Genomic DNA, 43,264 nt, shown 5'->3' with positions numbered 1-43,264 from the left:
TGCCGCGGGGAGCATATTCAGCACCAATTGCTCCACCAGATAGAGGCCATAGAGCCCCAAGAGCAGACCGCCTTCCAGCCTGGTGATCACGCCACCACTCCAGAAAATTGGCACGCAGACCAGGGTGGTGAGCACCATGATCGGAAAATCCCTAGCCACCATTAGGGGATCAACCCCCAGCCCGCGGGTCCCGGAAACGGTGGCGCAAATCCCCAAGATCACTAATTGGTTGAGCAGATTGCTGCCGACCACGTTGCCGATCGCCAAATCCGCCTTGCCCCGATAGGCCGCCACCACGGAGGTCACCAGCTCTGGCATCGAGGTGCCCGCTGCCACGATCGTCAGACCGATAACGGTTTCACTTACCCCCAGCCCGAGGGCTGCAGCGGTGGCCCCTTTCACCAGCAGTTGGGAGCCCCAGATCAGCAGCCCCAATCCCGCCGCCAACTTGATGGCCGCCACGGGGGCAGAAGCCTGGCCTTCGTTTTCAAATTCCTCCTGCACCTCGGCGGGCTCCTCCTTGGCGCTGCGCATTTCCCACAGCAGGTTCAGCACCGTGCCCGTGAGTAGGGCCAGGCCGGCTTGCCAGGTGAGCCGTCCCCCGGATGCCATTCCCCAGGTGAACATCGAAACCCCCAACAGCAAGGGCACATCCCGCCTTACCAGGCGACTCTTGACCCGCAGGGGCATCACCAGGGCACTGACCCCCAACACCACCAGCACGTTGAAAATATTGGAGCCCACAATGTTGCTAACGGCCAGGGCATCGCCGCCGCTGCCGCCCTGGAGGGTGGAAATAAGGCTTACAAACAGCTCGGGGGCACTGGTGCCAAGCGACACCACCGTCAGACCAATCACGATCTGGGGGATCCCCAGCAGCAGGGAAATGGCTACGGATCCCGCCACAAACAGCTCGCCGCCGCCAAATAGCAGCAGGATCCCCACCACGATCTCAACCAAACTCAAGCCGTAGGCCATAGATGGGCTCTGTTTCGGTTCAATTCTGCACTAAGTCTCGGCTGGGATCACAAGCCTCAACAGGATTGGAGCCAGGAAGGTGGTGCCGATCACCATCAACAAAATCGCAGCCTCCAGGGCAGGGGTAAGAATCCCAGCCTGGCTACCCAGGCCCAAAAAGATCAGACCCACTTCGCCGCGGGGCATCATCCCCAGTCCCACCACGAGTCGATTGGTGGGTTCGGCACTCAAGTAACTCCAGCCAGCGGCCACCTTGCCGGCAATCGCCACCAAAAGCAGGAAGGCCGCCACGATCAGGCCCTCACGGTTGGCCGGATCGAGGGGATTGAGCACCGACAGATCTAGGCCGGTGCCGATCAGCACGAAAAAGACGGTGGCAAACAGGGCCACCAGGGGCTTTACGGCGGCGTCAATGTCGTGGGAGTGCTTGGAGGCGCTGAGGATCAGGCCGGCGGCAAATGCCCCCAGGGCCGCCTCCAGGCCTATCGCCTGGGCAACAAAACAGCAGAGGGTGAGCACGAGAAAGCTCGCCACCGCCACATCACCTGGGGCCTTGAGCTGGTCCACCAGCCAGTCGAAGGCCGGGGCTGCCTTACGACTCAGCACCAGGGCTACGGCCACAAACGCCACCGCCACCAGGCAAAGCTTCAGCACCGGACCCACGCTGAAGGCCCCCCCACCCACGATCGCAACCACCACCGCCAGGATCACGATGCCGATGATGTCGTCGAGCACGGCAGCGCCGATCACGATTTGGCCCTCACGGCGCTTGAGCCACTTGAGCTCACCAAACACACTGGCGGTGATCCCGATTGAGGTGGCCGTCATGGCAGCCCCCGCAAACACCGCAGGGATCAGCGGCACATGGAATAGGAAGTAGAGGCCGGCCGTACCCAGCACAAAGGGCAGCACCACCCCGGCCACGGCCACCGTGGTGGCCTGCACGCCCACGGCCACCAATTCATCCAGCTCGCTTTCCAGGCCAGTCAAAAACAGCAGGGCATACAGCCCCAAAAGGGAAACCGACTGCAGGTTTGGGAAGGTTTCGGCATAGATCTCCCGCACCGCATCCGGGCTGATCTCGGCTAAGGAGGCCAACAGCCCGGCAACTCCCGCACCAATCTGGGCCTGGGTTTCCGGCGGCACAATCAGGTGCAGGCCCGAGACGCCGATCAACACGCCGGCCACCAGCTCCCCCAGGATCGTGGGCAGCTGCAGCCGCACCATCACCTCGGCAATGGCCCGGGCGGCAATGAAGATCACCACAAAGCGGCCCACCTGAATCAGGGTCTCCGCCACCTCGAGCTGGTGGGAACTGAACTCCAAGAGAAGCGGGGGAATGGGGAACATCAACATCACACAATTCCCAGCTTTATGGGTGAGGGGCGGCGCCAGTTGGGGAGGGGGAACGGCCCGGAGACCGATGCCCTAACCCTGGGCGGCACTGCCTATTGTTCATCGCCAACCAATACCTGTAGTAATGACAACCGCTTCGGCGCCGCCGTACTGGTGGGCATCACCCGATCACCTAGAAGCCTGAGTCGATGAGCTGGCATCCCCACCTCTGGCACCCCACCACCCAGGTGGCGGTGGCCCCCGAACCCCTGCGGGTATTGGGGGCTAGGGGCTGCCTACTGGAACTGGAAGACGGCCGTCGCCTGATCGATGCGATCAGCAGCTGGTGGGTGACCCTGCACGGCCACGCCGAACCGAGCATCGCCGCCGCCATCGGCCGCCAGGCCCTGGAGCTGGAGCAGGTGATCTTCGCCAACTTCAGCCATGGCCCGGCCGAGCAGCTGGCCACCCGCCTGGCCGCCCTCACCGGGCTGGGCCGGCTGTTCTTCTCCGACAACGGCTCCACCGCCGTGGAGGTGGCCCTCAAGATCGCCTGGCAGTGGTGGCGCAACCAGGGCAGCGACCGGCGCCAGTTGATCGCCTTTGAGGGGGCATACCACGGCGACACCTTCGGGGCGATGGCCCTGGGTGACCGCTCGATCTTCACCGACCCCTACGACGCCCTCCTATTTGATGTAGCGCGAATCCCCTGGCCCCACACCCATTGGGGTGACGAAAACCTCGAGCAGCGCGAGGCCGAATCCCTGCGCCAGCTTGAGATCGCCCTGCAAACCCCCACGGCGGCCCTGATCGTGGAACCCCTGATCCAGGGGGCCTCCGGCATGCGCATGGTGCGCGCCAGCTTCCTAAGGGAGGTGCAAAAGCTCCTAAAAGCCAGTGGTGCCCTACTAATTGCCGATGAGGTAATGGCGGGCTTTGGCCGCACCGGCTCCCTATTTGCCAGCCAGAGGGCTGCCCTCCAGCCCGACCTAATGGCCCTCTCCAAGGGGCTCACCGGGGGGTTCCTGCCGATGGGGGCAACCATGGCCAGTGAGCGGCTCTACCAGGGCTTCATTAGCGAAAACCCCAGCCACACCTTTTTTCACGGCCATAGCTTCACCGCCAACCCCCTCGGTTGCGCCGCAGCCCTGGCCAGCCTCGATTTACTCCAGCAAAATCCGGAGCGCTTCCAGCAATTTGAGGCCCGCCACATTCCCCAACTGGAGCAACTAAGCCGCCATGGCCAGGTGGCTCGGGTGCGCTGCCTGGGCACCATGGCCGCCTTTGAACTGGAATCGGGAGCCAACAGCTACCTAAACCCGGTGGGGCGCCTGATCCAGCGGCTTTGCCTGGAGAAGGGGGTATTCCTCAGGCCCCTCGGGAATGTGGTGTATCTGCTGCCACCCCTGGGGATCAGCGACAGCCAACTGCAGCAGTGCTACGGCGCCCTGGAATGGGCCATCAGCCAGCTGCCCTAACAGGGCCAAACGGCCTGGATTTAGCCCGGCAAGATAACCCGATCAATCACGTGCACCACGCCGTTTTCGCAGGCGATGTCGGCCGTGAGCACGGTGGCATTTTTGATCTCAAAGGGTTCATCGCCAGCGCTACCGCGACGGATCGGAATTGGGGCTCCCTCGAGGCTGGTCCATTCGGCCTGGGCCACAATTTCGGCCCGCTTAAAGGCCCCGGACAACACGTGGTATTTGAGAATTCGGGCCAGCTGGGGTGGGTTGTCCACCAGGGTTTGCACCGTGCCCGGGGGCAGGGCCGCAAAGGCATCATCCACGGGAGCAAACACCGTGAAGGGCCCAGGGCCCTCTAGGGCAGAGCGAAGCCCCGCCGCATCCACGGCTGCAAGCAAAGTATTAAAAACACCTGCACCCTTAGCGGTCTCGAGAATGGTGGCCATGGGAAGTTGGGATTTAAGAGCTAGCGATAATCTTGGCTTTGGATATCAGTGAGGCGAGCTTCTGGCCGCAGGAAACGATCCATTTGGGCCTCAAAAAAGCGACGGTTAGCCATCAAGTGCTCGGGATCGGAATCATCCAAGGGATAGAAAAGGGCGGCCCGCAGGGCCTGGATTACGGCCGAGGTCACGTTGTACATCGAGCGCTGGAAGGTAATGCCCAGCTGCACCAGCTGATCCCCCTCCCCCCGCCGATGCTGGCCATAGAGCTCCTTCAGGTAGGGGGGCAGAAAATGGAGCATGTCCTGCATTAGCAGGGTCGGTGGGATTCCGGCCGAACCCACCGGATAGACATCTGCATACAAAATTCCGTAGTGGAAATCCGCCTGATCGGCTGGAACCTGCCCCGCCTGGGCGTTGTAGCTCTTGGTACCCCTGAAGGGGGAAGTGCGATAGAAAACCGCCTCCACGTAGGGAAGGGCAGCCTCATAGAGCCAGGTAAAACCCTCACTCTTGGGGATGATTTCAAAACATTCACTACCAATGAATACATGGTGATAGATGGGCCTGCCGGCCACTGCAAAAATGCCATTTACCAGAAAATCCATGGCCTCGGGCACGCTTGTTAGCTTGCCTTCGTCGTAGAGGTCACTCATTTCAAAGAAAACCGGCGCCATCACCTCCCAGAACAATCCCAAATTGGCGTAAAAAGAAAGTTGTCGCACCTTCTCCATAAACATTTCCGGAAAAAGCCTATGGAGACCAAGCATCAAGGGATTGCCCTTGAAATAGGCTTTGATGGCCCGGTCGGCATTGGCCCTATAGGCCTCACTATCTAGATAGTCGTTGAATCGGCCACCCATGCCCTGGTGCCAAAACATGGCCTGCATGCAGGCCTCCGCAAACTCCATGTTGACCCGGTCGTGCCAAAGGTGATGCAGCAGTTTTGGCATCGCCTTGGTTTCGCCCTTATCCATGAAGGCCAGCAGCTCTGGATGGGCCTTTTCACCACCGCGCCATATGCGCAGCTGGGATTGGTCGCCCGCATAGCTATTGGGTAGGTCCAGATACTTCTGGGAGATGAAATACTTAAAGGCAGGTAGGGGATTTAGGAAAACCTTCTCGGCGATGTAGAGCAAATCACGCCAATAGAAATCCATCGGCACCGCATAGGCCTTGTATATGCCGATGATTTGTTGGAGATTTTCAGGCGTATCCGGCAGCATCGAACCGCCCGCCTCCAAGCGGTGAATCACCTCGGCAAAGGGGTGGGTTGAGGCGGGAATGGGGGTTGGGGGCATGGCTGTTAGGGGTATGGATGTGGGTTTACAAGAACGGTTGGGAATGCAAAGCCAGGGCCGCCGTGGCGGTTTCACTCCAGCCAGTCAGTGCGGTGGGCCAAATACCGGCCAGCAACACAGCAGCTGTAAGGGTTAGGGAAGGCAGGCGTTCAACCCAGGTGGTGCTGGCCCAATCGGCCCGGTCGCTGTCGAGTCGACCAAAGCCCACCCGGTTGAACAGGCGCACCGCGTAAACGGCCGTGAGCACCGAAGCGGCCAGGCAGGTGAGGGTGGGCAGGGGAAAGGTCGACCAACTGCCTTCGAAAACCAGCAGTTCGGCCACAAACCCCGCCAAGCCAGGCACACCAGCCGCGGCCATCAGGGCCAACAGCATCAGGCCCAGGGTGAAGGGCAAACCGCGCTGGGGATTGAGCAAACCTGAGAGCTCCGGAATGGCGGTGGTGCCTGTCTTGCGCTCGATCAACCCCACCAGGGAGAAGAGCAGGGCAATGATCAGACCATGGGCCAACATCTGGGCCACCACGCCCTGGAGGCTCAAGGGGGTGGCCGCCGCCAGGGCCAGCACCAAAAAGCCCATGTGGCTCAGGGAGCTGTAGGCCACCAGCCGCCGCATGTCGAGCTGGGAAATGGCGTTGAGGGCTCCGTAGATGGCGGTGATTGCCCCCACTGCGGCAATCCAAGGCGACCAGGCCTGCCAGGTTTCGGGCAGAAACTCCAGGCCAAAACGCAGCAGGCCATAGGCCCCCAGCTTGGAAACGGCGCCACTCATCAACATCGCCACCGGCGTGGGGGCCTGGCTGTAGGTGGCTGGCTGCCAGCCATGCAGGGGCACCACGGGGAGCTTCAGGCCAAAGGCCAGCAGCACCAGGGCCATGATCCAGCGCTGGGTGCCGAGAGCCAGGGGGCTTTCCCCGTGGGTGATGGCGGCCAGATCCGCGAAGGCAAAGCTGGGGCCACCGGCCTGGCTCCAGCCAAGGGCAAGCACGGCAGCCACCAGCGCCACGCCGGAAACGGCCCCATAGGTGAGGAAGCGAATCGCTGCCCCCGCCCGCTTCTCGCCGCCATAGGTGGCCACCAGCAGGGTGGTGGGGATCAAGATCAGCTCATAGGCGATCACAAATAGCAGGGCGTTGCGGGCCAAAAATGCACCCACCAGCCCCAGGTTGGTGGCCAACATCAGGGCGAAATAGAGCTGCGGCCGTCCCTGATCTACCGGGCTGGAAAGCACCGCCATGGCCGTGAGCAGGGCGGTGAGCAGCACCAAGGGCAAAGAAAGGCCATCCAGGCCCAGGTCGAGGGAGAGCCCCAGCCGCGGCAACCAGGCCTGGCTGAAGTTCAGTTCAGCCCCAGACAAGCCGATGGCACAGGCGATCGCCGTGGCCAATTGCGCGGCCGCCGCCGCCAGGGCCGCAGGCCGGGCCCAGGCCGGTGCCAAAAGGGGAATGGCGATGCCGCCCAGCAGGGGGAAGGCCAATAAAAGCAATAGGAGCAGCGGGTTCATCAATTCACCCCAGCGAGAGAAACAAAGCTGGTGCGGGCCAACAACCAGGTGGCCATCAACAGCACCCCAACCACCAGGGAAAGGGCATAGGCCTGGGACCTACCCGATGTGGTGAGGCTTAGGCGCCTGGCACTGGCCATCGCCGAAGCTCCCGCCTGGCCACTGAAGCCATCCACCAGCCGCTCATCCGACCAGGCACTCCAACGGGCCAGGGACACCACCAAGCCCACCACGGTGCGCTGGTAGAAGCGCTCGGTTTGCATGTCGGCCGAAAGCCAATCCTGGAGGCCCCCCAGGGCAGAGGGCAGGTGGGCCAGGGGGTGGGGCCTGAGATAGAAAAAGGCCGAAGATCCACCACCCACCAAGGTTGTGACCACCAGCGGCCAGCCCAGGGGGCCCCAGCCCAGCAGGGGGCCGCCCGCGAAGACACCGTTGAGGCTCAACAGGGGGGGCAGGTGCAGCACTAGGCCCATCAACAGGGTGGTAGGGAGTGCCATCAGCCAAAGCACCTCGGCCGAGCGAACCGTGAAAGGCTTGGGATCCCCGCCCCAGATCAGGCAAAAGACCCGAATCAAACCTGCACTGATCAGGGCGTTGGTCAGCAGTACCAGGCCCCCCAGCAGCCAGGGCTGGGCACTGGCCTGGGTGAGCACGAGCAATTCGCGCAGGGCCGCAAAACCACCAAAGGGGGGTAGGCCCATCAGGCCGGCGGCGCCGGTCAGGAAGGCCAGCCCCATCAGGGGGCGCCGGCTCCAGAGACCGCCCAGCTGGGTGAGGTCTTGGCTGACATTGCTGATCACCACTGTGCCCACGGCCATCAGCAACAGGGCCATCGGCAACGGATAGACCAGCAACAGGTGGTCTGCCACCGCCGTGCCGCCCAGGCCCACCGCCACAAACAGCAGGCCCAGCCAGCTGCTCACCAAAAAGGAAAGGGCCCGCTTCACATCGGTTTGGGCCAAGGCAATCAGGGAGGCGACCACCGCCGTGGATCCGCCCACGGCCACCAAAACGATCTGCACCAGGGGGCTCAGGGCCAGCAGGGGCTGGAGGCGCAGCAGCACCCAGGCTCCGCCCAAGACCACCACGGAATTGCGCAACACCGTGGAGGGCAGGGGGCTTTCCATCGCCTCATCCAGCCAGAGGTGCAGGGGGATTTGGGCGCACTTTCCAAGGGGGCCCGCCACCAGGGCCAACAGGATCAAGCTGAGGCTCCAGGGCAGGGCCGCCCCTTCCCCGTGGGCCTGCTGGTAACCCTGGGCCCAGTCAGCCAAATCGTGGAAGTTCCAGCTACCGGTTACGGGCAGCAGCGCCACCAGGCCGGCCAGCAAAACCAAATCGCCAATTCGCTTTGTGAGGAAGGCATCGCGGGCCCCTTTCACCACCAAGGACTGGTTGAACCAGGTGCCCACCACCAGGTAGGTGCCCAGGGTTAGGAGCTCCAGCAACACATAGCTAAAAAACAGCGAGTCCGTGAGCACCAGGGCGCACAAACCTGCCTCAAAAAAGCTGAGACAACCAAAGAATCGGGGCCAACCCCAGTCCATTTCCAGATAGCCAATCGCATAGATCTGGGTGAGCACATGCAGGCCCGTGATCACGGTCATCGCGATCAGGGCAGGCTCGGTGATCAGGCCATCGAAGCCCAGGCGCAATCCAGCCGTTGAAAGCCACACCCAGCCAAAGCGGATTGGAGCGTAAACAGCCTCAGCCCCCGCCGCCGAATTGGTATGCAGCGCAATTAGGGCAAGCACGCTGTGGCCAAAGGCCACTAGCACCATCGAAAGGTTGATGTAGCCGCAGGGGCGGGGGCCCGTGCGGGTGATTAGCCCTGGCGACCAGAGCAGCGATAACACCGCTGCCAAAAGGGGGTACAGCGGCACCAACCAGGCCGTCTGCAAGAAGGCAGCGGTCATCGATCAGATAAGAAAGGGTGGCCGCGAACCATAGGGACCAATGGCCCACAACTGGCGACTTTTGGGCAATCGAGCTGCCTATGGGATCAACAAGAAATGGTGATGGCTAGCTCCAGCCCATCAGCCGCGCCCCCTGCACGAAGGCAAAGCTGGTGCCCCAGGCCAATAGCAGCGACCACAGCACAGAAAATGTGGTGAATTTGGCACTCTTTGATTCACTTCGAATCACCGCCACCGTTGACAGGCAAGGGGTATAGAGCAGGGTAAACAACATAAAACTAATCGCTTGAACCCAGGTGACATCAGCCGCAATCGCATTGCCAAGGGCAATTGGATCGGCCTGGCTGTAGATCACCGCCAAACCTCCCAGCACAATCTCCTTGGCAATAAAGCCAAACACCAGGGCACCGGCCAGCTTGGGATTGATGCCTATCGGCCCCAGAATTGGCATCAGGGCCCTACCCATCAAACCGGAAAATGACTCAGCTGAGGCGGGCTCCACCCCAAAGGGCAGGTTGTTTAGCAGCCACACCGCAATCACACCAAAAATGATGAAGCGCCTAGCCCAAAACCAGAAGTGGCGCACCTCAAGCCACGCCCGCGAAAACATCTGGCGCAGGGTGGGGAAGCGATAGGGCGGCAACTCCAACACCAGGGGCTCACAGCTGTTGAAGCGGCCCTTAAAAATCAGGGCCGTGAGAATCGCCGCAGCAAAACTGATCACATAGAGGCCAAAAATCACCAGGGCCCCAACCCTGGGTGCAAAAAACACCGAGGCCATGAACAAAAAGACGTTCAGGCGCGCCGAGCAGAGCGAGAAGGGAATAATCAGCATCGAAAGCAGCCGCAGGCCCCGATCACGCATCACCCGGGTGCCCAGGATCGCCGGCACATTGCAGCCAAAGCCCATCAGCGAGAGCACGAAGGAGCGGCCGTCGAGGCCAAGCCGCTCCATAAAGGCATCCATTAGGTAGGCGGCTCGAGAGAGATAGCCGCTGTCTTCCACCACGCCCATGGCCAGGAAGAAGAGAAAGATCACGGGCAAAAAGGCGCTCACCGTGCCAATGCCCTGGTAGAGCCCCTCGAGCAGGAAACCCTGCAAAAAGACCGGCAAGCCCCCAATCAATGGGGCGATCACCCCTTTGCCAAAGGCATCTAGGAGTGAGCCCAAGCCCTCCTGCAAGGGCACCCCCACCGCATAGATGGCCTGAAACATCAGGGCCATCACCAGGAAAAAGAGGGGCAGACCAAACAGGGGATGGAGCAGAACCCCATCCAGCCGTCGACTGAGCCGGTCCCGCCATTGGGGCGGCAGGGTCACCGCCAGCCCAAGCAGGTGGCTGATTTGGGCCTGGAGGCCGGCATCGCCCAGCTCGAGGCAGTTTTCCAGTTGGGCCAGGGGCTTTTGATCACCCCGATCGCCACTGCGCTCGCCATTCCCGTGCTCGCACCCAGCCGCCAGCAATTTGACCATGGCGTGGCGGGCCTCCCCCAGCCCGCGCCGGTGTTTGGCGCTGACCAGCAGCACCGGCATCTCCAGCTCCCGGGAGAGGGCGCCCAGATCTATCGAGACCCCAAAGCGACGGGCCTCATCGGCCATGTTCAGCAGCACCAATGCCGGTAGCCCCAGCCGCTGCACCTGGATCGCCAGGCGCAATTGGCGATCCAGCTGGCTGGCATTGAGCACCAGCACCACCAGGTCCAAGGGGGTGGCTTCAAGGAAGCGGCGCACCACCGCCTCATCTTCCGAATGGCCCCGCAGGTCGTAGATGCCTGGCAGATCCACCAGCTGGGCGCTCTGGCCCTGCAGCTCCAGGCTGGCCTGCATTAAATCCACCGTGATCCCAGGCCAATTGCCGATATGGGCGTGGCTGCCGGTGAGCTGGTTGAAGAGGGTGGATTTTCCCGTGTTGGGCATGCCCAACACCGCAATCGTGGTCATGGCAGGGCCGGCTGCGGTTCGAGGCCCACGCAGGCCGCATCCCGGCGGCGCAACATCAGCTCGGTCATGCCGACCCGCACATGCAGGGGCCCCGACCACCAGCCGCGCCGCAGCATCAGCACCTGCTTGCCCTGGCTCAGGCCCATGGCCTCGAGGCGGTGGCGCAGGCCAGCGGTTGCCTCAATGGCATTGATGGTGGCGGAATGGCCCGGGGCCAAATCCGCCAGGTGAGCCTGCTTTCGCATCGCCGCGGGCTTATTGAGATTGAGTTTCAATATCGTAAGCCCCTGGGCGGATGCCCAGTTGGTTTGCAGTGAACATTTGCTGCCCGTCTGCGCTTCTAGGTTTGGGGTAAGGGTGCTGATCCGCTCCTATGGCGATGTCATGTTCCAAATGTGGCTGTCGCATGGTCACCAAGGTGGGGGTTAGCCAAACCCTGTTGGTCTGCACAGATTGCGGCCATCCCCGCAACGAAATTCATAGCCAGCCCCAGGCACGCCAGAAAGCCTGGGCCTACCTGCTGATGTTTTGCCTGGTGCTAGCTGGAGGCTTCTACACGGTCGTGCGTGGCTCGGGGAACAGCGAACCCTCAGCGATAATGGGTTCTGCCCGGGAAAAGTAAGGGGATTTGAAGAATTAAATGTCGAGCTTGTTGGGTGGGTTAAACCAATGGCGCCATCGGCTGTCGGTACCCCAGTTCACCGCCGTAACCGGTGTGCTGGTGATCGGCTTTGGCACCATCCTTCTGGCTAGCCCGGCCTGCTCAACCGACGACGTGGGCCTCTGGGAAGCCCTCTTCACCGTGACCTCGGCGATCACCGTGACCGGCCTCTCAATCATTGATGTGAGCCGCGACCTCACCTGGTTTGGCCAGGGAATCCTGGCGGGATTGATCATCACGGGGGGCTTGGGCCTGATGGCGATCACCACCTTTTTGCAGGGCTTCGTGCAGGGCAAATCGGGCCTGCGCCATCGCCTCGACAAGGGCCGCTCCCTCGATGAATTTGGCGTGGGCGGCATCGGCCCCACCTTTAACCGCATCCTGCTGACGGCCTTTTGTTTTATGGGCATGGGCACGGTGTTGCTCTATGCCTTCGGTTTCAGTGATATCCGCAATCCGGCCGAGAGGCTCTGGGCGGCGCTGTTTCACTGCATCAGCGCCTACAACAACGCCGGCTTTGGCCTCTGGGGCGACAACCTGGTGCACTACCGCGACAACCCCTGGGTCAACGGGGTAATCGGCACTTTGATAGTGATGGGAGGCCTGGGTTGGCGGGTATCCAATGAACTCTGGAGCAACCGCAAAAGCCTGCTCAAACTGCAGTTCAAGCGATTCAGCCTGCACAGCCGTCTGGTGGTGCGCAGCACCTTGATCCTGATTTGCCTGGGTGCGATCGGCCTATTGATAACCGAGCACTTCGCCAGTGATGGGGTGATCCAAACCCTGCCCTTTTGGTCAGCCCTTCAGGTCACCCTGTTCCAATCGATCACCACCCGCACCGCTGGTTTCAACACGGTGCCCCTATCCCTCGAAACCTTCTCGGATGCGGCCCTGCTGCTGATGATCGTGCTGATGTTCATCGGAGCCAGCCCTGGGGGCACCGGCGGCGGGATCAAAACCACCACCATGGCGGTCTTGATCGGCGCCACCCGCTCCACCCTCGAAGGCAAGGAGGAAGTGATCATCCGCAAGCGACGCCTCGACGACAGCCTGCTGCTTAAGGCCGTAGGCATCACCCTGGCCTCCCTGGTTTTTGTGGTGCTGATGACCCTGCTGCTGGGCCTCGGCCCCACCACGGGGGGTGAAAGTTCGGTGAAGGCCTTTTCCTTCCTCGAAAAACTATTTACCTGCATGTCGGCCTTTGGCACCGTGGGCCTCGACCTGGGGGTCACCGCCCAGCTGAACCGCTGGGGTCAACTGGTGCTGATGGTGGGCATGTTTGTGGGCAGGATGGGGATCCTGTTGCTGCTATCGGCCATCCTGGGTAGCCGCCCCCAACCCCGCATGGGCTACCCCCGCGAAGACCTCTACCTCTAACGACCCATGGGCACCTGGTGGCAACCACTTCAAACGGCCAACTCCACCTACAGGGGTGGATTTGCAGTGATCGGCGTGGGTCGATTCGGTTCGGCCCTCTGCCAGGAATTGATCCAGGCCGGAGCGGATGTGCTGGCCATCGATAGCAACCAGCGGGCCATCGATGAGCTGCGGCAGCGGCAGCCGGCAATCGAGGCCAGGGTTGTGGATTGCACCGACGAGGAGGCGCTGCGGGCCGCGGGGGTACTGGACATGGCCACTGTGGTGGTGGCGATGAGCGAACCGATCGAGGCCAGCGTTACCGCCACCCTGATTGCCAAGGACAGCGCCGACTCCCAGGTCAAACAGGTAATCGCCCGGGCCACCAGCGACATCCACATGCGGATGCTCCAGCGGGTCGGCGCCGACCGGGTGATCTTCCCTTCCCAAATGCAGGGTCAACGGCTTGGTCAGGAGCTGGTGCGCCCCAACCTGCTCGAGCGCCTCAGGCTCGATGACAACAACAGCATCGAGGAAATCCGGGTGCCCCAGCAATTCGTGGGCCAAAGCCTGCGGGACCTCAACCTGCGCAAAAACTTTCGGGTCAGTGTGCTGGCCGTAGGCCCCGACAACAACCTGACCGTCAATCCACCGGCATCCCACGTGATGGAAACGGGGGAGCTGATGGTGGTGATGGGCAGCCAGGAGGCCCTTACGAGCTTGCCCTCCGTTGACGCAGGGAATCCCAAAGGGCAATAGCCAGCAGCAGCACCCCGATCAAGCCCGTAAGCCACTCGGGCACATGGATGTGGTGGGCGGCCAGGGGGATGCCAGCCAACATCACCAGGCCCAGGGCGCCAATGGCGTAGTGGGCTCCATGCTCGAGATAGATCAGGTGGTCGAGGGCCCGCTCCCGGCTGAGCATCAAGGTGAGCGAGCGGATAAACAGGGCGCCTAGGCCCAGACCCACCATGATCAGGCCAATGTTGTCGGTGATCGCAAAGGCGCCGATCGTGCCGTCGAGGCTGAAGGAAGCATCCAGCAATTCCAGATAGATCAGGCTGGCGATGCCACTGCGAACTGCCATCTGGGGCCCCGAGTCAAAGCCATCGGCCAGGGAGGTGGTGAGTAGCTGCAGCACCACCCCCAACACCCCACTGACCATCAAATCGCCGCGCAGCCCAACTGGAGCCACAAACACCAAGGCCACCAGAATGATCAGGGCGATGGCCACCTCCAGGGCTTCGATGCGGCCGGCGGCACTTAGGCGCCTTTCCAGGGCCTGCCACCAGTGGAGGGTTTTGGCATCGTCGAAAAAGTAGTGAAAAAAGACCATCAGCAAAAACATGCCCCCAAAGGCCAGGATCCGCGGCTCGGCAATTTCCAACAGTTCGCGGTATTCGTTGGGATGGCGCAGGGCCGCATCCAGGGCCTCACCCAAACCCACCTGGCCGGCGATGGCCACCATCAGCAATGGGCCCAGAAAGCGCACGCCAAAGACGGGAATAACCAGGCCCCAGGTGAGGAAGAAGCTCTGCTGGCCTGGGGTTAGCCGGTCCAGAACCCGGGCATTAACCACGGCATTGTCAAAGGAAAGCGACACCTCCAACAGCAGCAACACCAAGGTGAGCCAGGCCGCCTCCAACCCCTGAAATCCCAATATGGCCGCCAGACCGAAGCCGCACATGACCAAGGGGAAGGCGAGATAGCGAAGCAAACGACGGTTCATAGGTGGGGTTAGGCGATCTGTTGGAGAAATTGCTGGGTGCGCGGGTGCGATGGGCAGGAGAAGAACTGCTCAGGCGGTGCGATTTCCACCACGGTTCCCTCCGCCATCAACACCACCCGGCTGGCGACCTGACGGGCAAAGCGCACCTCATGGGTGACGACCACCATCGTCATCCCCTCCGCCGCCAGCTCCTGCATCACCTCCAGCACCTCCTGCACCATTTCCGGATCGAGGGAACTGGTGGGTTCATCAAAGAGCATCAGGCGGGGCTCCATGCAAAGCGAGCGGGCAATCGCCACCCTCTGTTGCTGACCGCCCGAGAGCTGGCCGGGGAATTTATGGGCCTGCTCGGCAATGCCGACCCGCTCCAACAGCTCCAGGGCTTCTCGCTCCACCTGGGCCTTCGGGCGCTTACGCACCAGCACCGGCGCCAGGGTGAGATTTTCCAGCACGCTGAGGTGGGGAAACAGGTTGAACTGCTGAAACACCATCCCCACCTCGCGGCGGATTGCCTCGATGTTGCGGGTGTCGGCATCGATGGCCATGCCATCGACCGTGATCGAACCCTGCTGGAAATCTTCAAGGGCATTAAAGGTGCGCAGGAAGGTGCTCTTGCCAGAACCCGAGGGCCCCATGATCACCACCACCTCACCGCGATGGACCGTCAGGTCCACACCCCTGAGGGCGTGGAAGCCATTCGGGTACCACTTCTGCACACCCCTGGCCTCAACGATCGGATCGGTGCTCATGGGGCAGAACGCAGAGGGGAATTGGGATTAAGGCGGGTTTCAAGGGCGCGGCTACCCAGGCCCAGGGCGGCGCAGCAACACCAAAACAGCACCGCCAGCACCAGATAAACCTCGGCATTGCGGCCAAGGAAGGCCGGGTTGGCCATCACCGTGCGAGCCGTACCTAGCAAATCAAGCAGGCCAATCAGGGAGAGCAAGGTGGTGTCTTGGAGGAGGGTGATGAACTGGCCCACCACCGAGGGCAGGGCCACCCGCACCGCCTGGGGGATCACCACCTGCAGCAGGGCCTGGGGCATCGACAGCCCTAGGGCCTGGGCCGCCTCCAACTGGCCGCGGGGCACCGCGTTTAAGCCGGAGCGCAGGGCCTCGGCCACATAGGCCGCCGCAAAGAAAGTGAGCACCCAGGCCGCCCGCCAAACCCGATCTGGCGCCAGGCCCCCGGGCAGCAAAAAGCCCAGGATGTTTTGGCCCAGAAACAGCAGGGTGATCAGGGGTGCTCCACGGATGAATTCGATATAGATCACCGAGCCCCAGCTCAGCAGGGGCAATTCACTGCGGCGCCCTAGGGCCAGCAGCAGCCCCAGGGGAAAGCAGATCAGGATGGCAAAGCTGGCTTCGAGCAGGGTGAGCAGGAGGCCGCCCCAGTTGGAGGGCGCCACGGGCATCAGGCCCAGGCCGCCACTGATCAACACCATCCCCAGCAGGTAGAGCAGGGGCCACAGCAGGGGGAACAGGCGCAGCAGCAGGGTCCGCTCGCCAGGCCGCTTGCCACTGGCCCAATTGCCGCTGGCCCAATTGCCGCTGGCCCAGCGCAGCCCCAACAGCAGGCCCGTGATCGCCCACCAGCGCGCCTGGATCGCCAAGCTGAGCTGCAGCAGCAGGGGCAGCAGGGCCGCCAGGGCAACCAAAAACCCTGCTGCCAGGCGGTCGTTGGTCGGCCAGCGGTTGGCCTGGGCCCTGGGCCCACCCCGCAACAGACCCCAGCTCAAACCGGCGGCGGCGGCCAAAAGGCCCGTAAGCAGCCACAGCCGCCACTGCTGCTCAATCGGGTAGCGGCCCACCGCAAACAGGGTGCTGTTGGTTTGAATCACGGCCCACTGGGCCTGGGTGAGTGCCCAGCGCAATAGCCCCGCCCCCGCCGCCAGCAGGGCAGCAAACAGGGCCAAGGAAATCAGTCCGTCGAGCTTGCTGCCAAACAGCTCGCGGCGCAGCCTTTGCCACGGACCAGGGCTCAACATCGGCGGTGGAGCACTGGCCTGCATCAGCGTTCCCTCAACTGCACAAGCCGGTTCAGGCCATTCATCAGCGCCGAGATCAGCAGGTCAATCACCAGGTAAGAGCCGAGTAGCAACAGCACCACCTCCACCGCCCTGCCGGTTTGGTTGAGGGTGGTTTCGGCCACGGAATAGAGGTCGGTGTAGCCAACGGCCACGGCCAGGGAAGAATTTTTGGCCAAGGAGATGTATTGGCTATTGAGGCCAGGCACGATCACCCGCAGGGCCTGGGGCATCACAATCCGCCCCAGGGTGAGCTGGGGTGAAAAGCCCAGGGCCCGCGCCGCCTCCCACTGGCCTTGGGGCACCGAAGCAATGCCCCCGCGCACCACCTCGGCAATGAAGGCCGCTGTGTAAACTACCAGGCCCGTGAGCAGGGCCCCAAATTCCACCGTGAGCCGCAGCGGCGCCTGCCAAACCCCATCCACCAGCTGGGGTGCTTGCCAGGCCAGACCCTTGCCAAACCAGGCCAGATAAAGGCCCGATTTAGCCAGCACCAGCCCCGGCAACTGCCAGGCCTGGAGCCCGTTGGGCAAGGCCAAAAAGACCACGAAATACCAAAACACCAGCTGCAACAGCAGGGGAATGTTGCGCACCAGCTCCACATAGATCCGGGCCAGGCGCCGCAGCAGGCCATTGCCGCTGAAGGCCGCTGCCCCCAAAAGGGTGCCCAACAGGGTGGCACCCACCAGGCCCACTAGCACCACCTTCAGGGTGTTCACCAGGCCAGCCACCAGGCCAAGCCAGTAGGGCTGGCTAGCTGAAAAGGGAATGGAGGATTCGGCAAGGTCGAAACCGGCCGGGTTATCCAGCCAGCTCCAGCTCAAAAGCAAGCCAGCTGCGGTGAGGTTGCGCACCAGGTTGCCCACCAAAAAGGCCACCAGCACCAACACCACCAGGCCCACTCCGGCCTGGATTAGCCAGGGCAACAGCCTTCGGTTACGCCACCAGGGGGGCGCGGCCGGCAGCGGGGCTGGGCCCATCAACGGAAGGGGGGCGAATAGATCAGGCCACCGTCTTTCCACTGGCGGTTAAGGCCCCTCTCCAGCTTGAGCCTGGAGCCCACCCCCACGCTTCGCTCAAAAATTTCGCCGTAATTTCCGCCGGCGGCAATCACCTTGACAACGAAATCGGCGGGCAGGACCAGCTGCTTGCCGAAATCCCCCTCCACACCCAAGAAACGGCGCAGGTCCGCCAGGTTGGGATTGGCCTTGGCCTCGGCCAACTTGGCCTGCAAATTGGCCTGGGTGATCCCCAATTCCTCTGCCTGCATCAGGGCATAGATCGTCCAGCGCACCGCATCGGCCCAGGCCGGATCGCCATTGACGGTGGCAGGGGTGAGGGGCTCCTTACTGAGCACCTCGGGCAGCAGGGTGTGGCCAGCGGGGTTGGGGAAACTGGTGCGCTTGGCGGCCAGCTGGGAGCGGTCGCTGGTGACGGCCACGCAGCGGTCCTGCAGGTAGGCGGAGTAGGTCTGGTCGCCGGTTTGGAATTTGAGCGGCGTGTAGGGGGCATTGATCTCCCGCATCCGATCGGCCAGGTTGAGCTCGGTGGTGGTGCCGCTCTCCACGCAGATCGGTTTGCCGGCCAGATCCTTGAGGCCCTTGATGCCACTGGCCACGGGCACCATTACCCCCTGGCCGTCATAGAAAACGGTGGGGGCAAAGCTGAGGCCATTGCCGCCTGCACCATCGCGGCTGAGGGTCAGGGTGGTGTTGCGCGAAAGGAGATCTACCTCTCCGCTCGAGAGGGCCGCAAACCGCTCACTGGAGTTGAGATCGCGGTATTCCACCTTGTTTGGATCGGCCAGCACCGCCGCGGCCACGGCCCGACACACCTCCACATCAAGGCCGCTGTAGCTGCCATCCGGCCCCACAAAACTGAAGCCGGGCAACTTGCCATCCACTCCACAGACCAGGGTGCCGCGGCCCTTAATCGTGGCCAGCTTCTGGCTTTCGATCCCAGCGCCGTCGCCGGCGCAACCGGCCAGGGCACACAGGGCGCCAAGCGAAATCCCCAGGGAAAGCTTGGCGGTGAGCTGACGCAACCGGGGCATGAACCTTCAACTAATCGGTGCAGTTTGGCAGCCGCAGCCCAACTGGAGACCTAGGGTTTGGCCCTATTTGTGGCTTCCGCCATGGCGCGGGTCGATTTTTTCGGTCTAGGTCGGCTGCGGCGCAGCCTGATCGGCAGCCCCCTACCCACCAGCGCCCAAGCAGAAGAAAGGCTCAACAACGCAGAAGCCCTAGCCGTTCTCAGCTCCGATGCCCTTTCTTCGGTGGCCTACGCCACCCAGGAAATTGTGCTGGTGCTGGGCATGGCCGGGGCGGCAGGCCTGGGCTTCACCCTGCCAATCACGGGCCTGATCATTGCCCTGATGCTGATCGTGGCGATCAGCTATCGCCAAACCATCAAGGCCTACCCCCAGGGCGGCGGCTCCTACAGGGTGTCCCACGAAAATCTGGGCGACGTGCCCGGGCTGGTGGCGGGTGCCTCCTTGGCCATCGATTACATGCTCACCGTGGCGGTGAGTACGGCGGCTGGCATCTCAGCCCTCACCTCCTACTTTCCCGCCCTTGAACCCTTTCGAGTGCCCCTTTGCCTGCTGGGCCTGGGCCTATTGATGGTGGCCAACCTGCGGGGGGTGCGCTCCAGCGCCCAACTACTCAGCGCCCCCACCTATGTGTTTATGGCGGCGGTGCTCACCGTGGTGGTGATGGGCCTGGCCAAGGTGCTCCATGGCGACCTCGCCCCAATGGCCGCCTCCCAGCAAGACCTAATCATGGCCGCAGAGCACCGGGAGCTTTCGGCCGTAAGCATCGTGCTGCTGATGCGGGCCTTTAGTTCGGGTTGTGCGGCCCTTACCGGCATTGAAGCCATCAGTGATTCGGTGATGGCCTTCAAGCCCACGGAATGGAAAAACGCCCGCCGGGTACTCACGGTGATGGTGGTGTTGCTCGCCACGATGTTTGGCGGCATGAGCGTATTGGCCCAAAAGCTGGGCACTGTCTATGTGGAAAACGGCCCGACCCTGCTCTACCAACTGGGTCAACAGGTGCTTGGCAATGGCTTTTTGTTGTTGGTGTTGCAGATATCGACCCTGTTGATCCTGCTTTTGGCAGCCAACACCGCCTATGCAGATTTTCCGCGCCTGGCAAATTTCCTGGCCCAGGACGGTTATCTGCCCCGCCAGCTCACCTCCCTGGGCGATCGGCTCGTATTCAGCAACGGAATCCTGGCCCTCAGTGGCTTTGCCGGCCTGCTGCTGATTGTCTTTGGCGGCAGCGTGACCCGCCTAATCCCCCTATATGCGGTGGGGGTGTTTTTGAGCTTCACCCTTTCCCAGGCCGGAATGGTGGTGCATTGGTGGAGGGATCGGGCCGCTGGCTGGATCGGCAAGGCCCTGGTGAATGCCTTTGGCAGCCTGGTGACACTGATGGTTACGGGGGTGCTGCTGTTCAGCAAGTTCACCCATGGGGCCTGGCTGGTCGTGGTAGCCATTCCGATCCTGGTGATGCTGTTTTTGGCGATCAAGCGCCACTACGTGCAGGTGGCTAAAAGGTTGCGCCTGGCCACCGATAAGCGTCTGAGCCTGCCACCTGCCCCGGAGCATGGCGGGGCGCCGGTGGTGGTGCTGGTCGGACAACTACACCGGGGCAGCTTCGAGGCCGTGCGTTACGCCCACTCCATCGCCCGCGAACTGGTGGCGGTGCACGTTGACCTGGGCCTGGGGAAGGCCGAGGCCTTCCAGGAGCAATGGCGGCGCCAGCTGCCGGGCATTCCGCTGGTGATTTTGGAGTCGCCCTACCGCTCCTTAATCGATCCGGTCTTGGATTTCGTGGGCAGCTTTGAGGTGGAGCACAAAAAAGATCGCGACACCTTTTGCACCGTGGTGTTGCCCGTATTTGTGACCCGCCATCGCTGGGAAAACATCCTGCACAACCAATCCACCATTGCCCTGCGCAGTGCCCTGCGGGCCCAGGGCACCAGGGTGGTAACCACCGTCGGCTTCTACCTCTGACGCAGGGCCCACAGGGCTGGGATTGCATACAGGCTGCAGTAGAGCGCCGGCCCCCATTGCCAACCCTGTTGTTCCAACAGCCAGCTACTCACCAAGGGGGATGTGCCGGCAAACAGGGCCATCGCCAGGCTGTAGGCAATCGAAAAGACAGCGCAGCGCTGGCGCACCGGCACCATTTCCACCGCCGTTACCCCCTGGGCCCCCATCGTCAACATCACCGGCAGCACCCCAATGGCCTGGCCCAGCAGCAGCCCCCGGGTGCCGCCCAATTGCACCAGGGGCAGCACCAATGGGGTAACAACTAGGAGCATCAGGTTGCCGATGCGATTGATCAGCCGTTTGCCATATCGATCCACCAACACCCCACCCAGCAGCACAAAGGGCAAACCCAGGCTTTGCACCAGGGTGGCAATGGCATTGGCTTCGGCCAGGTTGGCTCCCCCTTGGTGGCCGGTGTAATCGACCAAATAGACAAACAACACATAAAAGACAACGTTGGCGAACGACACCAAGGCCGCAATACGCAGCACCAATCGCCACTGAGAAGCCACCTGCTGCAGGCGGCCGGCCATCGCTCCCATAAGGGCGCCAGGTGTTTTGATTTCCGCATCCGAGGCCTCTTTTTCGAGGGTTTCCGGCATGCGCCGCCGCATCCACAGACCCACCACGGCCACCAGGGCACCGAGGCCAAAGGGCAGCCGCCAGCCCCAGGCATCCATGGCGCCATCCCCCAGAAAACCAGCCAATAGGGCCACGGTGAGGGAGCCCAGGCTGAAACCAACCAAACCACCGGCCGTGGCCAGGCTGGCCAAGAACCCCTGTTGGCCTGGGCGGGCCGCCTCCGTGGCGTAGGTCATCGAACCGGTGAACTCACCACCCACCGAGAACCCCTGCAGCATCCGCATCAACAACAGCAGCAGCCCGGCCGCCATGCCCACCTGGGCGTGGGTGGGTAAAAGCGCTATCGCCAGGCTGGAGGCGCCCATCAAAACGATGCTGAGGCTGAGCATCTCGCGCCGGCCAAAAAGATCGCCAATGGGCCCCAACACCAAGCTGCCCACTGGTCGCATCAAGTAGCCCACGGCAAACACGCCAAAGGCAGCCACCGCCTGCATGGCGCCGTCTTCGGCGGGGAAGAAGGCCTTGCCCAGGGGCGTTGCCAGATAGCCATAGACGGCGAAATCAAACCACTCCAGGGCATTGCCCAGCAGGGCTGAAAGGGTGGCGAAACGCCTCTGGGCGCCGGTGAGTTGCAGGCTCATGGCCGCGCGGCCCACCGCGAGAACAGCTTCGGCAACACAACTACCACCAACACCAGCGCCATGGCCACCAGCCCAAATTGCATTACCCCCTCCACCATCCTCTGCATGGGGATCCAGCGCCCCCCCAGCCAGGCCAGGCTCACCATGGTGGTGGCCCAGAGCAAGCCGCCAGCCACATTGCAGATCAGAAAGCGCCCATAGGGCATGCCAACGGCGCCGGCCATGGGTCCAGCAAACACCCGCAGTAGGGCCACAAAGCGGCCAAAAAACACCGACTTACCGGCATGGCGCAGGAAGCGTTGACGCAGCACCTCCATCTGCTCGGGCGATTTACGCAGCAGGCGAGCCACCTTCAGGAGCAGGGGCCAACCGGCCCGTCGCCCCAGCCAATAGCCAATCGAATCCCCCAAGATTGCGCCGCTGCTGGCGGCTGCTATCACCCCCACCCCATTGAGGTGGCCGCTGCCGGCGGCATAACCACCGAGCAGGGTCACGGTTTCACCCGGCAGGGGCACCCCGGCACTTTCGAGCAACATGGCCCCAAACACCACCCCATAGCCCCAGGTTTGGAGCAGGGCCTGCAGGTCGGCCGTGCTGATCAAATCGGAGGAAATCAAGGGGGCAAGGCCCAATTAATGCAGCAATTCTGCAAGCACCCCCACCAGGGCCGCAGCGCCGATCAGCTGGAGCACGCTCCAGCGCCAACGGATTAGGGCCAGCAAGCCCAAAGCAGCCAGGGCGGCGGCGGCCAGGTCGGGACGGCCGGTGGGCCAGAGCACGGGCCCCGAAAAGAACAGCACCAGGCTGGCTATCACCCCAACCACCGCCGCCGTAATGGCACTGAGGGGGCCCTGCAGCCGCAAGTCTTCCCGGCTGGCTTCCATCAGGGGGGCCCCCACAAAAATGAAGCCAAAGCTGGGCAAAAAGGTGAACCAAACCACCACCAAGCTGGCCACCAGCGCATCCCACCAAATTCCCGGAGCCCCAAAGACGCCGCCGTTCCAGCCGCCCATGAATCCGACAAAGGCCAGCACCATGATCAAGGGGCCGGGGGTGGTTTCCCCCAGGGCCAGGCCATCCACCATCTGGCTGGCGGAAAGCCAGTGGAATTGGCTCACCGCCGCCTTGGCCACGTAGGGCAACACTGCATAGGCCCCACCAAAACTGACCAGGGCCACCTGGCTAAAAAACCGACCCATCGTCACCAGGGGACCATCCCAGCCGTTCCACCAGCCCAGGGCGCCAAGGGGCAGGGCCGTGGCCAGCCCCCAAATCAACAAAGTTGGGGGCAAATGGCGCAGGGGAAAAGGCTCGGCTTTGCTGCTTGCAGGGGCTTCGCTGCCTGCTTGATCCTCGTTTTCGGCGGCGCTGGTACTTGGGCGAATTGTTGGGGGCAGCAGCCAACCCACCGCTGCGGCGATGGCAACCACCAGGGGATAGGGCCAGCGCAGCCAAACGAAGGCCACAAAGCTGAATACCGCCAGCAAACCCAAAACTGGCGTGTGCAAGGTGCGCCGCCCCACCCGCCAGGCCGCCTGAATCACCAGGGCCAGCACAGCTGGCTTAAGGGCCCAAAAAATTGCCACCAGCAGCGGCAGCTGGCCCCACAGCACATAAACAGTGGATAGGGCGATCAGCACGACCACCGAGGGCAGCACAAACATCAGTCCGGCGACCAGGCCCCCCGCCACCCCATGCATCAGCCAGCCCAGGTAGGTGGCCAACTGGGTGGCCTCCGGGCCAGGCAACACCATGCAGAAGTTGAGGGCGTGCAGGAAGTCGCGCTCCGACAACCATTTGCGCTCCTCCACCAGCTCACGATGCAACAGGGCTATCTGGCCAGCTGGACCGCCAAAGCTGATCCAGCCCAGCTTCAGCCAGAAGAGCGAAGCGGCCGCAAGGGAAACGCCGAGGGAACCCCCTTGGGAACCCCCAAGGGAATCCTCAGATGAAATACATCGCCTGGCCATGCTGGTGCTGGTCGCGCAGTTCCAGTAAATCCTGAAGGCTAGTGGCCTCCAATTTCTGCCACTGCAGCTGGTCAAGCTGCAGCGACCAACTACTAAGCACCTGGGCCTCGGGGCTGGCCTTTGCCGAGAGGGTGGTGGGCCCGGGATCACCCTCCAGCAACAACACAACCGCCGCCAGGGAGATCTCCGCCGGAGCGCGGCAAAGCCTGTAGCCCCCCTGGGCCCCCCGGATGCTGCCCACCAAACCACCGCGCCGCAGGGCCGCCATCACCTGCTCGAGGTAGCGCTCCGGGATTTGGTGCCTGGAGGCAATTTCGGCAACCTGTAACAAAGACTGGTTGGCCACCTGGCTAGCCAATTCCATTAGGGCCAGGAGCCCATAACTGGTTTTGGCACTAAACGCCAAGTCGGGTTGCAGCAAATGGCTTGAATCCAGTCTGGCAAAAGGCAGCAAAGGCCAGCTAAAGCACGCGAGACAGAGAGAGGAGGCCTTTTCCGGTTTTCCGACGCAGTTGCCGTAGTATCACCCCCTAGATCTCCTCAGCCCTGGACGCCTTGCCTTCAGTATTTCTGGATCCGCCCAGCCTGATAACCCTGGCGGTCCTGCTGGGTGCGGTCGTTCTGTTCATTACCGGCTGGCTGGCCCCCGAGGTGACGGGCCTTCTCGCCGCCGGCCTTTTGATTGCCTTTGGCGTCCTCAAACCGAGCGAAGCCGTCGAGGGATTTGGCAGCACCGCCCTGGTCACCTTGATGGGGCTATTCGCCCTATCTGCGGGCCTATTTCGCTCCGGGGGCTTGGATCGGCTGCGGGAGGCCATTGGCTCCGATGCCGTGCGCTCGCCAAAACGGATGATCGCCCTGATGGTGGGGCTGGTGGGTCCGGTGTCGGCCTTTGTGCCGAATACGCCGATCGTCGCCACCCTGCTGCCGGTAATTGAAGGCTGGTGCAAGCGCCGCCGGATCTCACCCTCCAAGGTTTTGTTGCCCCTCTCCTTTGCCACCGTGTTGGGGGGCACGATCACCCTGCTGGGCAGCTCCGTGAACCTGCTGGCAAGCGATGTCAGCGAAAAACTGGGCTACGGCGCCTTCCAACTGTTCAGCTTTAGTGCCATCGGCATTGGCGTTTGGCTGAGTGGTGGCTTGGTGATGGTGCTTTTGGCCGATCGCCTGCTGCCCGATCGGGGCCAAAACGACGACGACCTGGTCGCCGACCTCTCAAACAACGGCTATTTCACAGAGGTGAAAATTCCTGCGGGATCGGAGCTAATTGGCCAATCGCTACACGCCAGCCGGCTGCAACGGCGCTTTGACGTCGACGTTCTCGAGCTCCATCGCGGGGCGGAAAGGTTTTTGCCGCCCCTGGCGGATCGCACCCTGGTGGTGGGAGATCGGCTCCTGCTGCGCTGCACCAAGGCGGACCTGCTGCGTCTCCAGCAGGACCACACCGTTGAGGTGGCCCCCACACCGGAATCCACGCCAGCGGAAAGGCCCTCGGCTGACAAACAAAACGACCAAAGGATGGTGGAGGTACTCCTGCCTTCTGGCTCCACCCTGGCGGGCGATTGCCTTAGGGATTTGCGATTTCGTCAGCGCTACAACGTGACGGTGCTAGCCCTGCGGCGGGGCAACCAATTGCTGCGGGAACGGCTCGGTCGGGCCGCCTTGAAGGAGGGGGATGTGCTGCTCCTACAGGGGCCAAAGGACGCCATTAGGGGCCTACAGGCAAACAACGACTTGGTCGTATTGGAGCAACTGGAAAAGGATCTACCGACGGTCAGCAGGAAGAGGATTGCAATTTCAATTGCGGCCTTGGTTGTTATTTTGCCGGCCCTAAAGCTGATCCCCCTGGTGGGAGCCGTCCTGCTAGGCACGGTGGCTATGGTGGCCACGGGCTGCCTTAGGGCTGGAGAATTGCAGCGGGCAATTCGCCTGGATGTGATCCTGCTGTTGGGCTCCCTGGCCAGTTTCAGTGTGGCCATTGAGAAAACAGGCCTGGCCCGTGCCCTGGCCCAGGGGCTGATCGCCGGGCTGCAGCACTGGCCTGTCTTCTGGGCCCTGGTGGTGGTGTTTCTATTCACCACTTTGCTGACCGAAGTAATGAGCAACTCGGCGACCGTTGCGATGTTGATACCGATTGCCGGTCAACTGGCCCTGGGGCTAGGTCAACCACCAATGGCCTTCATCTTTGCGGTGCTCTTTGGGGCCAGTCAAAGCTTCTTAAGCCCAGTGGGATATCAGACCAACCTGATGGTCTACGGCCCAGGTCGCTATCGCTTTCTGGATATCGCCCGCTATGGCTTTCCCCTCACCCTCGTTATGACCCTGGTGGTTCCTTTTCTGATCAGCCGCTGGTTTGGGATCTAACCAGCCAGATCATTCAGCGGCGCCCCAGCAACTCCTCCCAGGAAATTGGCCCCTGGCCGCCAGGACGGGGGGCACCAGGACTGGTGGGGGCTACCTGGCCAAAAGCCAAGCTGAATCCGGGCCAAGCCCAGAAGGAAAACGAACGGGGAAAAAACATGGTGAACTAAAAATGAACTCAAACGGATATCGATCACGCACCGAAGGCGGCTCGTCAAACGAACAACCTGGCCAAAGTCAACACAGACCCACGGAACCAACCCCAGGAAGCAAGGGAATGGATGGTGCTTTTGCCGGCCTGCTCGAGCCATAGCTCGATGGCTTCTGCCAGCTCTTTAATAGTACACGCCAGCGGCCCCTGGATCCCGATTTGACTAGGGATCTTTATGGGGGCAGGGGGACTTGAACCCCCACGGATAAAATCCAGCAGATTTTAAGTCTGATGCGGCTACCAATTACGCCATACCCCCATGGCCTAACCATCCTAAATTGATTGCCATCAGCATCTGAGCCGTGCCCCTCCTCGGGTCTATGAATTCGATCACCAGCTCCCTTGGCGCCTGGCTCACCCCGGAGATCCTGCTGCTGATAGCCGCCTACGTGGTGATTGGCGGCACCTACCTGGTGGCCGTGCCCCTGGCCCTCTACGCCTGGATGATCAAACGCTGGACCGTGATGGGCAAATACGAGCGCCTGGGGGTCTATGGCCTGGTGTTCCTATTTTTCCCCGGCCTGATCCTGTTTGCCCCCTTCATCAACCTGCGCATGGCCGGCCAAGGCGAGGTTGCCTAGGTGAACCGCGGCCAAGCGATCTTGCTGGGCATTGGCATCTTTGCCCTGGGGGGCATCGGCTACGCCCTTTTTCAGGCCAATGGCCTTGAAGGTTTTAGTGCCGGTATTGCCACCTCGGCCGTGCTCACGGTGCTGGTGCTCGGCTGGACCAGCAGCTATCTGCTGCGGGCGCTCACCGGCAAGATGACCTACATGCAGCAGCGGCGCGAGTACAGAGAGGCCTACGACTCCCTGACCAACGAGCAATTACAGGCCAAATTCGATGCCCTCAGCCCCGAGGAGCAGGAACAACTACTGCGCGAAACCGGCCAGTTGGCAGACGACCCCAGCCCCCCATGACTGCCCCAACCACCCCGATTCAGCAGCGCTTCCAGGAGCTCAAGCAGCAACGGCGCTGTGCCCTGATGCCCTTTTTGATGGCAGGCGATCCCGACCTGGCCACCACCCAGGCCACCTTGCTGGCCCTGCAGGCCGCAGGGGCCGACATGGTCGAACTGGGCATTCCCTATAGCGATCCCCTGGCCGATGGTCCCGTGATTCAGGCCGCCGCCAGCCGGGCCCTGGCAGCCGCCACCACCCCCGCCAAGGTGCTCGAGATGCTCGCCGGCCTCAAGGGCGAACTGACCCTGCCGGTGGTGCTCTTCACCTACACAAACCCCCTGCTCAACCGGGGCATGGAGGATTTTTGCCGGGCCGCCGCAGCTGCCGGTGCCGCCGGCCTGGTGGTGCCTGATCTCCCCCTCGAGGAGGCCGAAAAACTCTCCGCCATAGCCAGCGCCCAAGGCCTAGATCTGGTGCTGCTGGTCGCCCCCACCACCCCCAGTGAACGGATGGCCCGGATCCACCAAGCCAGCCGCGGCTTCACCTACCTGGTCAGTGTCACCGGAGTAACCGGCGTCCGCACCTCCCTCGAATCACGGGTGGGCGGTCTGGTGGGGCAACTCAAGGCCCTCGGCAGCACGCCCGTGGCCGTGGGCTTTGGCATTTCTGGCGTCGAGCAGGCCCGTCAAGTGCGCGACTGGGGTGCCGATGGCGCCATCGTTGGTAGCGCTTTGGTGAAGGTGATGGCTGAAGCCCATGGCCGCCAGGAGAATGTGGGGGCCGCGGCCGGCGCCTTCTGCTCCGAACTGCGCACCGCCCTCGACGCTGACTAAGAACCAATCCCTGACAAAACCATGGCCAAATTCGTGCTCTGGGGCACCTACTGCGAAAACGCCCTCGAGAAGCGCACCCCCTTTAGGGAAGCCCACCTAGCCGGGCTGCAGCAGCTGAAGGATGCCGGCACCCTGGTGACCCTTGGCCCCACCCAGACCAGCAGCCACGTGTTTGGGATCTACGAAGCCAGCAGCCAGGTCGAGGTGGAGGCCCTGGTCAAGGGGGATATCTACTGGCGAGAAGGCATTTGGACCGCCGTTGAGATCTACCCCTGGATTCAGGCTTTTTAGGGCCAGCCAGCCTGGGCCCGGCTCCACACATAGCTGGCCACCTGCTCGGCGCCACCATCGCCCAGCACCGCCCCATAGCCCGACATCTGGCCCAAACCGTTGGCCGCGATCAAGGCCACGGCATCGGCACTGGTGATGCCATTGCGCTCCAGGGCCGCCAATTTGAGGGTCTTGCCGCGCCTAAGGATGTTGCCCCCATTGACATGGCAGCCCACACAGTGGTTTTGGAACAGGGCCTCCCCAGCGGAGACATCAGCCAATCCCAGATCAGCCAGGGCCAGATCAGCCAGCGCCGCTCCAGGGGCAAATAGGCCAGCCATAACCAGCACCGCCCCTAGGGCCAGGAAAAAATCACGAAACTGGGTTGGCACCTGGGGAAGCGGGCGATAAGTGCTTCCAGTCTGCGATTCCAGGCGCTAAAGATGGGCCCTTGCTGCGGAAACTAGCCCTGGCCGCAACCTCACCAGCCCAACCACTCCATCAACCCCTACGGATGTTGCACAGCGCCGATTGGCAGATCGGCAAGCCCTATGCCCGGGTGCTCGACCCCGACAAGAGGGCCCGGCTCCGCCAGGTGCGTTTCGCCGCCATTGGGCGTCTAGCTGAATTGGTGCAAAGCCAGGGCGCAGATCTGGTGGTGGTGGCTGGCGACCTGTTCGATTCCCCCACCCCCAACAGCGCCGATGTCAGTGCCGTCTGCGCCGCCATCGGCAAAATTGCCTGCCCTGTGCTGGCCATCCCGGGGAACCACGACCATGGCGCCCCCGGCAGTGTCTGGCACTCGCCCTTCTTTCAAGCCGAACGGCAGCGCCGCGCCGAAAACCTGACGGTGCTGCTTGAACTCTCCCCCTTCGAGGTGGCGGGGGCCGTGGTTTTGCCCTGTCCCCTATTGCGGCGCAACGACAGCAGCGATCCCTGTGGCTGGTTGCACAGCCTCGATTGGCAGGGGTTGCCAGCCGATAAACCCAGGCTGGTGCTCGCCCATGGATCGGTTCATGGCTTTGGGGCCGGCGAGCTAGATGCCCACGCCAATAACCGTCTGCGCTTGGAGGGGCCCTGGCTAGATGCGGTCGACTACCTAGCCCTGGGCGATTGGCATGGCCTGAAGCAGGTCTCAGCCAAGGCCTGGTACAGCGGCACCCCCGAACCCGATCGCTTCCCCCGCAGCGCTGATTACCAATCCGGCTATGTCCTGCAGGTGGATCTGTTGCGTGGCCAAATGCCCCAGGTGACGCCCCTGGCCACCGGCTGCCTGGGCTGGCACCCCCTCCCCTTCCATTGCCAGGACGACAGCGACCTGGCCCGCCTAGAAACCCAGCTCGATGAACTGCTGGGCCAACGGGTTGGGGCCGATTTGCTGTTGCTTGAAATCAGCGGCAGCCTCAGCCTGGCCGGCCAGCAGGCCTACTCCCAACTGCTGGAGCGGGTGGAGGCCCAGGTGCTGCGGCTGAAGCTGCGGGGCCATTGCAGCGTGGCCCCGGGGGCTGCCGAACTGGCCGAACTAACCCAGCGCCCCGGCGACCCCCTGGTGGCCCAGGTGGCCAGCAACCTCAAAAACTCTGCATCGGCCCAGGAGGCTGCTCCTGATGGTGGGGATGCCGTAGCCCGCCTGGCCCTGGCCGAGCTCTACCGGGCCGTGCATCTGGCGGAGCAGCAGCTGGCTGGCAACCCACCATGAGGTTGATCGAAGCCTGCCTGCGCAATGTGCGCCAGCACAAGCAACTTCAGCTCAGCTTTGATCGCCACTTCACCCTGGTGGGTGGCCCCAATGAGGCGGGCAAAAGCACGGTGGTGGAGGCCCTCCATAAGGGCCTATTTCTGAAGGCCAACGCCACCGGTCGGGGGGTGGAGGAGCTGCGCTCCAGGCTCCACGGCGGCTTGCCGGAGGTGGACATCAGCTTTGAGGCCCAGGGCCAGATCTGGCAACTGCGCAAACGCTTTGCCGGGGCAACCGGCACCTGCCAACTGAGCACAGCCTCGGGCACGGCCTCGGGTGTGGCCCTCAGTGGCCCCGCCGCCGAGGAACGGCTGGCCAGCCTGCTGGGGGTCGATGGGGCCATCGAGGGGCGCCGGATCGCCCAATTGCCCCAGCGCTGGGCCCACCTCTGGGTGCGCCAGGGGGAAGCGGGCCAAAACCTGCTCGACGGGCCAGGCAATGGCTACGACCTAGACCGACTGGTGCAGCAACTGCAACAGCAGGGCAGCACCCAGGCCCTGGAATCAGGGATCGATCGCTGGGTGGGCGACCACATCCAGCAGCAACTCGAGCAGCGTCTCACCGCCACGGGCAAGGTCAAAGCAGGCAGCGATCTAGCCCTCGCCCAGGACCAACTCAATAGTGCCCAGCTCCAATTCAGCCAGGCCCAGGGCCTGCAGGAGCAACTGGAGGGGGCCATGGAGGAGTTGCGCCGGATTGGCCTGCGGCTCGATCAAATTGGCAACCAGGAGCGGCCGGCCCTGGAGCAGCTGCGCCAAAGCCAACGCCAACAGGAGCAGGCCCGTCAAAAGCTGGAGGCGGCCCTAAACCTGCAAAAGGCCAAAACCGAGCCCCTGCACCAGGAGCTCCGCAGCATCGAGCAGGTCCTCTCGGAGATGGCCGGCTTGGAACAACAGCTCAACCTCCAGGCGAAGCAGCAATTGGAACTCCAGCAACAACTGGCCAAAAGCCAACTGGAGTTGCAAAACCAGCAAGCCCAACTCAGCCCCCTACGGGAACAACAACAACGCCTGCAAACCGAACAACAGCTCAATCAGGGCCTGCAGGAATGGGGGCAACAGCAACTTGATCTCGAGCAACTGGAGCAGGAGGCCAAGCAACTGCAACAGCACAAGGATCAATTCGGCCTCCTGCAACAGCAGGCGGAAACGGTGAAGGCGGAATTGACCACCCTGCCCAGCATCGATGCCGACGATGTCAAAAAACTGCGCCAAAAGGAGCAGCAATTGGCCCAGGCCCAGGCCCGCTGCCAAGCCATGGCCACCGCCATCGAACTGCTGGCCGCCGACCTACCGGTGGAGCTAGAAGGCCAGCCCCTGGCCGTAGGCAGCAGCTATCAAATCAGCAGCGCCCAGGAGCTGCTGGTGGGGGAAGGGGTGCGCCTGCGCATCAGCCCCGGGGGAGGGGAAGCCACGGCCCAGGCCGAACAGCAATTGGCCAAATGCCAAGGTCAACTGCAGGAATTACTCCAGCAACTGGCCGTTGCGGGAAGCGAAACAGCCGAACCCCTCGCCCTCAAGCGCCACGACCTCACGGCCCAACTGCAGCGCCTGCGGCTGGCGGCCAGTGCCATTCCCTGGAACCGGCTGGATGCCCAACTCGCCGAACTGCAGCCCCGCCGCCAAAGGCTTCTCGCAGCCCTCGAACTCCACAGGGAGGTGCCCAGGCAGCTGGAGGCTGGGGGCCTCCTGCCCAGCGGCCGCGATGCTCTCCAAAGCTGGCTGGAAGCGCAGCGGGATGGGGCCAGGCTGCTGGCCAACCAGTTGGGCCAACTGGAGCACCAACTGAAGCGGGGCCAGGGGCAGTGGGAGGAGTGCCTAAACGGCCAGCGTCAACTGGAAAGCCGCCTCGAGCAGCTGGCGGGTTCCTTGGAAACCCTCCAGCAACGCCGGCTCCACGGCCAACAAAGCCATGGCACCGGAGAACAACTGCAGCAAAGGCGCCAAGAAAAAGTGGCCGAATTGGCCGCCCAGCAGGCTGAATTAGGCGCCAAGCAAGCCGAATTGAATTCCCTGGAGCAGCAACTACTTGGCCAAGCAAACAACCAGACAGCTGGATTGGAACAGCGCAGCCAACAACTAGAGGCCGAAAAGGATTTCCTGCTCACCGCCAGGGGCCAGCAGGAACAACGCTGCCTGAGCCTCAGTGCCAAAGATCCAGCGGCAGAGGTTGAGTATTGGCAGGCCAGCCTGGAAAGGGCCAACGCTGAAATGGATCGGCTGCAACTGCACACCAAGGCACTCCAGCGCCTGCAGGGCCTATTTCACCAGGAACGCAGTGCCCTTGCCGAGCAATACAGCGCCCCCCTAAAGCAGGCAATGGACCGCTACCTGGAAAAACTCGGTGGCAATCCCCGGGCAACCAGCCTGGGCTTCGATCCAAAGGCTGGTTTTGGCGAATTGCAATTACGCCAGGGTCAGCAAGGTTTTGCCTTTGAGCAGCTCAGTGGCGGCATGCGTGAACAACTGGCGGCCGCCCTCAGGCTTGCCATGGCCGAAGTGCTCCAGCCCGCCTATGACAATTGCCTGCCCCTAGTTTTTGACGACGCCTTCACCAATAGCGATCCAGAACGGCTACTGGGCTTGGGCCGCATGGTTGAACTCGGCATCGCAGCGGGCATCCAAATAATCCTGCTCTCCTGCAACCCAGAGGATTACCGCAGCCTGGCTAAGGCCAGGGGCTCGATCCAGATCATGGCAAGCCAGGTCCCCTAAAAAAGCCCATAAAATGCCCACAAAAAAAGCCCTGGCAATGCCAGGGCTTTACTTACTTCAGGCAAATGCCTGGAGGAATCACTCTTCGTCTTCGTCGGTGGCGCCAGCGGGAATTAGGCGGATCTGCTTGCGACCCAGTTTGATTTCGAAATCATCGCCGGGCTTGAGATCCAGCAGAGCCGTGTAGGCCTTGCCGATCAGCAGGTTGCCATTGCCCTGGACAGTGGCCACATAGCTGAGCTTGCGACCGCCTTTGCCCATTTTGCTGGAACCGCCCAGATCAACTCCCTTAGCTTCAAGCAAGGCCTCATAGAAGGCAGTGAAATTCAGGCGATCACCGCCGTCCTTCTTGCCAGAGACATAACCACAGGCCCTAACAATGTCGGATTTGCCGACGTCGCCAAGCTCCTTTACCTTGGCAAGCAATTCTGATCCAGTAAGCATCGCGTTACGTGAAATGTTGAACAGTCCTGGGTGATCACCCAGAGAAGACCTACAGAACATACACCATCAGCACAATTATTCAAGCCCGAAAACTCTCTCTTACATGGATCTCCTGCGGACACTCAACCTCAATGATCGTGATGAGATCGCAGCGGTGTATGCCGACGCCGTAAGAAGCCAAGCCCGTGCTCTCTATACAGCTGAACAAGTTGAAGCTTGGGCCAACCATGCTTGGCAGGGTGAGGGTCTTGATCAAGCATTGCTAGCTGGCCAGGGCCTGGCCAGCCTTTCCAGTGCAACTAGCAATGCCAGCATTGAGGCCTTTGGGGTACTGGATCCCATTGATCGTCTTTCCCTGCTCTATTGCAGAGGCCGATCCTGCCGCCAGGGCAGAAGCGGTCAGCTCCTTGAAGGCCTAGGGCAACTGGCCCGTAAAGGGGGCTGCCGGCAATTGCGAACTGAGGCCAGCCAACTCTCCAGGCCCCTTTTATTGCGCCAGGGCTGGCAGGTGGAACAAGAGGAGGAAGTGCTGTTTGCCGGCACAGCCTTCGTGCGCTGGCGGATGATCAAGTTTCTGTAAACACCTACAAACGAGCCCCGTGGCCCAAGAGCAACTGCTGCAGTTCCTTGAAAAGGTGCGCCAACTCAATCAATTTGTCGCCTTGACTGAGGCCCAACCGGCCCTGCGGCAACAGCTTGAAGACTGCAGCAACCACCAGCAGGTGGTCAATTTGGCCCGCCAGAATGGCCTTGAGATTGGTCGCCGCTGGGGGGAACTCCAAGAACCAACACAACCGGCTCAACCGGCAAAACAGAGCAACATCTTTTCGAGCCCATGTCCGCCCCCGGGCCAGGAGAGCCACCAGCTGTTAATCGAGCAGCCAGGCCTGCGCATCGAGCGAATCCACTCCTGCGGTTACGCCAGCCCCAGGGATTTTTGGTACGGCCAACCGGAGCAGGAATGGGTACTGCTGATGCAGGGATGCGCCGAACTTCAGTTTGAGGATGAAGCCCAATCACGCCACCTGGGCCCAGGCGACAGCCTGTTGATTGGGGCCCATCGGCGCCATCGGATCGTGGCTACTGATCCAGCGCCGGGCTGCGTTTGGCTGGCCCTGTTCTGGCCGGCGGTTGGCGCAGGTTGAGGGTTCGCACCAACCAAAAGGCACCCCCCAGGGCCAACACTGCCAAACCCAAGCCAGCCAAAAGGGCGGGCTTATTTTCTGCCCCAGGCGGCAAAACAATCACCTTGCGGGCCACGGCCGTCATCGCCGTAAGCAACACCAGCTCAATTTGCACCACATGGCGGCGCAGATAGGAGGTGATGTTTTGAAGCACCTCAATGGCAATCAACAGGGTGAGCAAATCACCCAGCACCTGGTTGAGCTTGCTGGCCATCCAGGGGGTGGAGGGTGCCAATAACGCCCAAAAAACCTGGCCGATTAGCTGGATGGTGCCGGCGACCATCACCACAAACAGCACCACACTCAGGACCTTGGCGAGCTGGTGCTCCGCCAGGTCCGCTAACTCAAGAAAACGGGCATCAGCCCACTGGTTACGAAGGCGCTTGAACACAGTGATTAGGGAGCCTTAATTTTGGAAATAGTTGAACTGGGGCTTGGCCTGGGTGTTGCTAGGCGGATTGACCAGCCGGGTGTCACAGGTGATGGTGCCGTCGTCGGCCATTAGGCAATTGGACGGCTCCACCTTGGTCTCAGGGCCCACCGAGGGCCCAGGGCTCCAAAGGAATCGCTGGGCCTGGGCCTGGGCCGGAGCAGCCAGCAATGCCGATGCCGCCCATAGGGATAAAACAGTTGTGCCCATTGCCAGAAGTAGGCCAACGGAGCCGCGGAGGTTGGGCTGGGAATGGCCAGGCATGGATGGCATCACTGGGATCGCGTTACTCGATGTCACCACTTTGCCTGGGCTGGGGCGTTAGGGATTGTGATCCTCTCGAATTTCCTGCAGCAGCAGATCCAATTGCCCCAAGGAAGCCTCCAGGCTTGGGGTGCCGAGATCAGCTTCTGGGCTAGCAAGGGCTGGTCTGGAAGCTGCATCGCCAGATGGGGCCCAGCCGTCTTCCCCGTACCAAAGGTCTTCGATCCCGCACAGCTGCTGAACCAAGCCATCGAGGCCCGAGCGGCTGTAGGTGCGGTTGAGCTCCTCCAACAAAACAGGCATGCGAATCGAAGCTGCCCGCAGGGCCCTACGCAGGTCGGCCTGGGTCCGGCCCGTGTGGCGCAGCCAGTCCTTGAGAAACGACTGCAGATCCTCTAGCTGCTCGGCCGTGAGGGTGGATCTATTTGGGCTGGGGGAATTTGTTGAGGACATCAGCTTTAGCGGCCGAGGGAGTCAAATGACGGGCACATAGCCCCAATAGGGCAGTCATGGCAACCAGATCATCGCTGAAACCCAAAGCTGGGATGAAATCGGGAATCCCGTCCATCGGCATCAGTAAGTAGGTGAGGGCCGCAAGCACCGTCGCCTTAACAGTGGCGGGGGTTTGGGGGTCGAGCAGCAGCTCCAGGCACTCCAAAGCTGGCCGAGCCACCAGGCGCCCGGCCCGCCGCAGCACCCGGATCATCAGCATTTCATCAACGACCTTGCTCTCCAGCACTTCGGCCTCGAGGGGGGCATCAGCCCAGGGCCCCGCTCCAGATTCGGCTTCGCTCGTCATCGAAAAAGCCTAGGCACCTCCCCCTGGGGCGGAGGCGCCTAGACCACCTCCACCAGGCCGCTCTCAATGCCGGTGCGGCGCATCTTGCGCAGGGCCCGTTGCAGCATCTGGCGGCAGTACTCGCGACTGCAGTTGAGGTACTTCGACACCTCGGCCAGGGTGCGCCACTCGTTGCCGCCATCAAGGCCAAAACGCAGCATCACCACGGTGCGTTCCTTCGGGGTCAGGCTGGAGCGATCCAGCAGGGTCCAAACCGAGGCCGAACGCTCAGCCAATTCGGCCTTTTCCATGGGGGCCAGCTCACTGCTGGGCAGCACATCCACCAACTCGGAAGGATCATTCTTCGACTTGACCACCCCCTGCAGGCTGACGGTGATACTGCGCAGCTCGCAACCCAGCAGCTCCTCTACCTCCTCGATCGGCAGCTTCAACATCACCGCCAAATGGGAAGCGGTTGGCAATACCCCATTGGCCTGCAGATAGCGGGCCTTGGCAGCCCGCAACCGGGTGAGCCTTTCATTCACGTTCACCGGAATACGAATGGTGCGGCTCTGGGTGGAAAGGGCACGGTTAAGACCCTGGCGAATCCACCAGTAGGCATAGGTGCTGAAGCGGTGCCCCCTGGTGGGGTCGTATTTCTCCACGGCACGGGCCAGGCCCAAGGTGCCCTCCTGGATCAGATCCAACAGATCCAGACCCTTATTTTGATAGCGCTTGGCCAGGTTGACCACCAGGCGCAAGTTGGCGGTAATCATTTGATTTTTTGCCCTCTCGCCCACCTTCATGGTGCGTAGCTCAAGGTCGTTGTATTCGCAGGCAGGCCCCGCACCACCGGCTTCCATGCAGCGCTGCTGCAACACCACCATCGACTGCACCTTGCGGCCCAGGATGAGCTCCTGCTCAGGATTTAACAGGGAATGGCGACCGATCTCGCCGAGATAGGCACTCAACGAGCTCGCCATGTTTCACCTCCTTTATTAAAGAAATCTAGGGGGATTTAGCGGGCTTAGTAAAAGCAGCCGAAAAGCTTCCGACTTTCAATTTTACTACTGATTTCAGGAAGATTTCATATTTAACCAATTCACCCCAGACAGGGGTCGACAGGCAGCCGCTACGGTTGCTCCACTCTGAAAAAGGCCCCATGGGCGTCGCCCACACCCTTTTTGCCGCCATCCCCCCAGAAGTGCTGAGTCGCGCTGGCGTGGCCTATCTCCACTACGTGAGCTTCATGGTCTGTTTTGGGGCCCTGGTCCTTGAGCGCCGCCTAATCAAGGCAGATCCGAGCAAGCAGGAAGCCACCTTGATGGTGATCACCGATGTGGTCTACGGCTTGGCGGCCTTGGCCGTGCTGGGTTCGGGAATTCTGCGGGTGCTCTATTTCGGCCAGGGGGCGGAGTTTTACACGGAGAACCCCCTGTTTTGGTGGAAGGTTGGGGTCTACCTGGCCGTTGGCGGCCTTTCCCTCTACCCAACCATCACCTACATCCTCTGGGCCCTGCCCCTGAGCAAAGGGGAGCTGCCGAAGGTGAGCGAGGCCCTGGCCACCCGGCTGGGCTGGATTCTCAATATTGAGCTGGTGGGCTTTGCCCTGATTCCCCTGATGGCAACCCTGATGGCCCGGGGTGTGGGCTTGCCCAGCTGATGAAGGCTTGGGCGACGGCCACGGCTTTGGCGACCTGTCTTGGTGGGATGGCCCTGGCCAATCCAGCGATCCCCAACCAGCCAGCCACCAGCCCCCCTGCCAGCCCCATCTCTGGTCCCATCTCCGGCGACTACCGGGACAAACTGCGCAGCACCCCCTGGGGATGGCCAATCCTTCCCCATTGGCGGGTATGGGTCGAACCTGCTGTCACCACTGGCCCCGCCGCCCTTTGGGACCAGCGCTGGCTGGGCGCCATCGAAGCAGCCCTGGGCCACTGGCAGGGGGTCCTTTCAGTTGGGAGGGTGGATGATCCAGCCCAGGCCCAAATCCTGATTTTTCGCCGCAGGCCGCCGATCCGCAACCAGCGGGCCAGCCACGGCCGCGCAGAGCTGGAGCTGGTGCGCCGGCAGACGGCCACGGGCTGGCAACTCGAACCAAAGGTGAGTGTGGCCATCAGCCCCGGCCAAGGCCCCAAGGCGATCGAGGCCACCGCCCTCCACGAACTGGGCCATGCCTTTGGACTATGGGGCCACAGCGACAACCCCGCAGATGCCATGGCCGTGTCCCCCGGGGCCAAACCGATTCTTCAATTGAGCGAGCGCGATCGCGTCACCCTGCGCTGGCTTTACGGCCAACCGGGCCTCAAGCTTGAAGCTGGGCCAGTCACTCCCACCCCAGTCACTCCCGCCGAGGCGCTCCCCGGCGGGTCGCCAAAACCTCCTGAACCTGGCGCCAACTAACGCCATGGTGGGCCAGGGCCACCTGCAGGTGGAAGACAATATCGGCCGCCTCAGCTGCGATTTCAGCGGCGTTGTTGTCCTTGCAGGCCATCACAAATTCGGCACTCTCCTCACCGATTTTCTTGAGGATCCGGTTGTCACCCCCCTCCAGCAGCTTGTTGGTGTAGCTGCCTGGCTCAGGAGAATCACGGCGAGCCTCGATCACCCGCATCAACTCGGTGCATACATCCGCCGGAGGCGGAGCCGCCTGGGGGCCACCGGCGCTGGGCAAGGGGCCCTCGTCGTAGAAACAGCTGCGGGCTCCGGTATGGCACGCCCCGGCCCCCTGCTGTTCGATGGTCAGCAGCAGCACGTCGGCATCGCAGTCGTAGCGCAGGCCCCGCAGGCGCTGGATCTGGCCGCTGGTGGCGCCCTTGTGCCAAAGCTCCTGGCGTGAGCGGCTCCAGTAGTGCACCTCCCCGCTTTGGAGGGTGTGCTCGATCGCCTGCCTGTTCATCCAGGCCACCATCAACACGGCCCCGTCGAGCCAGTCCTGGGCCACGGCGGGGATGAGGCCGGCCTCGTTAAAACGGAGCGCACGGATCAAATCTGGATCCGGGGCCTGAAATGATGCCTGCACGGGCAGCCGATCCATTTGGGCCAATCTTCCCGCAACAGCCGCCAAGCCCACAACCATCCAATCCCCTAGATGTTTCCCAGGGAATGACCGCCGCCTTCACCTGTTCGAAGACCTTCGGCGGCTTTCCCTGCTGCCATCGCCAATGGCGCCATCCTGGCCATTGCCGCTTTGTGCATGGCTACAGCCGCAGTTTCACCTGCTGGTTTGGGGCCCGGGAGCTAGATCAATGCGGCTTTGTGGTGGATTTCTCCAGCCTTGGGGCCCTTGAGGCCCAGCTGGCCGAGCAGTTTGACCACACCTTTCTGGTCAATGCCGACGATCCCCTGCTCGAGCAATGGCAAGACCTGCACCAGCAGGGCGCCCTCGATTTGCGGGTGATGCAAAACGTGGGCATGGAGGCCAGCGCCCAACTGGTCTGGACCTGGGCCAACGATCTGCTCAGGAGCCGGGATGGTGGCCGCAGCTACTGCCTGAAGGTAGAAGCCCGAGAAAATGAAAAAAACGCCGCCTACTACGAAGCCACTCCCAGCTGGATCGATTGATTTGAAGAAAAAAGCCCCCTAGCCCGGGGAGCCGTGCTTGTGAGTTTGGTAACAACAGCGTCGCCAGGGGGGAGGGCCGTTGCTATTGGATCAAAACAACAACAGTGTCTCCATGCCCAGCCCCCAACGTCTTGCGGCCCTGCAGACGATCCAGCAGCGGCCCGCCACCTTGACCCCTGGCCCCCAAAAGCTTGATGAGCTGTGGGCCAGCGATGTCTTCGGCCTCGACAAGATGAAGGCGGCGCTGCCGAAGGAGATCTTCAAGTCGGTGCAACGCACCATCAAGGAGGGCAGCAAGCTCGACGTTTCGGTGGCCAACGTGGTGGCCCAGGCGATGAAGGAATGGGCCACCGCCCGCGGCGCCCTCTACTACTCCCACGTCTTTTATCCCCTCACCAACTCCACGGCGGAGAAGCACGACGGCTTCATCTCGCCCCAGGGCGATGGCACCGCGATCACCGAATTCACCGGCAAGTTGTTGGTGCAGGGTGAACCCGACGGTTCCTCCTTCCCCAATGGAGGCATCCGCTCCACCTTCGAGGCCCGCGGCTACACCGCCTGGGACATCACCAGCCCGGCCTGGCTGATGGAGACGCCCAACGGCATCACCCTCTGTATCCCCACGGTGTTCGTCTCCTGGACCGGAGAGGCCCTCGACAAGAAAACCCCCCTGCTGCGTTCCATCGCGGCGGTCAACAAGGAGGCCCACAAGCTGCTCAGCCTGCTGGGCGAAACCAACATTGCCCCGGTCAATTCCAGCTGCGGCGCAGAGCAGGAATATTTCCTGATCGACAGCGCCTATGTACCCCTGCGCCCCGACCTGCTGCTGGCCGGTCGCACCCTGTTTGGCAGGCCCTCCGCCAAGGGCCAGCAATTCGACGACCACTACTTCGGCGCCATCCCTGAGCGGGTGCAGGTGTTCATGCAGGAGGTGGAGCGGCAGATGTATCGGCTGGGGATCCCCGCCAAAACCCGCCACAACGAGGTGGCCCCATCCCAGTTCGAGATTGCCCCCTTCTTCGAGGCGGCCAACGTGGCCACCGACCACCAACAGCTGACGATGACAATCCTTCGCAGCACTGCGAAGAAGCATGGTCTGGCCTGCCTGCTGCATGAGAAACCCTTCGCCGGCATCAACGGCTCGGGCAAACACGTCAATTGGTCGATTGGCAATGCCACCCAGGGGAACCTGCTGGATCCCGGCCAAACCCCCCACAAAAACCTGCAGTTCCTGCTCTTCTGTGGTGCCGTCATTCGCGGGGTCCATCTCTATGGCCCCCTGCTGCGGGCCGTGATCGCCACCGCCAGCAACGACCACCGGCTCGGTGCCAACGAGGCCCCGCCGGCAATCATTTCCGTCTACCTCGGCAGCCAGCTGGAGGACGTCTTCAACCAGATCAGGGAGGGCCGGCTCTCCGGTTCATCGATCGGTGGCGTGATGGATTTCGGGGTTGAAACCCTGCCGGAATTCGACAAGGACGCGGGGGATCGCAACCGCACCTCCCCCTTCGCCTTCACCGGCAATCGCTTCGAATTCCGCGCCGTGGGCTCTGGCCAATCGGTGGCCGGTCCGCTGGTGTCGCTAAACACGATCTTGGCCGATTCCCTCGCCTGGATCGCCGCCGAACTTTCCAGCAAGTTGGCCAGTGGCATGGGCCTGGAGGAAGGGGCCTTGGCGGTGCTCAAGACCGTGGTTGAACAGCACGGCGCCGTGGTGTTTGGCGGCAACGGCTACTCCGATGAGTGGCACCGGATGGCCGTGGAGGAGCGGGGCCTGGAAAACCTGCGCACCACCGCCGATGCCCTACCCGTGCTGACCCGCCCAGCCATCCGCGAATTGTTTGAGCGCACGGGGGTGCTCACCGGGGTGGAACTGGAAAGCCGCTTCGAGGTCTACGCCGAGCAATACATCCTGGCGATCGATGTGGAGGCCAAGCTGGCGGTCCAAATCGCCCGCACCCAGGTATATCCAGCGGCAATTCGCTATCTGGGCGAATTGGCGGGATCGCTCCAACTTCAGAGCACCCTTGGCATTCAGGTGGCTCCGGAAAATACAAAGCAGGTTGCAGCCCTTTGCCAGTCGCTGATGGACATCAGCGGCCAGCTGCAAAGCGCGATCGACCAACCGCCCCATGGCACGGAAGACCACCTGCGCTATTCAGCCAGCACCCTGGTGCCCCTGATGGATGAGCTGCGCGAAGTGGTCGACGGCCTCGAGGCCCTAGTCGACGACAACCTTTGGCCATTGCCCACCTACCAGGAGATGCTTTTCGTCCGCTAGAAACCGCTTACCCCTAGGACTTGACCCCTCCGCAATCCTGCCAACCGGCAAGGAGGCGGTCAAGTTCTTCCTTCATAACTAGAAGCTCACTGACGCGCCTTTCAATGGAGGCAGACTGGCCTTGAATACTATTTTTAAGGGTGGCGCAGTTGCAGACACCAGACCTGCGCACATCCAAGATCTTGCGGATCTCCCCCAACGGCACATCCATCGACCGAAGGGCGCGAATGATTACCAGATCCGCCACAGCGTGCTGATCAAATAGGCGATAGCCCCCTTCCGAGCGGCAACTCGGTACCACCAAGCCCTGGTCGCAATAAAAACGGATTGTTTTAACCGAGAGCCCAGTATTTTTGGCCACCTGGCCAATCTTCAGGGCCGGCCCATCGGAATAGTTATCTGAAGCCATCCTTAATCACCTTTTAGCCACCTAATGGCCAACCCTTAATAGAGGTGGGTACTTCAAAGCAAATTTAACCGAAACCATGGTGGGTTGTCGGGGCCGGGCGCGGATCAAGGCTGGCCTAGGCCAGGCTAGAAGCGGAAGGTTGTTTTAACTAGGGCGCCGATTTGACTCCCGCCGCCGGCTGCGTCTTGGTTGCCGGCGTTATTTAGATAGAAAATTGCCGGCGTCAGGGAAATTGCATCGGTGATCTGCCACTGATACCACCACTCCCACGCCCACACCCCCGATTCCGTGGCGGCGCCATTGCTAGTGGAGCTGGCGAAGGCGGGCTGGCCCAAGCCCATGCCAAAGCTATTGCCCTTGGCGAGCACATCAGACCACTGCAGGCCCACCATCCAGGACTGGCTGGTGCCGAGATCGTTGCCGGAGCTTTTGTTGATGCCATAGCCGGCACTAATCGAGGGGACCCAGCCCGCCTGGGCTGGTTGCCAGAAACCGCTAAGACCGAAGGCGTTGGTGGTGGAGCCGCCCCCAGCCTCTGGAGCGATTTGGCTGGTGACAAAAGAAGTGGCCCCCGGCACATCCACGCCGGCATCCAGATAGGAATAGATAGCGGCAATACCCCAATTTTCCTTGCCATAACCCAGCTGGACCGTGCTGGTGCCCGCAGAAGCACTGTTAAACAGGCCCTCTGAGGAATTCGCTGCATTGGCAGCTACGTAGTTAGCACTCACGCTCCAACCGTTGTCCTGCCACCAGAGGCCAAAACCAGGGCCAAGGTTTTTGTTGTAGGCCAGGGGAGCCCCGTTGAGGGTGAGAACGTTGAGGATGGTGTCGCTGGGATAGGCACTGGGCCAGAGCGCCAGCATGTCTTCCTGGCCCACCCGGCCGCCCAGGGTGGCGGTGAACTTGCCGCCGATCGGGAACTGGTAATAGAGCTTGTCGATACCGACCAGGTCGGGGCCGCCCTCCTCCTGGAA

The 43,264-nt window shown here is 62.1% G+C and carries 45 protein-coding genes and 1 tRNA gene; 18 read left to right on the top strand and 28 right to left on the bottom strand.

What is annotated here, in order from left to right; translation table 11 throughout:
* Positions 1–978: calcium/sodium antiporter (locus KBY58_RS05250; protein ID WP_255003294.1), on the bottom strand; the 978-nt coding region annotated here is incomplete at its 3' end.
* A gap of 30 nt (positions 979–1,008) precedes the next feature.
* Entirely contained in the window at positions 1,009–2,328 is a 1,320-nt protein-coding gene (locus KBY58_RS05245; RefSeq protein WP_255003293.1) for a cation:proton antiporter, read from the bottom strand.
* A 194-nt stretch (positions 2,329–2,522) separates the two neighbouring features.
* Here KBY58_RS05245 and bioA point away from each other — a divergent pair, with 194 nt between their 5' ends.
* Positions 2,523–3,791 carry an adenosylmethionine--8-amino-7-oxononanoate transaminase gene (gene bioA / locus KBY58_RS05240; protein ID WP_255003292.1) on the top strand — a complete coding sequence of 423 codons (1,269 nt, stop codon included), beginning with the start codon at positions 2,523–2,525 and terminating at the stop codon, positions 3,789–3,791.
* Between the two features lie 20 nt (positions 3,792–3,811).
* On the opposite strand, the gene KBY58_RS05235 is transcribed toward bioA, so the two are convergent.
* The 6 genes from KBY58_RS05235 to KBY58_RS05210 form a co-directional block, all read right to left on the bottom strand.
* Positions 3,812–4,225, bottom strand: coding sequence for a fasciclin domain-containing protein (locus KBY58_RS05235; protein ID WP_255003291.1), 414 nt, complete (start codon positions 4,223–4,225; stop codon positions 3,812–3,814).
* Between the two features lie 20 nt (positions 4,226–4,245).
* Positions 4,246–5,523, bottom strand: coding sequence for a CO2 hydration protein (locus tag KBY58_RS05230; protein WP_255003290.1), 1,278 nt, complete (start codon positions 5,521–5,523; stop codon positions 4,246–4,248).
* A gap of 25 nt (positions 5,524–5,548) precedes the next feature.
* Positions 5,549–7,024, bottom strand: coding sequence for an NADH-quinone oxidoreductase subunit M (locus KBY58_RS05225; protein WP_255003289.1), 1,476 nt, complete (start codon positions 7,022–7,024; stop codon positions 5,549–5,551).
* Positions 7,024–8,940 (bottom strand): NAD(P)H-quinone oxidoreductase subunit F, encoded by a 1,917-nt coding sequence (locus KBY58_RS05220; protein WP_255003288.1) that lies wholly within the window; start codon positions 8,938–8,940, stop codon positions 7,024–7,026. The genes KBY58_RS05225 and KBY58_RS05220 overlap by 1 nt, the downstream gene beginning before the upstream one ends.
* 106 nt (positions 8,941–9,046) lie before the next feature.
* On the bottom strand, positions 9,047–10,882 hold the full coding sequence (gene feoB, locus KBY58_RS05215; RefSeq protein ID WP_255003287.1) for a ferrous iron transport protein B: 1,836 nt from the start codon (positions 10,880–10,882) through the stop codon (positions 9,047–9,049).
* Positions 10,879–11,127: a ferrous iron transport protein A gene (locus KBY58_RS05210; protein WP_254933654.1), complete on the bottom strand. Its 249-nt coding sequence runs from the start codon at positions 11,125–11,127 to the stop codon at positions 10,879–10,881. Before KBY58_RS05210 ends, feoB begins: the two co-directional genes overlap by 4 nt.
* A gap of 134 nt (positions 11,128–11,261) precedes the next feature.
* Here KBY58_RS05210 and KBY58_RS05205 point away from each other — a divergent pair, with 134 nt between their 5' ends.
* The 3 genes from KBY58_RS05205 to KBY58_RS05195 are packed head-to-tail and all read left to right on the top strand — an operon-like array spanning position 11,262 to position 13,658.
* Positions 11,262–11,504 (top strand): hypothetical protein, encoded by a 243-nt coding sequence (locus KBY58_RS05205; protein ID WP_255003286.1) that lies wholly within the window; start codon positions 11,262–11,264, stop codon positions 11,502–11,504.
* A gap of 18 nt (positions 11,505–11,522) precedes the next feature.
* Complete coding sequence (locus KBY58_RS05200; RefSeq protein ID WP_255003285.1) at positions 11,523–12,920, top strand: TrkH family potassium uptake protein; 1,398 nt, start codon at positions 11,523–11,525, stop codon at positions 12,918–12,920.
* Between the two features lie 6 nt (positions 12,921–12,926).
* A complete protein-coding gene (locus KBY58_RS05195; RefSeq protein WP_254933656.1) occupies positions 12,927–13,658 on the top strand; it encodes a potassium channel family protein in 732 nt (243 codons plus the stop codon).
* Here the strand turns inward: KBY58_RS05195 and KBY58_RS05190 are convergent.
* Genes KBY58_RS05190 through KBY58_RS05170 form a run of 5 tightly spaced genes read right to left on the bottom strand, consistent with a single transcriptional unit; the run spans position 13,612 to position 18,707 of the window.
* On the bottom strand, positions 13,612–14,628 hold the full coding sequence (locus KBY58_RS05190; RefSeq protein ID WP_255003284.1) for a DUF475 domain-containing protein: 1,017 nt from the start codon (positions 14,626–14,628) through the stop codon (positions 13,612–13,614). The genes KBY58_RS05195 and KBY58_RS05190 overlap by 47 nt on opposite strands.
* Before the next feature lie 8 nt (positions 14,629–14,636).
* A complete protein-coding gene (locus KBY58_RS05185; RefSeq protein WP_261346204.1) occupies positions 14,637–15,377 on the bottom strand; it encodes an amino acid ABC transporter ATP-binding protein in 741 nt (246 codons plus the stop codon).
* Positions 15,374–16,639: an amino acid ABC transporter permease gene (locus tag KBY58_RS05180; protein WP_255003283.1), complete on the bottom strand. Its 1,266-nt coding sequence runs from the start codon at positions 16,637–16,639 to the stop codon at positions 15,374–15,376. Before KBY58_RS05180 ends, KBY58_RS05185 begins: the two co-directional genes overlap by 4 nt.
* Positions 16,639–17,634 carry an ABC transporter permease subunit gene (locus tag KBY58_RS05175; RefSeq protein WP_254933659.1) on the bottom strand — a complete coding sequence of 332 codons (996 nt, stop codon included), beginning with the start codon at positions 17,632–17,634 and terminating at the stop codon, positions 16,639–16,641. The genes KBY58_RS05180 and KBY58_RS05175 overlap by 1 nt, the downstream gene beginning before the upstream one ends.
* Positions 17,634–18,707: an amino acid ABC transporter substrate-binding protein gene (locus KBY58_RS05170; protein ID WP_255003282.1), complete on the bottom strand. Its 1,074-nt coding sequence runs from the start codon at positions 18,705–18,707 to the stop codon at positions 17,634–17,636. The genes KBY58_RS05175 and KBY58_RS05170 overlap by 1 nt, the downstream gene beginning before the upstream one ends.
* Before the next feature lie 81 nt (positions 18,708–18,788).
* Here KBY58_RS05170 and KBY58_RS05165 point away from each other — a divergent pair, with 81 nt between their 5' ends.
* Positions 18,789–20,672, top strand: a complete 1,884-nt coding sequence (locus KBY58_RS05165; RefSeq protein WP_255003281.1) for an APC family permease — start codon at positions 18,789–18,791, stop codon at positions 20,670–20,672.
* Here KBY58_RS05165 and KBY58_RS05160 read toward each other — a convergent pair.
* Genes KBY58_RS05160 through KBY58_RS05145 form a run of 4 tightly spaced genes read right to left on the bottom strand, consistent with a single transcriptional unit; the run spans position 20,663 to position 24,310 of the window.
* Positions 20,663–21,934 carry an MFS transporter gene (locus KBY58_RS05160; protein WP_255003280.1) on the bottom strand — a complete coding sequence of 424 codons (1,272 nt, stop codon included), beginning with the start codon at positions 21,932–21,934 and terminating at the stop codon, positions 20,663–20,665. The genes KBY58_RS05165 and KBY58_RS05160 overlap by 10 nt on opposite strands.
* Entirely contained in the window at positions 21,931–22,551 is a 621-nt protein-coding gene (locus KBY58_RS05155; RefSeq protein ID WP_255003279.1) for a DedA family protein, read from the bottom strand. The genes KBY58_RS05160 and KBY58_RS05155 overlap by 4 nt, the downstream gene beginning before the upstream one ends.
* A gap of 15 nt (positions 22,552–22,566) precedes the next feature.
* A complete protein-coding gene (gene chrA / locus KBY58_RS05150) occupies positions 22,567–23,904 on the bottom strand; it encodes a chromate efflux transporter (RefSeq protein ID WP_255003278.1) in 1,338 nt (445 codons plus the stop codon).
* The gene (locus tag KBY58_RS05145) at positions 23,879–24,310 is read right to left on the bottom strand and encodes an RrF2 family transcriptional regulator (protein ID WP_255003277.1); all 432 of its coding nucleotides are present in this window, start codon (positions 24,308–24,310) and stop codon (positions 23,879–23,881) included. The genes chrA and KBY58_RS05145 overlap by 26 nt, the downstream gene beginning before the upstream one ends.
* Before the next feature lie 140 nt (positions 24,311–24,450).
* On the opposite strand from KBY58_RS05145, the gene KBY58_RS05140 reads away from it, so the two are divergent.
* A complete protein-coding gene (locus KBY58_RS05140; RefSeq protein WP_409995718.1) occupies positions 24,451–26,268 on the top strand; it encodes an SLC13 family permease in 1,818 nt (605 codons plus the stop codon).
* Between the two features lie 384 nt (positions 26,269–26,652).
* On the opposite strand, the gene KBY58_RS05135 is transcribed toward KBY58_RS05140, so the two are convergent.
* Positions 26,653–26,735: transfer RNA gene (locus KBY58_RS05135), tRNA-Leu, on the bottom strand.
* 61 nt (positions 26,736–26,796) lie between these two features.
* On the opposite strand from KBY58_RS05135, the gene KBY58_RS05130 reads away from it, so the two are divergent.
* From KBY58_RS05130 to KBY58_RS05115, 4 genes are read left to right on the top strand one after another with little or no spacing between them, the layout of a single operon-like run.
* A complete protein-coding gene (locus KBY58_RS05130; protein ID WP_255003295.1) occupies positions 26,797–27,057 on the top strand; it encodes an NAD(P)H-quinone oxidoreductase subunit L in 261 nt (86 codons plus the stop codon).
* On the top strand, positions 27,058–27,396 hold the full coding sequence (locus tag KBY58_RS05125) for a DUF3007 family protein (RefSeq protein ID WP_255003275.1): 339 nt from the start codon (positions 27,058–27,060) through the stop codon (positions 27,394–27,396).
* A complete protein-coding gene (trpA, locus tag KBY58_RS05120) occupies positions 27,393–28,211 on the top strand; it encodes a tryptophan synthase subunit alpha (protein ID WP_255003274.1) in 819 nt (272 codons plus the stop codon). The genes KBY58_RS05125 and trpA overlap by 4 nt, the downstream gene beginning before the upstream one ends.
* A 21-nt stretch (positions 28,212–28,232) precedes the next feature.
* Positions 28,233–28,502 carry a YciI family protein gene (locus KBY58_RS05115; protein WP_255003273.1) on the top strand — a complete coding sequence of 90 codons (270 nt, stop codon included), beginning with the start codon at positions 28,233–28,235 and terminating at the stop codon, positions 28,500–28,502.
* Here KBY58_RS05115 and KBY58_RS05110 read toward each other — a convergent pair.
* Positions 28,499–28,873 (bottom strand): c-type cytochrome, encoded by a 375-nt coding sequence (locus tag KBY58_RS05110; protein WP_255003272.1) that lies wholly within the window; start codon positions 28,871–28,873, stop codon positions 28,499–28,501. The genes KBY58_RS05115 and KBY58_RS05110 overlap by 4 nt on opposite strands.
* A gap of 59 nt (positions 28,874–28,932) precedes the next feature.
* Between KBY58_RS05110 and KBY58_RS05105 the strand changes: the two genes are divergently transcribed.
* Together KBY58_RS05105 and KBY58_RS05100 are read left to right on the top strand one after the other, a co-directional pair.
* Complete coding sequence (locus tag KBY58_RS05105; RefSeq protein WP_255003271.1) at positions 28,933–30,180, top strand: exonuclease SbcCD subunit D; 1,248 nt, start codon at positions 28,933–28,935, stop codon at positions 30,178–30,180.
* On the top strand, positions 30,177–32,933 hold the full coding sequence (locus tag KBY58_RS05100; RefSeq protein WP_255003270.1) for an AAA family ATPase: 2,757 nt from the start codon (positions 30,177–30,179) through the stop codon (positions 32,931–32,933). The genes KBY58_RS05105 and KBY58_RS05100 overlap by 4 nt, the downstream gene beginning before the upstream one ends.
* Positions 32,934–33,011: 78 nt before the next feature.
* On the opposite strand, the gene KBY58_RS05095 is transcribed toward KBY58_RS05100, so the two are convergent.
* Positions 33,012–33,377: an AbrB family transcriptional regulator gene (locus KBY58_RS05095; protein ID WP_255003269.1), complete on the bottom strand. Its 366-nt coding sequence runs from the start codon at positions 33,375–33,377 to the stop codon at positions 33,012–33,014.
* 103 nt (positions 33,378–33,480) lie between these two features.
* On the opposite strand from KBY58_RS05095, the gene KBY58_RS05090 reads away from it, so the two are divergent.
* Both KBY58_RS05090 and KBY58_RS05085 read left to right on the top strand, forming a co-directional pair.
* Positions 33,481–33,957, top strand: coding sequence for a GNAT family N-acetyltransferase (locus tag KBY58_RS05090; RefSeq protein WP_255003268.1), 477 nt, complete (start codon positions 33,481–33,483; stop codon positions 33,955–33,957).
* Between the two features lie 19 nt (positions 33,958–33,976).
* On the top strand, positions 33,977–34,522 hold the full coding sequence (locus KBY58_RS05085) for a Nif11 domain/cupin domain-containing protein (protein ID WP_255003267.1): 546 nt from the start codon (positions 33,977–33,979) through the stop codon (positions 34,520–34,522).
* Here the strand turns inward: KBY58_RS05085 and KBY58_RS05080 are convergent.
* Genes KBY58_RS05080 through KBY58_RS05060 form a run of 5 tightly spaced genes read right to left on the bottom strand, consistent with a single transcriptional unit; the run spans position 34,458 to position 37,016 of the window.
* A complete protein-coding gene (locus tag KBY58_RS05080; RefSeq protein ID WP_255003265.1) occupies positions 34,458–34,952 on the bottom strand; it encodes a phosphate-starvation-inducible PsiE family protein in 495 nt (164 codons plus the stop codon). The genes KBY58_RS05085 and KBY58_RS05080 overlap by 65 nt on opposite strands.
* Before the next feature lie 15 nt (positions 34,953–34,967).
* A complete protein-coding gene (locus KBY58_RS05075) occupies positions 34,968–35,264 on the bottom strand; it encodes a hypothetical protein (protein ID WP_255003264.1) in 297 nt (98 codons plus the stop codon).
* Positions 35,265–35,312: 48 nt separating this feature from the next.
* Positions 35,313–35,708: a hypothetical protein gene (locus tag KBY58_RS05070; RefSeq protein ID WP_255003263.1), complete on the bottom strand. Its 396-nt coding sequence runs from the start codon at positions 35,706–35,708 to the stop codon at positions 35,313–35,315.
* Entirely contained in the window at positions 35,677–36,054 is a 378-nt protein-coding gene (locus tag KBY58_RS05065; RefSeq protein ID WP_255003262.1) for a YkvA family protein, read from the bottom strand. The genes KBY58_RS05070 and KBY58_RS05065 overlap by 32 nt, the downstream gene beginning before the upstream one ends.
* Before the next feature lie 38 nt (positions 36,055–36,092).
* Positions 36,093–37,016, bottom strand: coding sequence for a sigma-70 family RNA polymerase sigma factor (locus KBY58_RS05060; RefSeq protein WP_255003261.1), 924 nt, complete (start codon positions 37,014–37,016; stop codon positions 36,093–36,095).
* Positions 37,017–37,195: 179 nt separating this feature from the next.
* On the opposite strand from KBY58_RS05060, the gene KBY58_RS05055 reads away from it, so the two are divergent.
* Together KBY58_RS05055 and KBY58_RS05050 are read left to right on the top strand one after the other, a co-directional pair.
* Positions 37,196–37,696, top strand: coding sequence for a DUF2214 family protein (locus KBY58_RS05055; RefSeq protein WP_255003260.1), 501 nt, complete (start codon positions 37,196–37,198; stop codon positions 37,694–37,696).
* A complete protein-coding gene (locus KBY58_RS05050) occupies positions 37,696–38,436 on the top strand; it encodes a peptidase (RefSeq protein ID WP_255003259.1) in 741 nt (246 codons plus the stop codon). The genes KBY58_RS05055 and KBY58_RS05050 overlap by 1 nt, the downstream gene beginning before the upstream one ends.
* Here the strand turns inward: KBY58_RS05050 and hisIE are convergent.
* On the bottom strand, positions 38,375–39,070 hold the full coding sequence (gene hisIE, locus KBY58_RS05045; RefSeq protein WP_255003258.1) for a bifunctional phosphoribosyl-AMP cyclohydrolase/phosphoribosyl-ATP diphosphatase HisIE: 696 nt from the start codon (positions 39,068–39,070) through the stop codon (positions 38,375–38,377). The two genes, KBY58_RS05050 and hisIE, sit on opposite strands and share 62 nt — an antisense overlap.
* 68 nt (positions 39,071–39,138) lie before the next feature.
* On the opposite strand from hisIE, the gene KBY58_RS05040 reads away from it, so the two are divergent.
* The gene (locus tag KBY58_RS05040) at positions 39,139–39,597 is read left to right on the top strand and encodes a 6-carboxytetrahydropterin synthase (protein ID WP_255003257.1); all 459 of its coding nucleotides are present in this window, start codon (positions 39,139–39,141) and stop codon (positions 39,595–39,597) included.
* Positions 39,598–39,709: 112 nt separating this feature from the next.
* Positions 39,710–41,878, top strand: coding sequence for a glutamine synthetase III (locus tag KBY58_RS05035; protein WP_255003256.1), 2,169 nt, complete (start codon positions 39,710–39,712; stop codon positions 41,876–41,878).
* Between the two features lie 13 nt (positions 41,879–41,891).
* Here KBY58_RS05035 and KBY58_RS05030 read toward each other — a convergent pair whose 3' ends face one another.
* Together KBY58_RS05030 and KBY58_RS05025 are read right to left on the bottom strand one after the other, a co-directional pair.
* Positions 41,892–42,287 carry a MerR family transcriptional regulator gene (locus tag KBY58_RS05030; RefSeq protein WP_255003255.1) on the bottom strand — a complete coding sequence of 132 codons (396 nt, stop codon included), beginning with the start codon at positions 42,285–42,287 and terminating at the stop codon, positions 41,892–41,894.
* Between the two features lie 125 nt (positions 42,288–42,412).
* A partial coding sequence (locus tag KBY58_RS05025) for a carbohydrate porin (RefSeq protein ID WP_255003254.1) occupies positions 42,413–43,264 on the bottom strand: 852 nt, incomplete at its 5' end.

The organism is Cyanobium sp. HWJ4-Hawea (assembly GCF_024345815.1).
Lineage (GTDB): Bacteria > Cyanobacteriota > Cyanobacteriia > PCC-6307 > Cyanobiaceae > Cyanobium_A.
Note: the sequence above shows the minus strand (reverse complement) of the source record. Positions and strands in the feature narration are given on the sequence as shown.

Coding starts and splice junctions, on each gene's coding strand:
- KBY58_RS05245 (WP_255003293.1), bottom strand. CDS start 2,328: ATGTTCCCCATTCCCCCGCTTCTCTTGGAGTTCAGTTCCCACCAGCTC.
- bioA (WP_255003292.1), top strand. CDS start 2,523: ATGAGCTGGCATCCCCACCTCTGGCACCCCACCACCCAGGTGGCGGTG.
- KBY58_RS05235 (WP_255003291.1), bottom strand. CDS start 4,225: ATGGCCACCATTCTCGAGACCGCTAAGGGTGCAGGTGTTTTTAATACT.
- KBY58_RS05230 (WP_255003290.1), bottom strand. CDS start 5,523: ATGCCCCCAACCCCCATTCCCGCCTCAACCCACCCCTTTGCCGAGGTG.
- KBY58_RS05225 (WP_255003289.1), bottom strand. CDS start 7,024: ATGAACCCGCTGCTCCTATTGCTTTTATTGGCCTTCCCCCTGCTGGGC.
- KBY58_RS05220 (WP_255003288.1), bottom strand. CDS start 8,940: ATGACCGCTGCCTTCTTGCAGACGGCCTGGTTGGTGCCGCTGTACCCC.
- feoB (WP_255003287.1), bottom strand. CDS start 10,882: ATGACCACGATTGCGGTGTTGGGCATGCCCAACACGGGAAAATCCACC.
- KBY58_RS05210 (WP_254933654.1), bottom strand. CDS start 11,127: ATGCGAAAGCAGGCTCACCTGGCGGATTTGGCCCCGGGCCATTCCGCC.
- KBY58_RS05205 (WP_255003286.1), top strand. CDS start 11,262: ATGTCATGTTCCAAATGTGGCTGTCGCATGGTCACCAAGGTGGGGGTT.
- KBY58_RS05200 (WP_255003285.1), top strand. CDS start 11,523: ATGTCGAGCTTGTTGGGTGGGTTAAACCAATGGCGCCATCGGCTGTCG.
- KBY58_RS05195 (WP_254933656.1), top strand. CDS start 12,927: ATGGGCACCTGGTGGCAACCACTTCAAACGGCCAACTCCACCTACAGG.
- KBY58_RS05190 (WP_255003284.1), bottom strand. CDS start 14,628: ATGAACCGTCGTTTGCTTCGCTATCTCGCCTTCCCCTTGGTCATGTGC.
- KBY58_RS05185 (WP_261346204.1), bottom strand. CDS start 15,377: ATGAGCACCGATCCGATCGTTGAGGCCAGGGGTGTGCAGAAGTGGTAC.
- KBY58_RS05180 (WP_255003283.1), bottom strand. CDS start 16,639: ATGCAGGCCAGTGCTCCACCGCCGATGTTGAGCCCTGGTCCGTGGCAA.
- KBY58_RS05175 (WP_254933659.1), bottom strand. CDS start 17,634: ATGGGCCCAGCCCCGCTGCCGGCCGCGCCCCCCTGGTGGCGTAACCGA.
- KBY58_RS05170 (WP_255003282.1), bottom strand. CDS start 18,707: ATGCCCCGGTTGCGTCAGCTCACCGCCAAGCTTTCCCTGGGGATTTCG.
- KBY58_RS05165 (WP_255003281.1), top strand. CDS start 18,789: ATGGCGCGGGTCGATTTTTTCGGTCTAGGTCGGCTGCGGCGCAGCCTG.
- KBY58_RS05160 (WP_255003280.1), bottom strand. CDS start 21,934: ATGAGCCTGCAACTCACCGGCGCCCAGAGGCGTTTCGCCACCCTTTCA.
- chrA (WP_255003278.1), bottom strand. CDS start 23,904: ATGGCCAGGCGATGTATTTCATCTGAGGATTCCCTTGGGGGTTCCCAA.
- KBY58_RS05130 (WP_255003295.1), top strand. CDS start 26,797: ATGAATTCGATCACCAGCTCCCTTGGCGCCTGGCTCACCCCGGAGATC.
- trpA (WP_255003274.1), top strand. CDS start 27,393: ATGACTGCCCCAACCACCCCGATTCAGCAGCGCTTCCAGGAGCTCAAG.
- KBY58_RS05115 (WP_255003273.1), top strand. CDS start 28,233: ATGGCCAAATTCGTGCTCTGGGGCACCTACTGCGAAAACGCCCTCGAG.
- KBY58_RS05100 (WP_255003270.1), top strand. CDS start 30,177: ATGAGGTTGATCGAAGCCTGCCTGCGCAATGTGCGCCAGCACAAGCAA.
- KBY58_RS05095 (WP_255003269.1), bottom strand. CDS start 33,377: ATGCTTACTGGATCAGAATTGCTTGCCAAGGTAAAGGAGCTTGGCGAC.
- KBY58_RS05090 (WP_255003268.1), top strand. CDS start 33,481: ATGGATCTCCTGCGGACACTCAACCTCAATGATCGTGATGAGATCGCA.
- KBY58_RS05075 (WP_255003264.1), bottom strand. CDS start 35,264: ATGCCATCCATGCCTGGCCATTCCCAGCCCAACCTCCGCGGCTCCGTT.
- KBY58_RS05070 (WP_255003263.1), bottom strand. CDS start 35,708: ATGTCCTCAACAAATTCCCCCAGCCCAAATAGATCCACCCTCACGGCC.
- KBY58_RS05065 (WP_255003262.1), bottom strand. CDS start 36,054: ATGACGAGCGAAGCCGAATCTGGAGCGGGGCCCTGGGCTGATGCCCCC.
- KBY58_RS05060 (WP_255003261.1), bottom strand. CDS start 37,016: ATGGCGAGCTCGTTGAGTGCCTATCTCGGCGAGATCGGTCGCCATTCC.
- KBY58_RS05055 (WP_255003260.1), top strand. CDS start 37,196: ATGGGCGTCGCCCACACCCTTTTTGCCGCCATCCCCCCAGAAGTGCTG.
- KBY58_RS05050 (WP_255003259.1), top strand. CDS start 37,696: ATGAAGGCTTGGGCGACGGCCACGGCTTTGGCGACCTGTCTTGGTGGG.
- hisIE (WP_255003258.1), bottom strand. CDS start 39,070: ATGGATCGGCTGCCCGTGCAGGCATCATTTCAGGCCCCGGATCCAGAT.
- KBY58_RS05040 (WP_255003257.1), top strand. CDS start 39,139: ATGACCGCCGCCTTCACCTGTTCGAAGACCTTCGGCGGCTTTCCCTGC.
- KBY58_RS05035 (WP_255003256.1), top strand. CDS start 39,710: ATGCCCAGCCCCCAACGTCTTGCGGCCCTGCAGACGATCCAGCAGCGG.
- KBY58_RS05030 (WP_255003255.1), bottom strand. CDS start 42,287: ATGGCTTCAGATAACTATTCCGATGGGCCGGCCCTGAAGATTGGCCAG.